53 protein-coding genes and 1 tRNA gene (2 of these 54 cut by a window edge) are annotated in these 55,870 nt (G+C 66.7%); 16 read left to right on the forward strand and 38 right to left on the reverse strand.

What is annotated here, in order from left to right:
- Nucleotides 1-578: the 5' portion of a glycine cleavage system aminomethyltransferase GcvT gene (gcvT, locus tag FIU83_RS08925; protein WP_152483730.1), read on the reverse strand. Its footprint begins 532 nt before the window's first position; only the first 578 of its 1,110 coding nucleotides appear in the window; it begins with the start codon at nucleotides 576-578; its stop codon lies beyond the left edge, outside the window.
- A gap of 76 nt (nucleotides 579-654) precedes the next feature.
- Entirely contained in the window at nucleotides 655-2,061 is a 1,407-nt protein-coding gene (locus tag FIU83_RS08930) for a sodium:alanine symporter family protein (protein WP_152483731.1), read from the reverse strand.
- Between the two features lie 476 nt (nucleotides 2,062-2,537).
- Here FIU83_RS08930 and gcvH point away from each other — a divergent pair, with 476 nt between their 5' ends.
- Together gcvH and gcvP are read left to right on the forward strand one after the other, a co-directional pair.
- Nucleotides 2,538-2,927 (forward strand): glycine cleavage system protein GcvH, encoded by a 390-nt coding sequence (gene gcvH / locus FIU83_RS08935; protein WP_152483732.1) that lies wholly within the window; start codon nucleotides 2,538-2,540, stop codon nucleotides 2,925-2,927.
- Nucleotides 2,928-3,049: 122 nt separating this feature from the next.
- Nucleotides 3,050-5,944 carry an aminomethyl-transferring glycine dehydrogenase gene (gene gcvP / locus FIU83_RS08940; protein ID WP_152483733.1) on the forward strand — a complete coding sequence of 965 codons (2,895 nt, stop codon included), beginning with the start codon at nucleotides 3,050-3,052 and terminating at the stop codon, nucleotides 5,942-5,944.
- A 137-nt stretch (nucleotides 5,945-6,081) separates the two neighbouring features.
- Here the strand turns inward: gcvP and FIU83_RS08945 are convergent, their stop codons facing one another.
- The gene (locus FIU83_RS08945; protein ID WP_152483734.1) at nucleotides 6,082-6,990 is read right to left on the reverse strand and encodes a LysR family transcriptional regulator; all 909 of its coding nucleotides are present in this window, start codon (nucleotides 6,988-6,990) and stop codon (nucleotides 6,082-6,084) included.
- 140 nt (nucleotides 6,991-7,130) lie between these two features.
- Between FIU83_RS08945 and ppnN the strand changes: the two genes are divergently transcribed.
- Nucleotides 7,131-8,492, forward strand: a complete 1,362-nt coding sequence (gene ppnN, locus FIU83_RS08950; protein ID WP_152483735.1) for a nucleotide 5'-monophosphate nucleosidase PpnN — start codon at nucleotides 7,131-7,133, stop codon at nucleotides 8,490-8,492.
- A gap of 127 nt (nucleotides 8,493-8,619) precedes the next feature.
- Here ppnN and FIU83_RS08955 read toward each other — a convergent pair whose 3' ends face one another.
- Both FIU83_RS08955 and FIU83_RS08960 read right to left on the reverse strand, forming a co-directional pair.
- On the reverse strand, nucleotides 8,620-8,988 hold the full coding sequence (locus FIU83_RS08955; RefSeq protein ID WP_152483736.1) for a hypothetical protein: 369 nt from the start codon (nucleotides 8,986-8,988) through the stop codon (nucleotides 8,620-8,622).
- A gap of 1 nt (nucleotide 8,989) precedes the next feature.
- A complete protein-coding gene (locus FIU83_RS08960) occupies nucleotides 8,990-9,454 on the reverse strand; it encodes a flavodoxin (protein ID WP_152483737.1) in 465 nt (154 codons plus the stop codon).
- 133 nt (nucleotides 9,455-9,587) lie between these two features.
- Here FIU83_RS08960 and FIU83_RS08965 point away from each other — a divergent pair, with 133 nt between their 5' ends.
- Complete coding sequence (locus FIU83_RS08965) at nucleotides 9,588-9,797, forward strand: DUF2788 domain-containing protein (RefSeq protein WP_152483738.1); 210 nt, start codon at nucleotides 9,588-9,590, stop codon at nucleotides 9,795-9,797.
- Nucleotides 9,798-9,891: 94 nt separating this feature from the next.
- Here the strand turns inward: FIU83_RS08965 and ihfA are convergent, their stop codons facing one another.
- The 9 genes from ihfA to FIU83_RS09010 all read right to left on the reverse strand — a co-directional run bounded on the left by ihfA (nucleotide 9,892) and on the right by FIU83_RS09010 (nucleotide 18,732).
- On the reverse strand, nucleotides 9,892-10,194 hold the full coding sequence (gene ihfA / locus FIU83_RS08970; RefSeq protein WP_152485309.1) for an integration host factor subunit alpha: 303 nt from the start codon (nucleotides 10,192-10,194) through the stop codon (nucleotides 9,892-9,894).
- A gap of 65 nt (nucleotides 10,195-10,259) precedes the next feature.
- Nucleotides 10,260-12,638, reverse strand: a complete 2,379-nt coding sequence (pheT, locus tag FIU83_RS08975) for a phenylalanine--tRNA ligase subunit beta (protein WP_152483739.1) — start codon at nucleotides 12,636-12,638, stop codon at nucleotides 10,260-10,262.
- Between the two features lie 34 nt (nucleotides 12,639-12,672).
- A complete protein-coding gene (gene pheS / locus FIU83_RS08980; RefSeq protein WP_152483740.1) occupies nucleotides 12,673-13,692 on the reverse strand; it encodes a phenylalanine--tRNA ligase subunit alpha in 1,020 nt (339 codons plus the stop codon).
- A gap of 127 nt (nucleotides 13,693-13,819) precedes the next feature.
- Nucleotides 13,820-14,173, reverse strand: a complete 354-nt coding sequence (gene rplT / locus FIU83_RS08985; protein WP_021817421.1) for a 50S ribosomal protein L20 — start codon at nucleotides 14,171-14,173, stop codon at nucleotides 13,820-13,822.
- Nucleotides 14,174-14,211: 38 nt separating this feature from the next.
- The gene (gene rpmI, locus FIU83_RS08990; protein WP_108446465.1) at nucleotides 14,212-14,406 is read right to left on the reverse strand and encodes a 50S ribosomal protein L35; all 195 of its coding nucleotides are present in this window, start codon (nucleotides 14,404-14,406) and stop codon (nucleotides 14,212-14,214) included.
- Between the two features lie 87 nt (nucleotides 14,407-14,493).
- On the reverse strand, nucleotides 14,494-15,033 hold the full coding sequence (gene infC, locus FIU83_RS08995; protein ID WP_301538579.1) for a translation initiation factor IF-3: 540 nt from the start codon (nucleotides 15,031-15,033) through the stop codon (nucleotides 14,494-14,496).
- A 33-nt stretch (nucleotides 15,034-15,066) separates the two neighbouring features.
- Entirely contained in the window at nucleotides 15,067-16,965 is a 1,899-nt protein-coding gene (gene thrS, locus FIU83_RS09000) for a threonine--tRNA ligase (RefSeq protein ID WP_152483742.1), read from the reverse strand.
- A 212-nt stretch (nucleotides 16,966-17,177) separates the two neighbouring features.
- Nucleotides 17,178-17,990: an OmpA family protein gene (locus FIU83_RS09005; protein WP_152483743.1), complete on the reverse strand. Its 813-nt coding sequence runs from the start codon at nucleotides 17,988-17,990 to the stop codon at nucleotides 17,178-17,180.
- A gap of 274 nt (nucleotides 17,991-18,264) precedes the next feature.
- Nucleotides 18,265-18,732: a DUF2489 domain-containing protein gene (locus FIU83_RS09010; RefSeq protein ID WP_152483744.1), complete on the reverse strand. Its 468-nt coding sequence runs from the start codon at nucleotides 18,730-18,732 to the stop codon at nucleotides 18,265-18,267.
- A 183-nt stretch (nucleotides 18,733-18,915) separates the two neighbouring features.
- On the opposite strand from FIU83_RS09010, the gene FIU83_RS09015 reads away from it, so the two are divergent.
- A complete protein-coding gene (locus tag FIU83_RS09015; RefSeq protein ID WP_152483745.1) occupies nucleotides 18,916-20,373 on the forward strand; it encodes a DASS family sodium-coupled anion symporter in 1,458 nt (485 codons plus the stop codon).
- Between the two features lie 92 nt (nucleotides 20,374-20,465).
- On the opposite strand, the gene cyoE is transcribed toward FIU83_RS09015, so the two are convergent.
- The 4 genes from cyoE to FIU83_RS09035 are packed head-to-tail and all read right to left on the reverse strand — an operon-like array spanning nucleotide 20,466 to nucleotide 23,784.
- A complete protein-coding gene (cyoE, locus tag FIU83_RS09020) occupies nucleotides 20,466-21,386 on the reverse strand; it encodes a heme o synthase (RefSeq protein WP_253939415.1) in 921 nt (306 codons plus the stop codon).
- Nucleotides 21,379-22,461 carry a heme A synthase gene (locus tag FIU83_RS09025; protein WP_152483746.1) on the reverse strand — a complete coding sequence of 361 codons (1,083 nt, stop codon included), beginning with the start codon at nucleotides 22,459-22,461 and terminating at the stop codon, nucleotides 21,379-21,381. The genes cyoE and FIU83_RS09025 overlap by 8 nt, the downstream gene beginning before the upstream one ends.
- Nucleotides 22,448-23,035 (reverse strand): hypothetical protein, encoded by a 588-nt coding sequence (locus FIU83_RS09030; protein WP_253939417.1) that lies wholly within the window; start codon nucleotides 23,033-23,035, stop codon nucleotides 22,448-22,450. Before FIU83_RS09030 ends, FIU83_RS09025 begins: the two co-directional genes overlap by 14 nt.
- Nucleotides 23,032-23,784: an SURF1 family protein gene (locus tag FIU83_RS09035; RefSeq protein ID WP_253939418.1), complete on the reverse strand. Its 753-nt coding sequence runs from the start codon at nucleotides 23,782-23,784 to the stop codon at nucleotides 23,032-23,034. Before FIU83_RS09035 ends, FIU83_RS09030 begins: the two co-directional genes overlap by 4 nt.
- On the opposite strand from FIU83_RS09035, the gene FIU83_RS09040 reads away from it, so the two are divergent.
- A complete protein-coding gene (locus FIU83_RS09040) occupies nucleotides 23,774-23,968 on the forward strand; it encodes a DUF2909 family protein (RefSeq protein WP_152483748.1) in 195 nt (64 codons plus the stop codon). The two genes, FIU83_RS09035 and FIU83_RS09040, sit on opposite strands and share 11 nt — an antisense overlap.
- An 80-nt stretch (nucleotides 23,969-24,048) precedes the next feature.
- Here FIU83_RS09040 and FIU83_RS09045 read toward each other — a convergent pair whose 3' ends face one another.
- The 5 genes from FIU83_RS09045 to FIU83_RS09065 all read right to left on the reverse strand — a co-directional run bounded on the left by FIU83_RS09045 (nucleotide 24,049) and on the right by FIU83_RS09065 (nucleotide 28,630).
- A complete protein-coding gene (locus FIU83_RS09045; protein WP_152483749.1) occupies nucleotides 24,049-24,912 on the reverse strand; it encodes a cytochrome c oxidase subunit 3 in 864 nt (287 codons plus the stop codon).
- Nucleotides 24,909-25,505 carry a cytochrome c oxidase assembly protein gene (locus tag FIU83_RS09050; RefSeq protein WP_152483750.1) on the reverse strand — a complete coding sequence of 199 codons (597 nt, stop codon included), beginning with the start codon at nucleotides 25,503-25,505 and terminating at the stop codon, nucleotides 24,909-24,911. Before FIU83_RS09050 ends, FIU83_RS09045 begins: the two co-directional genes overlap by 4 nt.
- A gap of 29 nt (nucleotides 25,506-25,534) precedes the next feature.
- Complete coding sequence (ctaD, locus tag FIU83_RS09055) at nucleotides 25,535-27,166, reverse strand: cytochrome c oxidase subunit I (RefSeq protein WP_152483751.1); 1,632 nt, start codon at nucleotides 27,164-27,166, stop codon at nucleotides 25,535-25,537.
- Between the two features lie 46 nt (nucleotides 27,167-27,212).
- Nucleotides 27,213-28,340: a cytochrome c oxidase subunit II gene (gene coxB, locus FIU83_RS09060; protein WP_152483752.1), complete on the reverse strand. Its 1,128-nt coding sequence runs from the start codon at nucleotides 28,338-28,340 to the stop codon at nucleotides 27,213-27,215.
- A gap of 116 nt (nucleotides 28,341-28,456) precedes the next feature.
- Nucleotides 28,457-28,630: a DUF2970 domain-containing protein gene (locus tag FIU83_RS09065; RefSeq protein ID WP_152483753.1), complete on the reverse strand. Its 174-nt coding sequence runs from the start codon at nucleotides 28,628-28,630 to the stop codon at nucleotides 28,457-28,459.
- A 203-nt stretch (nucleotides 28,631-28,833) separates the two neighbouring features.
- Between FIU83_RS09065 and FIU83_RS09070 the strand changes: the two genes are divergently transcribed.
- Nucleotides 28,834-29,190 (forward strand): hypothetical protein, encoded by a 357-nt coding sequence (locus tag FIU83_RS09070; protein WP_152483754.1) that lies wholly within the window; start codon nucleotides 28,834-28,836, stop codon nucleotides 29,188-29,190.
- A gap of 11 nt (nucleotides 29,191-29,201) precedes the next feature.
- Here the strand turns inward: FIU83_RS09070 and FIU83_RS09075 are convergent, their stop codons facing one another.
- A complete protein-coding gene (locus tag FIU83_RS09075; protein WP_152483755.1) occupies nucleotides 29,202-29,933 on the reverse strand; it encodes an LrgB family protein in 732 nt (243 codons plus the stop codon).
- Complete coding sequence (locus FIU83_RS09080) at nucleotides 29,930-30,307, reverse strand: CidA/LrgA family protein (RefSeq protein ID WP_152483756.1); 378 nt, start codon at nucleotides 30,305-30,307, stop codon at nucleotides 29,930-29,932. The genes FIU83_RS09075 and FIU83_RS09080 overlap by 4 nt, the downstream gene beginning before the upstream one ends.
- A 209-nt stretch (nucleotides 30,308-30,516) precedes the next feature.
- Between FIU83_RS09080 and FIU83_RS09085 the strand changes: the two genes are divergently transcribed.
- Nucleotides 30,517-30,593 (forward strand) — tRNA-Pro (locus FIU83_RS09085).
- A gap of 311 nt (nucleotides 30,594-30,904) precedes the next feature.
- Here the strand turns inward: FIU83_RS09085 and FIU83_RS09090 are convergent.
- The 3 genes from FIU83_RS09090 to FIU83_RS09100 form a co-directional block, all read right to left on the reverse strand.
- Nucleotides 30,905-32,641, reverse strand: coding sequence for a bifunctional diguanylate cyclase/phosphodiesterase (locus FIU83_RS09090; RefSeq protein WP_152483757.1), 1,737 nt, complete (start codon nucleotides 32,639-32,641; stop codon nucleotides 30,905-30,907).
- Complete coding sequence (locus FIU83_RS09095) at nucleotides 32,631-35,252, reverse strand: GAF domain-containing protein (protein WP_152483758.1); 2,622 nt, start codon at nucleotides 35,250-35,252, stop codon at nucleotides 32,631-32,633. The genes FIU83_RS09090 and FIU83_RS09095 overlap by 11 nt, the downstream gene beginning before the upstream one ends.
- A gap of 181 nt (nucleotides 35,253-35,433) precedes the next feature.
- On the reverse strand, nucleotides 35,434-36,849 hold the full coding sequence (locus tag FIU83_RS09100) for a nitrate/nitrite transporter (RefSeq protein ID WP_152483759.1): 1,416 nt from the start codon (nucleotides 36,847-36,849) through the stop codon (nucleotides 35,434-35,436).
- A gap of 506 nt (nucleotides 36,850-37,355) precedes the next feature.
- On the opposite strand from FIU83_RS09100, the gene FIU83_RS09105 reads away from it, so the two are divergent.
- The 8 genes from FIU83_RS09105 to FIU83_RS09140 all read left to right on the forward strand — a co-directional run bounded on the left by FIU83_RS09105 (nucleotide 37,356) and on the right by FIU83_RS09140 (nucleotide 45,791).
- Nucleotides 37,356-37,736 carry a DUF6482 family protein gene (locus tag FIU83_RS09105; protein WP_152483760.1) on the forward strand — a complete coding sequence of 127 codons (381 nt, stop codon included), beginning with the start codon at nucleotides 37,356-37,358 and terminating at the stop codon, nucleotides 37,734-37,736.
- A gap of 340 nt (nucleotides 37,737-38,076) precedes the next feature.
- Nucleotides 38,077-38,742, forward strand: a complete 666-nt coding sequence (locus FIU83_RS09110; protein WP_152483761.1) for an ABC transporter permease — start codon at nucleotides 38,077-38,079, stop codon at nucleotides 38,740-38,742.
- A 92-nt stretch (nucleotides 38,743-38,834) separates the two neighbouring features.
- Nucleotides 38,835-40,010: an ABC transporter ATP-binding protein gene (locus FIU83_RS09115; protein WP_152483762.1), complete on the forward strand. Its 1,176-nt coding sequence runs from the start codon at nucleotides 38,835-38,837 to the stop codon at nucleotides 40,008-40,010.
- Nucleotides 40,011-40,014: 4 nt separating this feature from the next.
- Nucleotides 40,015-40,746, forward strand: a complete 732-nt coding sequence (locus FIU83_RS09120; RefSeq protein WP_152483763.1) for an ABC transporter permease — start codon at nucleotides 40,015-40,017, stop codon at nucleotides 40,744-40,746.
- A 109-nt stretch (nucleotides 40,747-40,855) separates the two neighbouring features.
- Complete coding sequence (locus FIU83_RS09125; RefSeq protein ID WP_152483764.1) at nucleotides 40,856-41,737, forward strand: glycine betaine ABC transporter substrate-binding protein; 882 nt, start codon at nucleotides 40,856-40,858, stop codon at nucleotides 41,735-41,737.
- Nucleotides 41,738-41,838: 101 nt separating this feature from the next.
- A complete protein-coding gene (locus tag FIU83_RS09130) occupies nucleotides 41,839-43,158 on the forward strand; it encodes an MmgE/PrpD family protein (RefSeq protein ID WP_152483765.1) in 1,320 nt (439 codons plus the stop codon).
- 69 nt (nucleotides 43,159-43,227) lie between these two features.
- Nucleotides 43,228-44,070 carry a nitrilase-related carbon-nitrogen hydrolase gene (locus FIU83_RS09135; protein ID WP_152483766.1) on the forward strand — a complete coding sequence of 281 codons (843 nt, stop codon included), beginning with the start codon at nucleotides 43,228-43,230 and terminating at the stop codon, nucleotides 44,068-44,070.
- A gap of 257 nt (nucleotides 44,071-44,327) precedes the next feature.
- Entirely contained in the window at nucleotides 44,328-45,791 is a 1,464-nt protein-coding gene (locus tag FIU83_RS09140) for a sodium:alanine symporter family protein (RefSeq protein ID WP_152483767.1), read from the forward strand.
- Nucleotides 45,792-45,897: 106 nt separating this feature from the next.
- On the opposite strand, the gene FIU83_RS09145 is transcribed toward FIU83_RS09140, so the two are convergent.
- The 10 genes from FIU83_RS09145 to FIU83_RS09190 form a co-directional block, all read right to left on the reverse strand.
- Complete coding sequence (locus FIU83_RS09145) at nucleotides 45,898-46,374, reverse strand: YbhB/YbcL family Raf kinase inhibitor-like protein (protein WP_152483768.1); 477 nt, start codon at nucleotides 46,372-46,374, stop codon at nucleotides 45,898-45,900.
- A gap of 191 nt (nucleotides 46,375-46,565) precedes the next feature.
- On the reverse strand, nucleotides 46,566-46,847 hold the full coding sequence (locus FIU83_RS09150; protein WP_152483769.1) for a hypothetical protein: 282 nt from the start codon (nucleotides 46,845-46,847) through the stop codon (nucleotides 46,566-46,568).
- Nucleotides 46,848-47,087: 240 nt separating this feature from the next.
- Entirely contained in the window at nucleotides 47,088-47,981 is an 894-nt protein-coding gene (locus tag FIU83_RS09155) for a dihydrodipicolinate synthase family protein (protein ID WP_152483770.1), read from the reverse strand.
- An 88-nt stretch (nucleotides 47,982-48,069) separates the two neighbouring features.
- Nucleotides 48,070-48,483: a hypothetical protein gene (locus tag FIU83_RS09160; protein WP_152483771.1), complete on the reverse strand. Its 414-nt coding sequence runs from the start codon at nucleotides 48,481-48,483 to the stop codon at nucleotides 48,070-48,072.
- Nucleotides 48,484-48,565: 82 nt separating this feature from the next.
- A complete protein-coding gene (locus FIU83_RS09165) occupies nucleotides 48,566-50,173 on the reverse strand; it encodes a hypothetical protein (RefSeq protein WP_152483772.1) in 1,608 nt (535 codons plus the stop codon).
- An 18-nt stretch (nucleotides 50,174-50,191) separates the two neighbouring features.
- Nucleotides 50,192-50,833 carry a hypothetical protein gene (locus FIU83_RS09170; RefSeq protein WP_152483773.1) on the reverse strand — a complete coding sequence of 214 codons (642 nt, stop codon included), beginning with the start codon at nucleotides 50,831-50,833 and terminating at the stop codon, nucleotides 50,192-50,194.
- Nucleotides 50,834-50,957: 124 nt separating this feature from the next.
- Nucleotides 50,958-51,368 (reverse strand): hypothetical protein, encoded by a 411-nt coding sequence (locus FIU83_RS17455; protein WP_172976061.1) that lies wholly within the window; start codon nucleotides 51,366-51,368, stop codon nucleotides 50,958-50,960.
- Nucleotides 51,369-52,250: 882 nt separating this feature from the next.
- A complete protein-coding gene (locus FIU83_RS09180) occupies nucleotides 52,251-52,667 on the reverse strand; it encodes a VOC family protein (RefSeq protein WP_152483775.1) in 417 nt (138 codons plus the stop codon).
- 158 nt (nucleotides 52,668-52,825) lie between these two features.
- Entirely contained in the window at nucleotides 52,826-54,313 is a 1,488-nt protein-coding gene (locus FIU83_RS09185) for a CoA-acylating methylmalonate-semialdehyde dehydrogenase (protein ID WP_152483776.1), read from the reverse strand.
- Between the two features lie 294 nt (nucleotides 54,314-54,607).
- Nucleotides 54,608-55,870, reverse strand: the 3' portion of a protein-coding gene (locus tag FIU83_RS09190) for a Xaa-Pro peptidase family protein (protein WP_152483777.1). Its footprint extends 21 nt past the window's final position; the window shows 1,263 of its 1,284 coding nt (coding positions 22-1,284); its start codon lies beyond the right edge, outside the window; it ends in the stop codon at nucleotides 54,608-54,610.

A 55,870-nucleotide genomic window follows, 5' to 3' on the forward strand; every position in this document is an offset into this window, starting at 1 on the left:
TCGAAGCCGTCCTCGCCGGTGTAGCCGCTGCGGCTGACCCAGACATCGATGCCGTCGATGGCAAAGCGGCCGTGCTGCATGAAGACCATCTCGCACGCCTCGGGGCAGAGGCGCTGCATCACGCCGGCGGCCTGGGGGCCCTGCAACGCCAGCAGGCCGCGGTCGACCACCTCGACCTCGTGATCGGGCAGGCCCCGGCGCAGGTGGGCGATGTCCTGCTCGCGGCAGGCGGCGTTGACCACCAGGTAGAGGTGATCGCCGGCATTGACCACCATCAGGTCGTCGAGGATGCCGCCCTCCTCGGAGGTGAACAGCGCATAGCGCTGCATGCCCGCAGGGAGGCCGACGATATCGGCCGACACCAGGGTCTCCAGCGCCTCGGCCGGGTTGGGGCCGCGCAGCAGCACCTGCCCCATGTGGGAGACATCGAAGAGCCCGGCGGCCTGTCGAGTATGCTCGTGCTCGCGTTTCACTCCCAGCGGGTACTGCACCGGCATGTCGTAGCCGGCGAAGGGCACCATCCTGGCGCCCAGCTCCACGTGCAGGGCGTGCAGCGGGGTCTGCTTGAGTTCACTCATGATGTCGTCTCTCGTGACGAGGGGGCCAACGCAAGAGAGGTGCCCCTCGGGGCACCTCTCCTGACTCGCGCATCCCTCAGGATTTGTCGTGGTCCAGCTCCTCGCCCGGCAGGATCTCCTTGCCGTCGAAGTAGTCACGGGCCAGCTTGAAGACCACCGGCGACAGCAGCGCCAGGGCGATCAGGTTGGGGATGGCCATCATGGCGTTGAAGGTGTCGGCCATCAGCCAGATGAAGCCCAGCTGCGCCATGGCGCCCAGCGGAATCGCCAGCACGAACAGCACCCGGTAGAGCATGATCGAGCGCGTGCCGAACAGGAACTGGAAGCACTTCTCACCGTAGAAGGACCAGCCGAGGATGGTGGTGAAGGCGAACACCGCCAGGGCCAGCGACACGATCTGGTTGCCCATGCCCGGCAGGGCCGCATCGAAGGAGAGCGCGGTCAGCGACGCCCCGGCCTCCCCCGTCTGCCACACGCCGGCGGTCAGGATGACCAGGGCGGTGATGGTGCAGACGATGATGGTATCGATGAAGGTGCCCAGCATGGCGATCAGGCCCTGACGCACCGGGTTCTTGGTCTGCGCCGCGGCGTGAGCGATGGGCGCGCTGCCCAGGCCCGCCTCGTTGGAGAAGATGCCGCGTGCCACACCGAACCGGATGGCCGCCATCACCGCCGCGCCGGCGAAGCCGCCCACGGCCGAATGGGGGGTGAAGGCATAGGTGAAGATCATGCCGAAGGCCGCGCCGATCTGGTCGGCGTTGACGACCAGCACGATCAGGCCGGCGAGCACGTAGAGGATGCCCATGACCGGCACCAGCTTGCCCGCCACCTTGGCGATGCGCTTGATGCCGCCCAGGATCACCGCACCGGCCAGCACCATGATCACCACGCCGGTGATCCAGTGCGGCAGGCCGAAGGTGGAATCCAGGGCGTCGGCCACCGAGTTGGACTGCACGGTGTTCCCGATACCGAAGGCCGCCACGGCGCCGAAGAAGGCGAAGGCGCCACCGAGCCACAGCCACTTCTTGCCCAGGCCGTTCTTGATGTAGAACATCGGCCCGCCGATGTGGTAGCCGGTGCTGTCGGTTTCCCGATAGCGCACGGCCAGCACCGCCTCGGCAAACTTGGTGGCCATGCCGACCAGGGCGGTGATCCACATCCAGAAGACCGCCCCCGGGCCACCCAGCGCGATGGCCGTGGCGACCCCGGCAATGTTGCCGGTGCCGATGGTGGCCGACAGGGCGGTCATCAGGGCGTTGAACGGCGAGATCTCGCCATCGTCATGCTTCTCGGCGGCCTTGCCGGGTTCCGGCTTCTTGTCGCGGCCGGCCCACATCAGCTTGAAGCCCGTGCCGAGCTTGCGGATCGGCATCAGCTTGAGGCCCATCTGCAGATAGAGGCCCACCCCCAGCAGCAGGATGAGCATCAGGGGCCCCCACACCACGCCGTTGATGGCGCCGAATATACTGTTCAAGGTTTCCACGCGAATCTCCCTATTATCTTCTTCACGCTTGTTGTTGTGATCTGCCGCTGGTGACGACTCGCCAGCATGTCCGATGCCCATCCTCCCCCGTTTGGCAGACGGGCGAACCGAAAAGACGAAACTGCATGGTCAAGTCGCTCTTCGACGAAAGATCGACAGGACGAACGCCTTCACGATAGCGGATCATGCCACTGCTGCACCAGCCCGACGGCTCGGGCCATCCCCTCGCGCGTCGCCGGCCAGCCAGCGGCCACACCGGCCGCAGGTTTCCGATTGGAAACGCAGCAAGCGTACTGTCGGCGCCGCCACGAGGCAAGAGCGCGTCGACCACTGGACGAAGCCGGCGTCTCCGACCACCCTGTGAACGGGTCGAGGCGCTGTTGTCCACCCGCCATCCCCTCCGCAGGACTCGCCAAACGCCGTCAAGGGCGTTAGCATTCGCGGATCCGAAAACCTTTTTCGTATAGGAAATCAAGATGAGCTCAATCCCCGCCAACCTGCGCTACGCCGAAAGCCACGAGTGGGTCCTCGACAACGGCGACGGCAGCGTGACCATCGGCATCACCGACCACGCCCAGGAGGCCCTGGGCGACGTGGTCTTCGTCGAGCTGCCCGAGGTCGGCCAGACCCTCGCCGTCGGCGACGAGTTCGGCGTCATCGAGTCGGTCAAGGCCGCCTCCGATCTCTACGCGCCGCTCGCCGGCGAGGTCATCGCCGTCAACGAGGCCCTCGAGGACGCCCCGGAGACCGTCAACGAGGCGCCCTACGCCGACGGCTGGATCATGAAGGTGCGCCTCGACGACGCCGCCGCCCTAGACGCGCTGCTCGACGCCGACGCCTACCAGGCCGTGGCCGCCGAGGACTGAGCCTCTCCCGGCGCCCTCCTCCGCCCACGCGGCCGCTGAGGAGCGCGCCACCCCGGCCCCGCCCGCGGGGCCGGCCTTCCATCGACTCCGGGGCGTTGCCCCCCACGCACACAGGGTGTTCCATGGCTTTCGACAACCGCCGTCTGGCCGATCTGGCCGCTCACGATGCCTTCCTCCAGCGCCACAACGGGCCCACCGCCGACGACGTCGCGGGCATGCTCGAGACGCTGGGCATGGCGAGCCTTCCCGCGCTGATGGAGGCCACCGTGCCCGCCGGCATTCGCCTGGGCCGTGAGCTGGACCTGGACCCGCCGAAGGGCGAGGCCGAGGCCCTGGACTACCTGCACCGCCTGGCGCGCCAGAACCGCGTGGCCAGGAGCTACATCGGCCAGGGCTACTACGACACCCACCTGCCGACGGTGATCCAGCGCAACGTGCTGGAGAACCCGGGCTGGTACACCGCCTACACGCCCTACCAGCCGGAGATCTCCCAGGGGCGCCTCGAGGGCCTGCTCAACTTCCAGCAGATGGTGATGGACCTCACCGGCATGGAGCTCGCCAACGCCTCGCTGCTCGACGAGGCGACCGCCGCCGCCGAGGCGATGGCGCTGTGCAAGCGCGCCAACAAGAAGGCCAGGAGCAATACCTTCTTCGTCGCCGATGACGTCTTCCCGCAGACCCTGGACGTGGTGCGCACCCGCGCGGCCTGGTTCGGCTTCGACCTGGTGGTGGCCCCGGCCGAGGAGCTCGCCGAGCACGACGTCTTCGGCGCCCTGCTGCAGTACCCCGGCGACGGCGGCCGGGTCCGCGACCTGGCGCCGCTGATCGAGGCCGCCCGCGAGCGCGGCGTGATGACCTGCGTGGCGGCCGACATCATGGGCCTGGTGCTGCTCAAGGAGCCGGGCGCCCTGGGCGCCGACATGGTCGTCGGCAGCGCCCAGCGCTTCGGCGTGCCGATGGGCTTCGGCGGCCCCCACGCGGCCTTCTTCGCCACCACCGACAAGCTCAAGCGCTCGATCCCGGGGCGCATCATCGGCGTCTCCCAGGACAGCCGCGGCGCGACGGCGCTGCGCATGGCGATGCAGACCCGCGAGCAGCATATCCGCCGCGAGAAGGCGACCTCCAACATCTGCACCGCCCAGGCGCTGCTGGCCAACATCGCCGGCTTCTACGCCGTCTACCACGGCGCCGAGGGCCTCAGGACCATCGCCTCGCGCATCCACCGCCTGACGACGATCCTGGCCACCGGCCTCATGGAGAAGGGCGTGAGCCTGGCCCACGACAGCTGGTTCGACACCCTGCGCCTGACCGGCGTGGATGCCGGGCGCATCCACGGCCGCGCCATGGCCCACGACGTCAACCTGCGCTACTTCGCGGATGGCGACGTGGGGCTGAGCCTCGACGAGACCACCACCGCCCACGACCTGGACGTGCTGTTCGACGTGCTGCTCGACGAGGAGCATGGCCTCGGCGTGCGCGAGCTCGACGACCGGGTGCTCGCCGAGGGGCTCACCGGCATCCCGGCCGCCTGCGCCCGGGAGTCCGCGTTCCTGACCCACCCGACCTTCCAGCGCTACCGCAGCGAGACCGAGATGCTGCGCTACCTCAAGCGCCTGGAGAACAAGGACCTGTCGCTCGCCCACGCGATGATCCCGCTGGGCTCGTGCACCATGAAGCTCAACGCCACCAGCGAGATGATCCCCATCACCTGGCCGGAGTTCGCGCGCATCCACCCCTTCGCGCCCCGCGACCAGGTGGCCGGCTACCGCCAGATGATCGACGAGCTGGCCGCCTTCCTGGTCGAGGTGACCGGCTACGACCACATCTCCATGCAGCCCAACTCCGGCGCCCAGGGCGAGTACGCCGGGCTGGTGGCGATCCGCCGCTACCAGGCGGCCCAGGGCGAGGGGCACCGCGACGTCTGCCTGATCCCGAGCTCCGCCCACGGCACCAACCCCGCCTCCGCCGCCATGGCCAGCATGAAGGTGGTGGTCGTGGAGTGCGACGCCGACGGCAACGTCGACATCGACGACCTGGCCGCCAAGGCCGAACAGCACCGCGACGCCCTCTCGGCGATCATGATCACCTACCCCTCCACCCACGGGGTGTTCGAGGCCCACGTCCGCGAGGTGTGCGAGATCGTCCACGCCCACGGCGGCCAGGTCTACATCGACGGCGCCAACATGAACGCCCAGGTGGGCCTGACCCGCCCCGGCGACTTCGGCGGCGACGTCAGCCACCTCAACCTGCACAAGACCTTCTGCATCCCCCACGGCGGCGGCGGCCCGGGCATGGGCCCGATCGGCGTCAAGGCGCACCTCGCGCCCTACGTCTCGAACCACGCGGTGGTGCCGATCGAGGGCGTCGAGGCGGGCTGTGGCGCGGTCTCGGCCGCCCCCTTCGGCTCGGCCTCGATCCTGCCGATCTCCTGGGCCTACATCAAGATGATGGGCGCGCGCGGCCTGCGCGAGGCCACCGAGCTCGCGATCCTCAACGCCAACTACATCGCCCAGCGCCTCGGCGCGCACTACCCGGTGCTCTACAAGGGCGCCAACGGCACCGTGGCCCACGAGTGCATCATCGACATCCGCCCGCTCAAGGCCGACTCCGGCATCAGCGAGGAGGACATCGCCAAGCGCCTGATGGACTACGGCTTCCACGCCCCGACCATGTCCTTCCCGGTGCCCGGCACGCTGATGATCGAGCCCACCGAGTCGGAGTCGCGCTACGAGATCGACCGCTTCTGCGACGCCATGATCGCGATCCGCGAGGAAATCGACGCGGTGCAGCGCGGCGACTGGCCCGCCGACGACAACCCGCTGGTCAACGCCCCGCACACCCTGGCCGACCTGCGCGACGCCGCCTGGGCGCGCCCCTACTCGCGCGAGCTCGGCGCCTTCCCCTCCGAGGCGACCCGCGCCGCCAAGTACTGGCCGGCGGTCAACCGCGTCGACAACGTCTTCGGCGACCGGCAGCTGATCTGCTCCTGCCCGAGCATCGACGAGTACCGCGATTGAGACGCGGCTAGACGATCGCGGCGGCGCCTCACAGGCGCCGCCCGAGCGTCAACGCCGGCTCATGAACGAAAAGGGCCCCGCTTCGGCGGGGCCCGTTTCGTTGAGGTCCGGGCGCTGAGGCGGGGACGCTCGGCGGCTCAGCCCTCGATCGCCTCGCCGTAGCCGAGGCGCTCGTGGTGGCGCTGCTCGCGGTAGCCCTCGAGCAGGCGCACGTAGCGGCGCGGCATGTGCGCCCCGCTGCGGGTCACCAGGTAGAGAGACTCGTGGGAGGCGTGGGCCAGGGAGAGCGCCTTGACCTGGCGCTGCCAGGGCGAGGTCTCGAGCACCACCCGCGAGACCACCGCGAAACCGAGTCCCCGGGCCACCGCGTCCAGCACCATGCCCACCTCGTTGGTGAAGCCCTGGCGCGGGAAGTGGCTCATCGAGCGGAAGTCGGGGAAGTTGGCGTGCAGCAGCGCCGCGGCATGATCGTTTCCGCCCGGGTAGCCGATCACCCCCAGCGCCATCAGGTCGTTCAGGCCGCTGCCGGCGAAGTCCGCCGGCACCACCAGGCAGAGCGGCTCCTGGTGCCAGGCCTCGCAGTCGAGCTCGGGATGGCGCACTGGTTCGGTGACGATGCCCAGATCGTGGCGCCCGGAGAGCACGTCGGCCACGATATCGCCGTTGAAGGCGAAGCTGTAGCTGACGGTGAGGCCCGGCTGCATCTGCTGCTGGCCGAGGATGAAGGGGTAGAGCATCAGCCCGATGCTGCCCGGCGAGGCGAGGCGGCACTCGCCGCTGTCGAGGCTGTCGTTGTCCAGGGAGTGGCGAAACTGCTCATGCTCGGCGAACAGCTTCAGCGCGTAGTCGTAGGCGCGCCGCCCGGCCTCGGTGAGCACGAAGCGCCGCCCCTGGCGGTCGAGCAGCGACTTGCCGAGATACTGCTCGAGCTTGCGGACGTGCTGACTGACGCCGGGCTGAGTCATCTCGAGGCGACGGGCGGTGCGGGTGAAGCTGCCGGTCTCGACCAGTGTGATGAAGGTGCGAAAGTAGCGGGCGTTGAACATGGGATATCACGTCGAGGCGGTGGCCGAGCAGCGATGATTCTACCAGCTCGCCGCGGCTGCCGCAGCGCTGCCCGCCCGACGGCGGCCGTGGTAGCATCGAGTCACGACCAATCCGGCCATGACGACAGGGAACGCCACGGATGCCAGACACCATCTCCACCACCATTTCGCCGGAAGGCAGCCTCGAGATCCTCTCCCAGCAGGAGGTCGAGCGACTGCACGACACCTCCCGGAGCGGCCTGCACGACCTGCTGCGCAGCTGCGCGCTGGCGGTGCTCAACTGCGGCAACCTCACCGATGACGGCCTGGCCCTGCTCGAGACCTACCGCGACTTCGACATCGAGGTGCAGCAGCAGGATCGCGGCGTCCGGCTGAAGATCACCAACGCCCCCGCCGAGGCCTTCGTCGACGGCAAGATGATCCGCGGCATCCGCGAGCACCTCTCGGCGGTGCTGCGCGATATCGTCTACGTCTACAACGAGATCCAGACCCGCCACCGCTTCGACCTGCAGACCGCCGAGGGCACCACCAACGCGGTGTTCCACATCCTGCGCAAGGCCGGCACCCTCAAGCCGGGCCGAGACCCGAGCCTGGTGGTCTGCTGGGGCGGGCACTCGATCTCCCGCGAGGAGTACGACTACACCAAGTCGGTGGGCTACCACCTGGGGCTTCGCGAGCTGGACATCTGCACCGGCTGCGGGCCGGGCGCCATGAAGGGCCCGATGAAGGGCGCCAACGTGGCCCACGCCAAGCAGCGGCGCACCCAGGGGCGCTACCTGGGGGTCTCGGAGCCCGGGATCATCGCCGCCGAGGCGCCCAACCCCATCGTCAACGAGCTCGTCGTGATGCCCGACATCGAGAAGCGCCTGGAGGCCTTCGTGCGGCTGGGTCACGGCATCATCGTGTTCCCCGGCGGCGTGGGCACCGCCGAGGAGATCCTCTACCTGATGGGGATCCTGCTCCATCCGGACAACGCCGACATGGAACTGCCGGTGATCTTCACCGGCCCAGCGAGCTCGGCCGACTACTTCAAGCGCATCGACGAGTTCCTGGTCTACACCCTGGGCGAGGCGGTGCGCCGCCACTACCGCATCATCGTCGACGACTCCGTCGAGGTGGCGCGCACCATGCGCGTGAACATCGACCGGGTCGCCGAGTATCGCCGCCACCGCCAGGACGCCTTCTACTACAACTGGCGCCTGACCGTGGCACGCAACTTCCAGGAGCCCTTCGCGCCCACCCACGAGGCCATGGCGAGCCTGGCACTCCATCGGGAGCAGCCGGTGCACGAGCTCGCCGCCAACCTGCGCCGCGCCTTCTCGGGCATCGTCGCCGGCAACGTCAAGGAGCAGGGGCTGCGCGCCATCGAGGCCCATGGCCCCTTCCGGCTGCACGCCGAACCGGAGCTGATGGCGCGACTGGACGAACTGCTCTCCTCCTTCGTCGACCAGGGGCGCATGAAGCTCGCCGGCGACTACGTGCCCTGCTACACGCTGGGCTAGCGCCGAGCGCCGCAGAATGGTGCCGCTTCGTGCTCTCTAACGACAAGAAACCCGCCTGCTGGCGGGTTTCTCGTGTCTGACGCGCGGCGCGAGCCTGGTCGCCGAGGCGACCGCGTGGCCGCTGCCCCTAGGCACGCACGGGCCGCCACCACAGCCAGAGCGCATGCAGCAGCAGGCCCAGGGTGGCGCCGTGGGAGGCGATGAGCTCCCAACCGAAGAAGTCGCTGGTCAGAGCGTGCCAGGCGGTCATGCCGACCGCGCCCGTCCCCAGGCAGAGCCCCAGGCGACGCAGCAGCCCCGGCAGGCGCGCGCGCGCCTCGTCGTCGAGCATCCGCCACTGCACCAGGGTCGCGATGGCGACCGCGGCGAGTGCCATCAGCATCAGCGACTGGCGCGTCTCGAGCCCTGCGGCGAGATAGCGCGGCAGGGTCGCCAGCATCAGCACGCCGAGCCCCAGCAGCAGGCTCACGCGCTCCGCGGTCGGTGCGGCCCCCACCTCAGGCCACCTTCAGCTGCTGCGCGTCGATCCACTCCTCGACCCAGGGCAGCGCGGCGTCGTCGGCCATGAAGGTCTCCATGGCATCGATCTCGAGACGCTCACCGAGGCGCTGGGCGCCCTGCCCCTCGAGCAGCTCGTCGAGGTGGCGTCCCGCGCCGCAGAAGGTCTCGCCGTAGGAGCTGTCGCCCAGGGCGATCAGGCCGTAGCGCAGGCTGCCGAGGCCGGGGCTCTGCTCCTCGAGCGCCCGGGCGAACGGCACGATGTTGCCGGGCAGGTCGCCGCTGCCGGTGGTGGAGACGCAGAACAGCGCCAGGTCGGTGGGAGAGCCGATGAGGTCATCCAGGGTCGGCTGATCGAAGATCGCCACCTCGTAACCGGCCTCCTCGAAGAGCGGCTTGACCTGTTCGGCGACGTCCAGGGCACCGCCATACATGGTGCCTACGATGATCTTGAGCATGGGCATGTCATGGATTTACCTGAGAATTTCACTCGGATATTAACACGTGGGTGCGGCAAGGGGCCACGTCGAGATGACTGCCCTGCCGGGGAAGACCGAGTATAATGGTCGGGCATTCACCCTTCCTGCAGGAGACATCATGCGGCACGCCTTCGAGACCTGGATCACGCCGATCATGATCGGCGGCCTGATCCTCTTCATGTGCTTCATCATCTGGGACCTGGCCAAGCAGTCCCGGGCCGGCCGCTTCGGCACCCTCATGCTGTTCGTGGTGCTGGGCGCCGGGATGCTGGGCTACGTGCTGAAGGTGGTGATCACCTGGACGCTGGAGAGCGGCGTCGGGGTCTAGCCCTACCGCCTCATACCGCGGCGACGCCGACACGAAGACGCCACTCCGAGGAGTGGCGTCTTGCGAAGGGACGGCAATGGGGACAGGCGGCGCCTCAGTGCACCTCGCCCTCGTACCCCTCGACCTGGCTCTTGAGCTTCTGGCCGGGCCGGAAGGTGACCACGCGTCGGGCGGAGATGGGGATCTCCTCGCCCGTCTTCGGGTTGCGGCCGGGTCGCTCGCGCTTGTCGCGCAGGTCGAAGTTGCCGAATCCCGACAGCTTGACCTGCTCGTTCTCGCGCAGGCAGCCACGAATCTCCTCGAAGAAGGCCTCCACCATGGACTTGGCCTCGCGCTTGGACAGGCCAAGCTCGACGTGCAGATGTTCGGCCAGTTCCGCCTTGGTCAACGCACCCATGTTGTCGTCCTCGTGGCGCAGGTCCTGCCAATCGCCCGGGCGAGCCTCCCTGCCTCGCGACGCGCTCATGAACGCAGCTCGGCGCCCAGGTGCTGGTGCGATTCCGCGACGATGGCATCAACCAACTGATTGATTTCCTCGTCATTAAGCGTGCGCGAAGGATGCTGCCAGGTCAAGCCCAGGGCCACGCTCTTGCGCCCCTCCGGCACGCCCTTGCCCTGGTAGACATCGAACAGGTGCGAGTCCACCAGCCACTCGCCGGCCTGGCCGCGGATGGTATCGAGCAGCGACTGGACCGGCAGGTCGGCGTCGACCAGGAAGGCCAGGTCGCGGCGCACCTCGGGATGGCGAGAGAGCGGCGTGAAGGCCGGCACCCGGCCCTGGGTGAGCGCATCGAGGCGCACCTCGAAGAGCAGCGCATCGACCTTGAGGCCCAGCTTGGCGCGCACCGCCGGGTGCAGGGTGCCGATCCAGCCGGCCTCCTCGCCGCGGTGCAGGAGGCGCGCGCACTGCCCCGGGTGCAGGGCCGGGTGCTCGCCCGGCTCGAAGCGCCAGGCCTCGGGATCGCCCAGGGCCAGCAGGCTCTCGAGGTCGCCCTTGAGGTCGAAGAAGTCGACCGCGGCCTTGTCACCGGACCAGCCCTCGGGCTCGCGCGGCCCGCAGACCAGGGCGCCGAGCATCGGCACCTGGTGCAGGTGATCGAGCTCGCCGCGGAACACCAGGCCGGTCTCGAACAGGCGGACCCGGTTCTGCTGGCGATTCAGGTTGTGCGTCAGGGCACGCACCAGACCCGGGAAGAGGCTCGCGCGCATCACCGACAGGTCGCTGGAGATGGGGTTGGCGAGCGCCGGCGAGACGGCCTCGGGGTGCAGCGCCTGCTGCAGTTCCGGGGCGACGAAGCTGTAGGTCACCGCCTCCTGGTAGCCGCGGGCGACCATCTGGCGACGCAGCCGGCCCAGCGGCGTGTGGGCCTCGTCGGCCGGGCGCAGCGCCAGGCGCAGCTGGGGACGGCGCACCGGCAGCCGGTTGTAGCCGTGGATGCGCGCCACCTCCTCGATGAGGTCCTCCTCGATGGCGATGTCGAACCGCCAGCTCGGCACCTGCACCGTCCAGCCCTCGCCGTTGGCGGTGACGCCGAGCCCCAGGCGCTCGAGGATTTCGACGACCTCCTCGCCCGGCAGCGACTTGCCGAGCGCCTGCTCGAGGCGCGCCGCGCGCAGGGTCGCCTGGCGGGCGCCGGGCAGGTGCGCGTCGCTTGCCACCTCGACCAGCGGCCCCGGCTCGCCGCCGGTGATCTCGATCAGCAGCGCGGTGGCCCGCTCGGCGGCCTCGCGGGCCAGCGCAGGGTCGACGCCGCGCTCGAAGCGGTGGGAGGCGTCGGTGTGCAGGCCGTAGCGACGGCCCTGGCCGGCCACGGCCAGCGGCGAGAAGAAGGCCGACTCGAGGAAGATGTCCCGGGTCTCGGCAGTCACGCCGGAGTGCTCGCCGCCCATGATGCCGGCGATGGCCAGCGGGCCCCGCTCGTCGGCGATCACCAGGGTCTCGCCCTCGAGGGTGATCTCCTGGCCATCGAGCAGCACGAGGCGCTCGCCCTCGCGGGCCAGGCGCACGATCACGCTGCCCTGCAGGTTGGCGCGGTCGAAGGCGTGCAGCGGCTGGCCGAGCTCGAGCATCACGTAGTTGGTGACGTCGACCACCGGATCGATGGCGCGGATGCCACCGCGGCGCAGCCGCTCGACCATCCACAGCGGCGTCTCGGCGCTGACGTCGACGCCCTTGATCAGCCGGCCGAGGTAGCGCGGGCAGCGCTCGCCATCCTCGACGCGCACCGGGAAGGTCTCGTCGTGGACGGGCGCCACCGGGGCGAGCTCGGGGCCCTGGACCGCCAGGCGGTTGAGCACCCCCACCTCGCGCGCCAGGCCCTTGAGGCTCAGGCAGTCGCCGCGATTGGGGGTGAGGTCGACCTCGATGGTGTGGTCATCGAGGCCCATGAAGGCGCGAAAGTCCTCGCCCACCGGCGCATCCAGCGGCAGCTCTAGGATGCCCTCGGAGGTCTCCTCCTCGAGTCCGAGCTCCGAGGCGGAACAGATCATGCCGCGGGACTCGACGCCGCGCAGCTTGGCCTTCTTGATCTTGAAGTCGCCGGGCAGCACGGCACCGACCCGGGCGAAGGCGACCCGCTGGCCCTCGGCCACGTTGGGGGCGCCGCAGACCACCTGCACCCGCTCGCCGCTGCCGTCCTCGACCTGGCAGACGTTGAGCTTGTCGGCATCGGGATGCGGCGCCTTGGCCACCACCTGGGCGACCACCACGCCGCTGAAGCTCGCGGCGACGGGTTCCACGCCGTCGACCTCGAGCCCGGCCATGGTGATCTGGTCGGCGAGCGCCTGGGTGGAGAGGGCCGGCGAGACCCAGTCGCGCAGCCACTGTTCGGAAAATTTCATGACAACTCCTGTGTTCTGCGTATCCGGTGGTCGATCAGGCGAACTGGCGCAGGAAGCGCAGGTCGTTGTCGAAGAACAGCCGCAGGTCGTTCACGCCGTAGCGCAGCATCGCCAGGCGCTCGGCCCCCATGCCGAAGGCGAAGCCGGTGTAGCGCTCGGTATCGATGCCGGAGTGGCGGAACACCTCGGGATGCACCATGCCGCAGCCCATCACCTCCAGCCAGCCGCTGTGCGAGCAGACTCGGCAGCCGTCGCCCGAGCACATCACGCACTCGATGTCGACCTCGGCCGAGGGCTCGGTGAACGGGAAGTAGGAGGGACGGAAGCGCACCGAGAGGTCGTCGCGCTCGAAGAAGGCGTGCAGGAAATCCTGGATGGTGCCCTTGAGGTCGGCGAAGCTGACGTCCTCGTCGACCAGCAGGCCCTCGACCTGATGGAACATCGGGGTATGGGTCAGATCGGAGTCACTGCGATAGACGCGGCCCGGGCAGACGATGCGGATCGGCGGCTCGCCCTCCTTCATGGTCCGCACCTGCACCGGCGAGGTGTGGGTGCGCAGCAGCCGGGTGGCGTCGAAGTAGAAGGTATCGGCCATGCCCCGCGCCGGGTGGTGGGCGGGGATGTTGAGGGCCTCGAAGTTGTGGTAGTCGTCCTCGATCTCCGGGCCGACCGCCACGTCGTAGCCGATGCGCGTGAACAGCGCCTCGATGCGCTCCAGGGTCAGGGTCACCGGGTGCAGGCCGCCGTTGGGCTGGCCGCGTCCCGGCAGGGTCACGTCCAGGCGCTCGGCGGCCAGGCGCGCCTCCAGCGCCGCCTTCTCCAGCGCCTGACGGCGCTCGTCGAGTTCCTGCCCCAGCGCCTGCTTGGCCTGGTTGATGCGCTCCCCGGCCGCCGGGCGCTCCTCCGCGGGCAGCTTGCCGAGCCCCTTGAGCAGGGCGGTGATCTCGCCCTTCTTGCCGAGATAGCGCACGCGCAGCTCGTCCAGGGCGGCCAGGCTGTCGGCGGCATGGATGGCGTCGCGGGCCTCGGCAACCAGAGTGGGAAGGTGATCCATCCGTTGAGCTCCGAAGTCTGTCAAAGAAGTCTTTCAAAAAAACAGGGGAAGAGCGGCTGCTCTTCCCCTGCGACGATCACGGACCGGCGGTGCGACACGAGCCGCTCACCGGCCAGGGTCGACTCCCTTACTGGGCAGCCTTGGCCTTCTCGACGATGGCGGCAAAGGCAGCCTTCTCGTGAACGGCCAGATCGGCCAGCACCTTGCGGTCGATCTCGATACCGGCCTTCTTCAGGCCACCGACGAAGCGGCTGTAGGACAGGCCGTGCTGGCGGGCACCGGCGTTGATACGCTGGATCCACAGGGCACGGAACTGACGCTTGCGCTGACGACGGTCGCGGTAGGCATACTGGCCGGCCTTGATGACGGCCTGCTTGGCGACGCGGAAGACGCGCGAACGGGCACCGTAGTAACCCTTGGCCTGCTTCAGAATCTTCTTGTGACGACGACGTGCGACGACACCACGCTTGACGCGAGTCATGGCTTTCTCCTGACGTTAAAAAGGGTGCACCGGGGAAGTTACAGAGTCGGCAGCATCCGCTGGATGAGCGGCTTGTCGGCGGCGTGGATCTGCTTCATCCCACGCAGCTGGCGCTTCCGCTTGGTGGTCTTCTTGGTCAGGATGTGGCTACGGAACGACTGCTTGTGCTTGAAGCCGTTGGCCGTCTTCTTAAAGCGCTTGGCAGCGCCGCTGTTGCTCTTGATCTTCGGCATGAGACTAACTCCGCTCGAGGTTTTTTCAGAAAATTCGTGGCCGCCGGAAGGCATTACTGCCTTCCGGCCGTTGAACGGGCCGTCGAATCACTTCTTCTTGGGGGCAATGATCATGATCATCTGGCGCCCTTCCATCTTCGGGAAGGACTCCACGGTCCCAAGCTCTTCGAGGTCTGCGGCGATCCGCTCCATCAGCTTGCGGCCGATGTCCTGGTGCGCCATTTCACGACCGCGAAAACGCAGGGTGACCTTGCCCTTGTCGCCACCTTCGAGGAAACGCGTCAGGTTCTTCATCTTGACCTGATAGTCGCCCTCGTCGGTGCCAGGCCGGAATTTCACTTCCTTGACCTGGATCTGCTTCGTCTTCTTCTTCTGAGCAGACTTCTGCTTCTTCTGCTCGAAGACGAACTTGCCGTAATCCATGATCTTGCAGACGATGGGATCGGCATTGGAAATCTGCACGAGGTCCATTCCGGCCGCTTCGGCTCGCTCCAGCGCATCGCTGGTGGGCACGACGCCCAGCTGTTCGCCGTCGCTGTCGATCAGGCGGACCTGATCCTCGGTAATGCGCTCGTTCATCGGGGGGCGTTTATCCTGAACGCGCCCTCTAGGGTTGCTTCGCTTGATGGTTCCGTCTCCACTATCGCTTGGAAGATGTCGCTATTGCCGTTCGGTCTGAATCCGCTCGATGAAGGCATCCACCGTCATCGTCCCGAGATTCTCGCCGCTGCGGGTGCGCAGGGCCACCGAGTCGGACTCGACTTCCTTATCTCCCACCACCAGGAGATAGGGGACCTTCTGCAACGTATGCTCACGGATTTTAAAGCCGATCTTCTCGTTCCTCAAGTCCGACTTGACGCGCAGACCGACTTTCTGCAGCCGTTCGACCAGTTCGACGGCGTAATCCCGCTGCGCATCGGTGATGGTCATCACCACCGCCTGCTGGGGGGCCAGCCACAGCGGCATGGCGCCGGCGTAGTGCTCGATCAGGATGCCGAGGAAACGCTCGAAGGAGCCCAGGATCGCCCGATGCAGCATCACCGGCGTCTTGCGCGCGCCGTCCTCATCGACGTACTGCGCCCCCAGGCGGCCGGGGAGGTTGAAGTCGAGCTGCAGGGTGCCGCACTGCCAGACGCGATTGAGGCAGTCGCGCAGCGAGAACTCGATCTTGGGGCCGTAGAAGGCGCCCTCGCCCGGCTGCAGCTCCCAGTCCAGGCCGGTGGCGTTCAGCGCCGCCTCGAGGCCGGCCTCGGCGCGATCCCACAGCGCCGGCTCGCCCATGAAGCCCTCGGGACGGGTGGAGAGCTTGAGCTCCACGTCGTCGAAGCCGAGCTCCCTGTAGACCTGCAGGGTCAGGGCGATGAAGGCCTCGGCCTCGGACTGGATCTGCCCCTCGGTGCAGAAGATGTGCGCGTCGTCCTGGGTGAACCCCCGCACCCGCATCAGGCCGTGCAGCGAGCCGGAGGGCTCGTTGCGGTGGCAGCTGCCGAACTCGGCGAGGCGCAGCGGCAGGTCGCGGTAGCTCTTGAGGCCTTGGTTGAACACCTGCACGTGGCAGGGGCAGTTCATCGGCTTGACCGCGTACTCGCGCTTCTCCGACTCGGTGGTGAACATCAGCTCGCTGTAGTGCCCCCAGTGCCCCGAGGCCTTCCACAGCGAGAGATCCACCACCTGGGGCGTCTTGATCTCCTGGTAGCCGTGCTCGATCTGCACGCGGCGCATGTACTGCTCGAGCGCCTGATAGATCGTCCAGCCGTTGGGGTGCCAGAACACCATGCCCGGGGCCTCTTCCTGGAGGTGGAAGAGATCCATCTTCTTGGCCAGCTTGCGATGGTCGCGCTTCTCGGCCTCCTCGAGGCGCTTGAGGTAGGCCTTGAGCTGTTTCTTGTCGCCCCAGGCGGTGCCGTAGATGCGGGTCAGCATGGGGTTCTCGGCGTTGCCGCGCCAGTAGGCCCCGGCCAGCTTGGTCAGCTTGAACGCCTTGAGGTGCCGGGTGTTGGGCACGTGGGGGCCCCGGCACATGTCGACGTATTCCTCGTGATGGTAGAGACGAATGGTCTCCCCCTCGGGAATGCCGCGCACGATCTCCTGCTTGTAGGGCTCGTCGCGGTGCAGGAAGGCCAGCATGGCCGCGTCGCGATCGACGTATTCGCGCACCACGTCGTACTCGTGATCGATCAGCGCCTTCATGCGCGCTTCGATGGCTTCGAGGTCCTCGGGAGTCACCGAGCGACCGAAGTCGACGTCGTAGTAGAACCCGTCGTCGATCACCGGGCCGATGGCCATCTTGGCGTCGGGATAGAGCTGCTTGACGGCATGGCCGATCAGGTGGGCGCAGGAGTGGCGAATGACCTCGAGGCCCTCCGCATCGCGGGCGGTGAGGATCGCCACCTCGGCGTCGTGGTCGATGATATCGGCGGCATCGACCTGGACGCCGTCGATCTTGCCGGCCACACAGGCCTTGGCGAGTCCGGGACCGATGCTCTCGGCCAGCTGCATGACGCTCAGGGGTTCGTCGAAGGTTCTCTGACTGCCGTCGGGCAGGGTCACGATGGGCATGAAGGCTTCCTTGTGCGCAGTGGTGATCCATACCAGGGATCACGTGTCGCCAGACGAATGGTCGTGGTCTGAAAGCCGCCTAGCCTAGCAGAAGCGCCCCGTGGGGCGCCACGGGGAGAGGGCCGAAACGAGAGAAGGCGCCCCAGGGGCGCCTTCTCTCGTGCTCGCGTCACGCCCCGGCAGTCGGGGCGGCGGTTCGGGTCAGGGCAGGATCACTCCCACTCGCCCAGCTCCACGCGACGGTTCTCGGCACGGCCGGCATCGGTCTCGTTGCTGGCCACCGGCTGGGACTCGCCGTAGCCGATGGTGCGCATGCGCTCCATGGAAACGCCCTGGCCAGCCAGGTAGTCGGCGACGGAGTCGGCGCGACGCTGGGAGAGGTCCTGGTTGTAGCTGTCGCTACCCACGGCGTCGGTGTGGCCCTCGATACGCACGCGGACGTTCTCGTTGGCCATCAGCTTCTCGGCGACACCGTCGAGGATATCCTCGGCACCCATGGTCAGGGTCGCGGAGTCGAACTCGAAGTTGACGTCGCGCAGCACCAGGTCTTCCACGCAGCCCAGGGCGTTGACCTCGGCACCGGCCGGGGTGCCCGGACACTGGTCCTGGTAGTCCGGCACGCCATCACCGTCGGAGTCCAGCGGGCAGCCCACGGCATCCACGGCCACGCCGGCCGGTGTGCCCGGGCACTGATCGTCGGCATCGAAGACGCCGTCGCCATCGGTGTCGCGCGGCGCCGGCTCCGGCGTGCGGTTGGGCTCGGCACACAGCATCGCGCCGATGGTGGCACCGGCGGTGCTGCCGATGGCCGCCCCGGTGTCCTCGTCGGATTCGCCGCTGGTCGCATAGCCGAGGCCGCCACCGATCACGCCGCCGGCGAGCCCGCAGACGAAGGGCGTTTGGTACCAGGCACGGTCAGAGGAAGCGCCACTCTCCATGCTGGAGGAGGAACCCGAGCTGGCACAGCCGGAGAGCCCGACCACCAGCGCGGAACCAAGCAACAGACCAGTCGTTGATTTTTTCATGCAAGACTCCTTCTTCTTAGCGACATCCCGGCGCAGACGGCAGGGGCTGCCGTGGCCAGGGGGTTCCGAGGAATGAACCGAGGGAAGCGGCCCCCGAACCGCTTCCTGCACCTTCCAAGAAAGCATCTTACAACTTTCTCGGCCAGTTCCGAACGCGACGGCCAGGGCGTCCGATGCATATTAGCCGCCGACGTGATGGCGCCAGCTTGCCGCAGACCCCGCACGGTTGCAATCGTCGAATCGTCGGCCAGCCAGGCCGCGTGACCCACTTCCTTCAGTGCAGGCTATCCGGCCAGCCGCGGCGAAATTCGATCACCGCCGCCGCGGCCTTGAGCACCGAATCGCGCATCTCGTCCTCGACCGCCAGGCGCTCACGGTCCTCCTGGAACCTTGCCTTCGGGGTCAGGGCCTTGCGCGCGGCATGGGTATGCAGGTGCTTGGTACGGCGGTGCACCTCGTCGAAGGCCTGGAAATCGGGGCGCTGGGTCAGGTCCTGGTCGAGGATCTCCAGCAGCACCTTGCAGCGCCAGGACCCCTCGGTGATATCGACCTGCTCCTGGGCCAGCGCCGAGGCCACCAGTTCGAGGTTCTCCAGGCAATTCTCATGGGCACGCCGCAGCTCCTCTTCTCGAAAGCTCCGCCGCCGCCGCACCTCTTTCCAGAGCGTGAAGGCATAGGCCCCGAGGCCGGCGATGATCGCCAGTCCCAGGCCAAGGAGAATGAGCGCCAGGGTCGAGTTCATGGGCATGTCCCGTGTCGATGCGTGTCAGGAACGATCATTCTACACGGCGCTCGCCGCGGCTCGAAATCGTTCCGACGGCCCGGCCAGGCGCCGGAGCCGCCTGGGCGACCGGAACTCGGCAGCCGCCGGCCATCTTGCGTAGAATCGCGCCTCACCCAATGCGCATGAGACGATGGAACGACGATGCCTACCCCCGACACCCCTCACGCCACGCCCACGGGCCCTGCCTTCTCCGCTCGTATCGGCCTCTGGCTGGGCCCGATCTGGGTGCTCCTGACGCTGCTGCTGCCGGCCCCCACCGGCATGTCCGACCCGGCCTGGGCCTGCGTCGGCCTGGCGCTGTTGATGGCCACCTGGTGGTCCACCGAGGCCATCCCGATCCCCGCCACCTCGCTGCTGCCGCTGGCCCTGGTCCCGGCACTCGGCATCGGCGAGATGAAGGAGACCGCGGCCAGCTACGCCAACCCGATCATCTACCTCTTCCTCGGCGGCTTCCTGCTGGGCATCGCCATGCAGCGCTGGTCCCTGCATCGGCGCATCGCCTTGCATGTCCTGCGCGTGGTCGGCCACCAGCCGCGCCGCCAGATCGGCGGCTTCATGCTGGCCACCGGGTTTCTCAGCATGTGGGTCTCCAATACCGCCACCGCCATCATGATGCTGCCCATCGGCATGTCGGTGGTCAGCCTGCTGGACGACGCCGACCCGACGGAGCTCAACCGCTACGCCACGGCGCTGCTGCTGGCGATCGCCTACTCCGCCAGCATCGGCGGCGTGGCCACCCTGATCGGCACCCCGCCCAACGCCCTGCTGGCCGGCTACCTGGCCGAGGATCGCGGCATCGACCTCGGCTTTGCCCAGTGGATGATGATCGGCCTGCCGATCAGCGCGGCCATGATGGCCAGCGCCTGGTGGTGGCTGACCCGCCGCGGCTTCGACCTGCGGGTCGGCGACGACAGCGCCGAGATGGTGCGCGACGAACTGGCGAGACTCGGCCCCATCGGCGCCCCGGAGCGTCGCGTCGGCGTGATCTTCCTGCTGGCGGCGGTGACCTGGATGCTGCGGCCGCTGCTCAACGACGCCGGGCTCGACTGGCTCTCCGACACCGGCATCGCCATCATCGCCGGCATCGCCCTGTTCCTGGTGCCCGCCGGCCAGGATGATGGCGAGCGGCTGATGGACTGGGACGCCGCCAAGGAGCTTCCCTGGGGCATCCTGCTGCTGTTCGGCGGCGGCCTGGCGCTGGCCGGGGCCATCAGCCGCTCGGGGCTGGCGGAGTGGATCGCCCAGCAGCTCGGCATCTTCGGCGCCTTCCCGCTGCTGGCCATGGTCGGGGTGGTGGTGCTGGTGATCATCTTCCTTACCGAGGTGACCTCCAACACCGCCACCGCGGCCGCCTTCCTGCCGCTGCTCGGCGCCCTGGCGCTGTCGCTGGACATCTCGCCGCTGCTGATCACGGTGCCCGCCGCCATCGCCGCCAGCTGCGCCTTCATGATGCCGGTGGCCACGCCCCCCAACGCGATCGTCTTCGCCACCGGCCGCATGAAGATCCAGTCGATGATCCGCGCCGGCTTCATGCTCAACCTGATCAGCACCCTGGTGGTGACCCTGATGGCCTACGGCCTGATCGTCAGCCTCTGGTAGAGAGGCTGCCCCCGATCACGACGGAGCCCGGCCACCTTGGCCGGGCTCTTCTCTAAAGGGTGATACCGACAAGGGGTGATACCGACGTCGACTCAGCCGAGCCACCGCCAGGCCGCGGCATAGTGATCCAGCAGCAGCACGCCGAACACGCCGAGGATATAGCGGATGGAGAACCAGAAGGCCGCCAGCGGCGCCTGCGGGTCCCGGCCGCGCCAGACCCGCCAGTTCCAGATCATGAAGCGGGCGTTGAGGGCCGTCACGCCGACCAGGTAGAGCGCCCCGCTCATGCCGATGGCGAAGGGCAGCAGCGTGACCGCCACCGTCAGCCAGCCGTAGAGCCAGACCTGCAGGCGCGTGAAGGCCTCACCGTGGGTGACCGGCAGCATCGGCACGCCGGCCCGGGCGTACTCGTCGCGCTTGTGGATCGCCAGCGCCCAGAAATGCGGCGGCGTCCAGGCGAAGACGATCAGCATCAGCAGCAGCGGTTCGGGGCCGAGCTGGCCGGTGACCGCCGTCCAGCCGAGCAGCGGCGGCGCCGCCCCCGCGACCCCGCCGATGACGATGTTCTGGGGCGTGGCGTGCTTGAGGAAGGCGGTATAGATCAGCGCATAGCCGATCAGCGAGCCCAGGGTCAGCCAGGCGGTCAGCGGGTTGACCTGCCAGGCCAGCAGCCCGATGCCGCTGACCGAGAGCAGCGTCGCCCAGCCAAGCGCCAGCGCCGTGGGCAGGCGCTGAGTCGCCAGGGGCCGGCCCGCGGTGCGCAGCATCATGGCATCGAGGCGCCGATCGACCACATGGTTGTAGGCCGCCGCGCCCCCGGCGGCCAGGCCGATCCCCGCCAGGCCGAAGAGCACCGTCTCCGCCCCGGGCATGGGCGCGGCCAGCAGCATGCCGACCAGGGTGCAGACCAGCATCACCGCCACCACCCGGGGCTTGCACAGGGTGTAGAGATCTCGCCAGCTCCAGCCGGCGAGCTGGCCGACCGCCGCCCGTTCCATCACGATCTCAGACATGAGCCCACTCCTTCTTCGTTACCGAGTTTCCCGCTTCCGGCGTGCCCTGCTCCTGTGCCGCGCTCGACCAGCGCCAGTGCCAGAGGGCGAGCGTCATGGCCACCACCAGCGCCACCGCTCCGGCGGTATGCAGCAGCGCCAGCCACAGCGGCAGCCACGCCAGCACATTGGCGACCCCCAGCGCGATCTGTGCGACGACGGTGGCGACCAGCAGTCCCCACCAGGGGCGCATGCCGGCCGCCTGGCGATGGCGCACCGCCAGCAGCAGCAGGCCGAGGCCGAGGGCCAGGGCGCCCAGCCGATGCCCGACCTGGATGGCGCTGCGCGCCTCGGCGTGCAGCTGCCCGTGCAGGTAGTTGGGCCCCACGGTCTGGGTCAGGTGGAAGCCCTCGCTCCAGTCGAGGCGCGGCCACCACTCGCCGTTGCAGGTGGGAAAGCCCTGGCAGGCGATCCCGGCATAGTTGCTCGATGTCCAACCGCCCAGCGCCAGCTGGGCGACCAGCAGCACCAGCGCCAGCCGCCACAGCGGGGTCAGCGCCCGGAGACGGATGCACCGATGCTCGCCCGGCCGGAAGCGTCGCAGGCGCAGGTGCAGCCACAGGAAGAGCACCATCACGCTGAGCCCGCCCAGCAGGTGCAGGGTGACCACCTGGGGCCACAGCTGAAGCGTCACGGTAAAGGCCCCGAAGGCGCCCTGCATCAGGATCACGGCCAGCAGGACCAGGCTGACGCGCCACGGGTAGCCCACCTCGCGACGCCAGCGGGCGCCCAGCACGACCAGGGCGATCACCAGCAGCCCGAGCAGGGAGGCGAGGTAGCGGTGCACCATCTCTACCCAGGCCTTGGCGGCTTCCAGCGGCACCGCCGGCGAGTGCGCCAGGGCGCGCTCGGCGTCCGGCACCACCAGGGCCCCGTAGCAGCCCGGCCAGTCGGGGCAGCCGAGGCCGGCATCCACCAGCCGTGTCCAGGCCCCCACCAGCACCACCAGCGCGGTGAAGAGGGTCCCCGCGAGGCTCAGGCGCACCAGCCAGCGGCGACGGGCCTCGAGGCGCTCGACGCGATCAGCCACGATCATCGGCACCCTCCCCGGCGGCCGCGACGCCCCCCGCCTCCGATGGGTCCTCAAGGTTGGCATACTGCGCCAGGGGCGACTCGGGATTGAGGCGCAGCAGGCGGCGCAGGTCGCTCAGCACGTCGCCGGCCGCCACCCCGGCCCCGTAGCCGAGCACCACCCGCCCCTCGGGATCGAGGATCCACAGGCGATGGTCGCCACGCCACTCGGCCGCGTGCGTCCATTGCGTCACGGCGGCCCCGGGCAGCGGCCCGGCGCTCCCGCCGATGCGCAGACGGCTCACCCGGTCGGCCTCGCGCCCCAGGGCGCGGTGCAGGCGCCACCAGCGATCGGCCGCGTCGTCGCAGGCCTCGCCGCAGTCGAAGACCAGCAGCCAGTCGCTCGCCCCCTCCTTCTCCACCCCGGTCAGCGGCCACTGCGCCAGATCGGGCAGCCCGGGCGCCAGCTCACCGTGGGCGGTGCGCCCCTCGGGAATGCCCAGCCGGAACTGCACCATCCCCCAGGCCAGCACCACCGGGAGGGCGAAGATCGCGAAGAGGGCCAGCAGCTTCAGGCGCTGGCGTCCGGTATGGGTCATCGGGAAGACTCCTTGCTCGGGGAGGAGAGCGATTCGGAACGCGCGAGGCGACGCGCGCCCACCAGCATGGTGACCAGCGCCGCCAGGGCGAGCCCCCACCACTGCACGGCATAGCCCAGGTGGCGTGACGGCGGCACCACGCTCGGCTGCCACCAGGAGACGAGATGACCGGGCCCCTGCTCGAGATGCAGCCAGCCGGCATGGGCGAAGCCCTGACCGAGCCCCCAGGCGGCGAGGTCGATGCGCTGCAGGCGATTGCCTTCGCGGTTGGGGCCGAAGAGCGGGGCCGCGTTTCCAGAGGCCTGCCAGCGGCCTTCCAGCCGCACCTCGCCAGCGGGAGTGTCGATGCTCGGGTCATCTCGCGTCGTGCCGGTCGACAGGAAGCCGCGCTGTATCAGCCAGAGCTGGCCCTGCCGGTCACGAAAGGGGGTCAGGGGCGCCACACCCAGGCGCCCCTCGTGGGTACGGTTATCGAGAAACAGCGTCTCATCGGCCAGGTACTCCCCACGCAGCACGACCCGGGCGCCGGGCGGCGGAGTTTCGGTGGGCGATATCAGCCGCGGCGCCGCCTCGAGGCGCGCCAGGTAGTCGCGCTTGTCGTCGGCCCGCTCCCACTGCCATAGTCCCAGGGCGAGACCCAGCATCACCAGGCAGGACCAGAACCCCCACCAGCCGAGCCGACGCGCCGTGACAGGGCGACGATGCCGCGTCGAGGCCGACGCTTTCATGGAGCCGTGAATGTTACTCAAGATAATGATTGCTCTCGTCTTTCTCGCCATGGTGATCAGTCTCGCCGCCGGCGCCGGCTTCCTGATCCGAGACGGGGGACGCTCCCGCCGCGTGCTGGTCTCGCTCAAGTGGCGCGTGGGCCTCGCCGCACTGCTGCTGGTCCTGCTGGGCTACGGCTTCTACCTCGGCGACCTCGGCGCCTGACGCGTTCAGACGGCTCGCCCCCAGACGTCCCGCCGGTGAAAGACACGCGCTCAAAAGACTCACGCTTGAAAGACACGCGCTTAGAAGACATAGACGAAGGTGAAGAGCCCGATCCACACCACGTCGACGAAGTGCCAATACCAGGCCCCCGCCTCGAAGGCGAAATGATCGTCCGCGGTAAAGTGCCCGCGATTGACGCGCCACAGCAGCACCGCCAGGATGATCGTGCCGATGATCACGTGCAGGCCGTGGAAGCCGGTGAGCAGGAAGAAGGTCGCACCGTAGATCCCGGCTTGCAGGGTAATGCCGTAGTGGGCATAGGCCTCGTAGTACTCGACCCCCTGCACGGTGATGAAGGTCAGGCCCAGCAGCACCGTGACGGTGAGCCAGAAGCGGGCGCTGTCGCGAAAGCCCTCCTTGATGCCCTCATGGGCGATGGTCAGGGTGATGCTGGAGCCCACCAGGATCAGGGTGTTCACCAGCGGCAGGTGCCAGGGGCTGAAGGTCTCGCTCGGGCCAGAGATGCTGGCGTCCGGCGGGTTGAGCAGCGGCCAGGACGCGGTGAAGTCGGGCCACAGCAGGGACGCCACGCCCTTGGCGCCCTCCCCGTCCAGCCACGGCAGCGCGAAATTGCGCACGTAGAAGAGCGCGCCGAAGAAGGCCGCGAAGAACATCACCTCCGAGAAGATGAACCACCCCATCCCCCAGCGAAACGAGCGATCCATCTGGGCGTCGTAGAGCCCGCCCCGGGACTCGCGGATGACGTCGCGAAACCACAGCGTCATGACCGCGAGGATGGCGAGCAGGCCGACGACCATCACCGGCATCCCCGCCAGGCCGTGTACCAGCAGGGTCCCTGCGCCGATCATCAACGCTCCCAGCGAGAGCGACCCCAGGATCGGCCACTTGCTGGACTCCGGTACGTAGTAGCTGCCACCACTCATGCGCTGTCTCCTTCTGTGATCGATGCCGAGCGCGTGATATCGGCCGGCGTCGTCGAAACGGGATAGAGGGTGTAGACCAGGGTCACCGTCTTGATGTCGCGCGGCAGGTCGCGGGTCAGCTGGAAGACCAGGGGGGCCTCGAGGCCCTCGCCGGCCGCCAGCTGCTGCTCCTGGAAGCAGAAGCAGGTCAGCTTGCGCAGGTGCAGCGAGGCCTCCGACGGCGAGACGCTGGGTACGGCGCGGGCACGGGTCGTGGCATCGCCGTTGTTGCGGAAGGTGAAGAACACCTCCTCGCGCTGACCCGGATGCAGGCGGATCTGGCGAGTGTCGACCTCGAGGTGCCAGGGCAGGCCCTGGCTGCCTCGGGTGATGAACTGCACGGTGACCGTGCGCGAGGCGTCGACCTCCTGCTCGACCAGCGGCTGGGCCCGCGCGCTGGTCTTGCCATTGAGGCCGGTCAGGTCACAGAAGACGTCGTAGAGCGGCACCAGCGCGAAGGCGAAGGCGAACATGCCGGCGAGCACCACCAGGGTGCGGGTCACGGTGCGCCGTACCCCCTCCCGGCCTGCGGCTTGATCGTCACGGCTGCTCATGGCTGCCTCCTGCGCCCGGCGGGGCTCGCTCAGTGCTCCCGGGGGTGAAACGTCGGGGGCGTCTCGAAGGTGTGCAGCGGTGCCGGGCTCGGCACGCTCCACTCCAGGTCCTCGGCGCCCTCCCAGGCCCTGGCCGGCGCCTTCTCGCCGCCGCGGGCGCACTTGATGATCACCAGCACGAAGAGCAGCTGCGAGGCGCCGAACAGGAAGCCACCGAGGCTCGAGGCCAGGTTGAAGTCGGCGAACTGCAGCGCGTAGTCCGGGATCCGGCGCGGCATGCCGGCGAGCCCCGAGAAGTGCATCGGGAAGAAGGTCAGGTTCACGCCGATCACCGACAGCCAGAAGTGCCACTGCGAGAGGCGCAGGTTCGGGTAGTGGCCGGTCCACTTGGGCAGCCAGTAGTAGGCGCCGGCGAGGATCGCGAAGAGCGCCCCGGGCACCAGCACGTAGTGGAAGTGCGCCACCACGAAGTAGGTGTCGTGGTACTGGAAGTCGGCGGGGGCGATGGCCAGCATCAGCCCCGAGAAGCCGCCCACGGTGAACTGCACCACGAAGGCCAGGGCGAAGAGCATGGGGGGCTCGAAGCTGATCGAGCCGCGGAACATCGTCGCCACCCAGTTGAAGACCTTCACGCCGGTCGGCACCGCGATCAGCATGGTGGTGTACATGAAGAACAGCTCGGCCACCAGCGGCAGGCCGACGATGAACATGTGGTGCGCCCAGACCATGAAGGAGAGGATCGCGATGGCCGCCGTGGCATAGACCATGGAGGCGTAGCCGAACAGGCGCTTGCGGGAGAAGGTCGGGATGATCGCCGAGACGATGCCGAAGGCCGGCAGGATCATGATGTAGACCTCGGGATGCCCGAAGAACCAGAACAGGTGCTGGAAGAGCACCGGGTCACCGCCGCCGGCGGCATTGAAGAAGCTGGTGCCGAAGTTGATGTCCATCAGCATCATGGTGATCACCCCGGCGAGCACCGGCATCACGGCGATCAGCAGGAAGGCGGTGATCAGCCAGGTCCAGACGAACAGCGGCATGTCCATCAGGCGCATCCCCGGCGCCCGCAGGTTGAGGATGGTGGCGATGATGTTGATGGCGCCGAGGATCGAGCTGATGCCGGCGAGATGCAGCGACAGGATGAAGAAGCTCGTTGAGGGCGGCGCGTAGGTCGTCGAGAGCGGCGCGTAGAAGGTCCAGCCGAAGTTCGGGCCGCCGCCCGGCATCAGCAGGGTCGAGAGCAGCAGCAGGAAGGCCACCGGCAGCAGCCAGAAACTGAAGTTGTTGAGCCGCGGAAGGGCCATGTCGGGAGCGCCGATCTGCAGCGGCACCATCCAGTTGGCCAGGCCGACGAAGGCCGGCATGATCGCGCCGAACACCATGATCAGGCCGTGCATGGTGGTCATCTGGTTGAAGAACTCGGGCTGTACCAGCTGCAGGCCGGGCTGGAAGAGCTCGGCGCGCACCACCAGGGCGAAGATGCCGCCGATGAAGAACATGGTCAGGGAGAAGAGCAGGTAAAGAGTGCCGATCTCCTTGTGATTGGTGGTCAACAGCCAGCGCATCAGTCCACGCGGCCGGGCATGACCGGCCTCGGCCATGCCGCCGGCGGTGGTGGTGCTGTGCTGCAGAGTCGGCTTGGGAGGCAGCTGGGAAGCCATCGGACATCTCCTGTGGGCCATCACGTAAGAGGAGCGGACGCGCCGGTCATTCGTCCTGGGCGGCGAGGCGCTCGGCGATCTCCGACGGTTGCACGGTGTCACCGGCGTCATTGCCCCAGGCGTTGCGCTCGTAGGTGACCACCGCGGCGATCTCTACCGGGCTGAGCGTGTTGCGGAACGCCGGCATGGCGGACCCCGCCACGCCGTCGATCACGGTACTGATATGGCGATCAGGCTCCTCCAGCAGCGCCTGGTTGCCCGCCAGTGCCGGGAAGGCCGGCGGACTGCCGCTGCCGTCCGGCTGGTGGCAGGCGGCGCAGACCGCGCCGTAGGTCTGCTCGCCCCGGGCCATCAGCTCGTCGAGCCCCCACTCGCGATCGGCGCTCATCGCCTCCTGCTGGGCGGCCTCCTTGCGCTTTGCCATCCATTCGTCGAAGCGCTCCGGCTCCACGGCCTCGACCACCACCGGCATGAAGCCATGGTTGCGACCGCAGAGTTCGGCGCACTGGCCGCGATAGATGCCGGGCTCCTCGATGCGCACCCAGTTCTCGTTGACGAAGCCGGGCACGGCATCCTGCTTGACGGCGAGCTCGGGCACCCACCAGGAGTGAATGACGTCATCCGAGGTCAGCAGCAGGCGCACCTTCTGGCCCACCGGCAGCACCAGGGGCTCGTCGACCTCGAGGAGATAGTTCTCACCCTTCTCGCTGTCGCCGCTGATCTGCTCGCGAGAGGTGCTGAGATTGGAGGTGAAGGCGACGTCCTCGCCCAGGTAGTCGTAGCGCCAGCGCCACTGCTGCCCGGTGACCATCACGTCGAGGTCGGCTTCCGAGGAGTCGTACATGGTCTTGAGGGTCGCGGTGGCGGGGACCGCCATGGCCACCAGGATCAGCAGCGGTATCGCCGTCCAGATGACCTCCACGCTGGTGTGTTCATGGAAGGTGGCCGCCTTGGCACCGCGCGAGTGGCGATAGCGGAACAGGGAGTAGAACATCGCCCCGAAGACGACCACCCCGATGACCACGCAGATCCAGAAGATGATCATGTGCAGGGAGTAGATGTCGCGGCTTACCGCCGTGACGCCCTCGGGCATGTTCCAGCCGTTGGCGAGCCCCATCGGCGTCATGGCTGCCAAGGTCACCCCAACCGCCATCCACACGAGCAGCCTGCGCATCGCCGCCTCCTTGGATCATTGTTGTATTAGTCAGCGCTTGAAGGAGTATAGAAGAGCCCCGCCGTTCTTCACGTGCTGCCCCCCGGCAGGATAAACGCGGTCGTCAACGCTCGTATTCAGCGCGCGGCCATCACCGCCACGAACGCCACCAGCACCACGAAGAGCGCCCCGACGACCAGCCCCGCGACGATGAAGGTGCCGGGGCGCTCGGAGCGAAAGTCCTCGCGGCGGCGCTCGTCCTTCTGCACGCCCAGAAAGGCGGCCAACACCGACTTGATCGCCTGCCACATCACCGCCCTCCTCTCGTTGCGCACATCACCCCCTGACCGTAGTTCAGATCCGGGCGATGGGCCGTGGAGGTCTTTCACGCAGGCAGCTAAAAACTCGCCGGCCACCTACGCTGCAGCGCATCATCGGCGGATCTTCTTCTACACTTTAAAAGGCCCACGGACACGACGTGGCCGAGCAACCGCCCGTCTCGAGGAGACCGATCATGACCCAGCGCGACGACACCACCCCCCACCCGGCCCTGGCCGCCGCCGAGCCGATGATGGAGTGGTGGCAGAAACAGTGGAGCCAGGGCGTCACGCCCATGGCGCGGATGCAGCTGGCCTGGATGCAGAGCATGGCCGAGGCGATGCAGTTCGAGGCGCAGTTCCTCAAGACCCTCGCCGACAGCGGCCAGAAGATCGCCCAGTCCCTCGAGGGCGATCCTCCCCAGACCCCGGCCGAGATGCAGCAACGCTACCAGGCCCTGATGTCGGAGCTGACCGATGCGCAGATGGATCGCATGAAGAAGGCCGCCGAGCTGTCACACGAGTTCCGGCGCCGTGTCTGGGAGGAGCTCTGACGGCGCGAGACTCAGCCCACGCCCAGCAGGCCGGTGATCAGCGGCAGCAGGAAGGCGGTCACCAGACCCGAGAGCCCCATGGCCAGGCCCGAGAAGGCACCGGCGACGGCTCCCATTCGTGCGAAGGCATGGGCGGTACCGAATCCGTGGGCCGAGAGCCCCATGGTGAAGCCCTGGACCGCCGGGTCGGTAATGCGCAGGAGCCGCAGGATCGCCGGCCCCAGCGCACAGCCGATGGAGCCGGTCAGCAGCACCAGTCCGGCCGCCAGCGAGGGAATGCCGCCAATCTGCTCGGCGATCCCCATGGCGATGGGTGAGGTCACCGATCGGGGGGCCAGCGACAGCAGCGTCTTGGGATCGGCACCGAGCAGCATGGCGAGCCCGATGGTGGACGACACCGCCGTGACGACGCCTGCCCCACAGGCCAGCATCAGCGGCCAAAGCAGGCGGTAGACACGCTGGCGGTGATCATAGAGGGGAATCGCCAGGGCCACCGTGGCCGGCCCCAGCAGGAAGTGAATGAACTGCGCCCCCTCGAAGTAGGTGGCGTAGTCCATGTCCACCAGCAGCAGCAGCGCGATCAGCATCGCGATGGAGAGCGTCACCGGGTGCAGCAGCGGCGTGCCGCCCATGGCGCGATTGATCCGCACGGCCAGGGCGAAGACCAGCAGGGTGACCAGCAGCGAGAGCAGCGGATTGCCGGACAGATAGACCCACAGCTGGTCGAAGGAGGCGACGTTCATGCGTTCTCCTCCCCATGGTCGGCCTTGCCGACTCTGCGACGCTGCAGGCGTTCGAGCACCCAGGCCGTCACGGTCAGCGTCACCGCGGTGGACACCAGCAGGGTCACCGCGATCGCCCAGAGGTCCGCCCCGATCAGCTCGAAGTGCACCATCAGCCCCACCCCGGCGGGCACGAACAGCAGCGTCAGGTAGCGCAGCAGCCCTTCACCCGCCAGGCGCAGGCAGGACGGTACCTTGCCGCGAACCAGCAGCGCCAACAGCAGGATCACCATGCCGATCACCGGTCCCGGTATCGGCAACAGCAGTCCCTTCGCCAGCAATTCCCCCGCGAACTGGCATGACAGCAGCATGCTCATCCCCATGATCAACGGCATCGTGTCGTCCTTTTGGCGGCTCCCCGGGAGCCCGTCATCGTGGCCTATAGTGTGACAGAAGCCACGTGATCCGGGGACCTCAGGCTCTTGCCAGCCAAGCGATTGAAAAGAAAGCGCAAAAAGGACTTTTCATTTGCCGCGAGGCGCGCTAGTATACGCCTCGTTCTCGGGGCACACGCCGAACGGCGAGGAAACCGAAACGAAAGAGTCGGAGCGTGGCGCAGCTTGGTAGCGCGTTGCAATGGGGTTGCAAAGGTCGCAGGTTCGAATCCTGTCGCTCCGACCACTCATTCGAAAAAAGCGGTCACCATGCCCTCGGGCGGTGACCGCTTTTTCGTGCTTGCCTGTATTCATGATGCATGCCCCCCTCCTATCCTCAGCAATCCTCGCCCCCTCTTTTATCCATGCCCCGGGCGCTGCATCGTGTTCTCGCCCGATGGCATCACTGCCTCTTAGGCCCTGCATGATACGTTCAGAAAGACTCGGCGTGGCACATGTCAGCAGGCACGCTCGTGGAAACTGCGCGGCCCGGCGGACACGACCGCGGGCTCACCGAGATGGTCAAGAAGATACGAGCGCCATCCCGGCTCACTGCCCTCAGCGAACCTCTTCGAGGAGTGACAGGAAAGCCTCGGCCGGCTGGGGACGCGCGAACCAGAAGCCCTGCCCCAGCTCGCAGCCCATGGCGGTCAGGCTTGCCGCCTGCTCCGGCGCCTCGATCCCCTCGGCGACCACCCGGCAGCCGAGACCGTGAGCCATGGCGACGATCGACTCGACCAGCCGATGGCTCTCGACGTCCTCCAGCAGGTGGGTCAGGAAGCTGCGATCGATCTTGATGGTATTCACCGGCATCCGCCGCAGGTAGGCGAGCGACGAGTGGCCGGTGCCGAAATCGTCGATCGCGATGCCGACCCCCAGCGTCGCCAACTGGTGTAACTGCTGCGTGGCCGCCTCCAGATCGGTCATCACGGCAGACTCGGTCACCTCCATCTCCAACGCCGAAGGAGGGAGGTCGTGGCGCGCCAGGGCCTCCGTTACCTGAGTGGCGAAGCCTGTCTGGCAGAGCTGGGGGGCCGAGACGTTGACGGCGAGGCCGAAGGTGCGTTCCACCTTTCCCTCCCGACGCCAGCGGGCCAGCGTGGCGAGGGCGGTCTCCAGCACCCAGGCGCCCAGCGCCAGGATGTCCCCGCTCTCCTCGGCCATCGGGATGAACTCGGCCGGCGAGACCGCTCCGAGTATCGGATCCGTCCAGCGCAGCAGCACCTCGGCACCACAGACGCGTCCCGTGGCGAGCGCCACCTTGGGCTGATAGTGAAGCGCGGTATCGCCACGCTCGCAGGCCAGGGGCAGCGCCTGACGCAGCTGCATGCGCCGCTGTTCGGAGGCTTCAAGCGCCGGCGTGTAGGCCTGGATGGCTTCTCCCTGCTGCGCGTGGGGCACCGCCAGCGCCGCCATGTGAACCAGCCGCTCGGGTTCCAGCCCGCACCCCCCGGCGACGCCGATCCGGCCATCGACCCGCAGCCGCACGCCGCAGACCGCCAGGGGTCGCCAGAGCACCTCGCGCACGCGCTCCGCCAGGTGCCCGAGCTCGTCGATCGAGGCCCGGGGCTGGATCAGCAGCAGCTCATGGCTGCCCCAGACCCCGATCACGCCTTCTTTCGGCAGGGCCGCCTCCAGGCAATGGGCCAGCTCGTGCAGGAAGGCCTCGGTCACCCGATGCCCCTGATAGCGCATGATGGCGTCGATCCCCTCCAGCACGATGAACAGCACCCCCGCCTCGATACCGTCTCGCTGCCACTCGCCAAGCGATGCCGTGAGTGCGCGCCGATTGGGCAGGTTCGTCACCGGGTCGGTGCAGGAGAGCCGCTCCAGCGCCTCGGTGCGCTCGGCCACCAGCCGCTCCAGCACGCTGGCCTGCTCGCGACGCCACTGATAGCGGCTCTCGTCGCGCAGGGCGTTGTGAATGCGTGCCAGCACTTCCTCATGGTCGAACGGCTTGGTCAGGAAATCACGCACGCCCATGGCCAGCGCCCGCTGACGGGTCTCGTCGTCGACCTGAGCGGTCAACACGATGGTGGGCGGCACCTCCGCGCCGAAGGCCGCCTGAAGGGCCTCGAGCACCCCGTAACCATCCAGGTGGGGCATGCGGATATCCAGCAGCAGCAGGTCGGGCGACTGTGCCCGGCAGTGGGCGAGCACGTCGCGCGAATCGGTGAGGCCGGCGACGTCCTGGTAGCCGTGATCTTCCAGCAGGTCCTGAAGCAGCTCGACGTTAACCGCATGGTCATCCACGACCAGCAGGCGCTTGTGATAGAGGGCGGCATCAGAAGGCATCCGAGCTTCCTTCCAGTGAAGAGAGGTGACGGGCGAGGGTCGCCCAGAACGACGTCAGGTCGAGAGGCTTGGTCAGGTAATCATCGAATCCCTCCGCCAGGCCGCGCTTGATGTCGCTCGGCATGGCGTTGGCGGAGAGCGCGATCACGGGCAGCGGCCGGGGCAGCCGTCTTAGCCGCGCCAGGGCCGCCTGGCCGCTCATGCCGGTCAGGTTCAGATCCATCAGCACCAGGTCCGGCGGTCGCGCCTCGATCGGCGGCAGGGCGAGCTCGGCGCTGGGGTAGATGCTGAGCTCACAGGAGGGCCACTGCGCGAAGACATCCACCATCAGGCGCTGGTTGGCGGGATTGTCCTCGATATAGACGACGTGAGCCGACACCTCCTGCGGCGCGGCGGCATTCGTCGGCTCGCCGCCGCGGGAAGCCTCCGGCCGGTCGCCCTTGGCCAGCGCCAGGCGGCAGTGGAAGGCGCTGCCCAGCCCCGGCTCGCTCTCGACGTCTAACGTGGCGCCCATCGCGTCGAGCAGCTGGCGGGTGATGGCCAGGCCGATGCCGGTGCCCTCGATGCCCTGGTGTTCCGCCCCCAGGCGCTGGAAGGGCTGGAAGAGTCGCGCCAGGTCGTCGTGGCGGATCCCCTGGCCGTTGTCGCGCACGGTGAAGCGCACGCTCTCACCCTCGTGAGCGGCTTCCAGGCGCACCCAGCCGCCGGGGCGGTTGTACTTGATGGCATTGCTGAGCAGGTTGAGGAGCACCTGCTTGAGCCGCGTATAGTCCGCGTGGACCGCCGGCAGCGGCCCCGCGATCCGCGGCTCGATCGTCACCTCGTGGGCCAGGGCCGTCGCCTCCAGGGCGCCGGCCGCATCCTCGACCACGTCGCCGAGCGAGATCGCCTCCATGGAGAGGCTCAGCTGTCCGGCCTCGATCCGGGCCAGGTCCAGGATCTCGTTGATCAGCTCCAGCAGGTGCTGGCCACTGCGCGTGATCTGGGCGACCTGGCGCCGCTGGCGCTCCTCCAGCGGGTGGCGCTTGCCGCCGGCCAGCAGCTGGGCGAAGCCGAGGATCGCGTTCAGGGGCGTGCGCAGCTCGTGGCTCATCGACGAGAGAAACTCGCTCTTGGCGCGATTGGCCCGGTCGGCGCTGTCCCGCGCCTCGGAGAGGGCCTCGATATAGCCTTCGCGTTCGGCCATCTGGCGATAGAGGTTGATCAGCAGGGCGCAGGTCGCCGTGAAGGGCTCCAGCCACTCCAGCAGGGCCTGGTCGTAGGGGCGACGTCCGTTGGCGATGGCGAACATTCCGATCAGCCGCCGGCCATCGAAGATCGGCACCCCCAGGTAGTTGTGCAGCGGCGGGTGCCCGGGCGGAAAACCGCTGCGGTGCGGATGGCCATCCAGATCGTCGGTCATCACCACCTCGCCGTGGGCGAACACCCGGCCGAGCAGCGAAGAGGGATTGGAGAGGGTCATGTCGCCGCTGCGCAGCCGCTCCATCAAGAGCCGTGACTCCTCGTTCCAGGAGAGGTCGGTGATGGCGTGGATCTTCAGCGCCGGCACGCCCGCGTCCTCGATCACCTCGCCGATCAGCGCGTAGTCGCTGTCGGTCAGCTCGCGCAGCGCCTCCATCAGGAAGTCCCAGAGCCGGTGGCCCGACATCAGCGCCTGGTAGTCGGTGATCCCGCGATGCAACACGCGAATCAGGCTCGCCTGGCGCACCGCCTCGGTGGTGTCCCGGGCCACGCCCACCACGCCGCGAATGGCGCCGTCGTCGTCCCTCAGCGGCCCGAGCTGCAGATCGTGATGGCGCCCCATCAGGGGCGGCAGCGAGACCCGCCGGGGCGAGCCGCTGGCGATCACCTCGGCCTCCGCCGCATCGAGAAGCGACTGCACCTCGCGGGGCAACCGCGGCGCCTCGTCGTCGACCGGCGCGCCGGAAGTGCCCTCGAGCAGCGACAGGCAGGCGGTGTTGGCCGCCAGGTAGCGCCCGCGGCGGCTTCGGGCGTAGATAGGGTCGCGACTGCCGTCCAGCACGGCGCGCAGCAGCTGGCGCTCCTTGGCCAGGCGGTCGCTGGCCTCGGAGAGACGCCGGTTGAGGCTCACCAGCTCGCGCTGCTGGTCCTCCTGCACCCGTCGCAACCGGTGCTTGCGCAGCAACGCCTCCGCCTGCCGGGCCAGGCGCCCCAGCAGGCGTCGCTCGCGCTCGGAAAAGGTCCGCGGCCGGGTATCGATCAGGCAGAGCGTGCCCACGGCGTGCTCCCCGTCCGGCAACAGCGGATGCCCAGCGTAGAAACGGATGCCGGGCTCACCGGTCACCAGGGGATTGTCACGAAAGCGGGCATCCTCCAGGGCATCCGGCACCACCAGCGGCTTGGCCGCGGCGACCGCATGGCCGCAGAAGGAGACCTCCCGGGAGGTCTCGCACACTTCCAGCCCGACACAGGCCTTGAACCACTGCCGATCCTCGGCGACCAGCGAGACCAGCGCGATGGGCACCTCGAAGAGCTCCTGCGCCAGCTCGACCAGCTGGTCGAAGCCGGCATCGGGTGCGGAATCGAGCACCCCCAGTGCCGCCAGGGCGGCCAGGCGGGCGGAGTCATTTTCGGGCACGGGGGGCTGCATGGCGGGGCTCACGGTCGGGCATCATCGGCGTATCGTGATGCCGAACCTACCATGAATGCCCCCACGAACGCGGAAATGAATCCAAGCGTCATTTAACGAACGCCGCGCGGCGTCAACGCAGGGTCCGCCACGGGGGCGTCTCCAGGGAAGGCGTCCGGGTGGCAGCAGTGCCGTGCCCGATTCAGGCATCGCCGTGGCTGGGTGGCCGCCGCGACGCGGTGGATTCGGCCTCCTCGTCCGCGCCGGCGGCCAGGTCGGTCATGTCCCGCTCCTCGGACTTGGCCGTTTCCTCGGCCTTGGCCTCTTCCTCGGCGGCCGCGGCCTCTTCCTCCTCTTCCTGGATGTCCGCCGCGGGCTGGAGCGGCTCGCCCTCCTCGTCCTGCAGCTGGTAGTCGTAGGCCGCCTGGAGGCCGGCTTCCTCCTCGGCCTCCTCCTCTTCGGCCTGGGCGATGTAGCCCGGGTAGAACGGCGAGAGGATGGCGAAGAGGATGCCCAGCGCCGAGAACATGGCAAAGGCGCTGGCGTAGCCGAAGCTGTTCACCAGCGAGCCGACGACCGGCGAGCCGGTCGCCTGCCCCAGCGACACCGCCATGAAGGGCAGCACCGGGCCCACCGCCAGCCGGCCCGGCAGCAGGCGAATGCCGGTCATCAGGTAGAGCCCCGTCAGGCTCATGTAGGCCAGGCCGAAGACCAGCGCCGAAAAGGCCGCGAGCCCGGTCTGCCCGGGGCTGGCGGCGAGCAGCGCCAGGCTCGCGGAGAGCATCATCAGCATCAGCGAGTGGGTAATCGGCGGATTGTTGCGATCGGCCAGGTCGGCCACCACGGCCCCGCCCAGGCCGGCGATGCCCACCGCCAGCCACAGCCACCCGGTGGCGCCGGACGGCAGCCCGCCGAGGGTGACCACCAGGTCGGGCGCGAAGATCCAGTAGGCGGCGGAGACGAAGCCCATCACGAAGGCGAACAGCGAGAGCCGGATCAGGCGCGACCAGGGCAGCTCGGCGACCGGCGGCGGCGGCGCGGCGTTGGCCGGCGTGATCCGCGACACCGAAGGCAGGAAGAGCCAGGCGGCGACCAACCCCACGCCCGCCAGCACGGCGAAGGAGAGGTAGGTCAGCCGCCAGGCGCCGGTCAGGAACAGCACCGTGGGCACGGCCACGATCACGCCGATGCTGGTCCCGGCGTTCATCACCGAGCTGACCCGCCCGTGCAGCGAACGCTTCACCAGCGCCTGCATGGCGGCCGTGAGCGCCGGCATCATCAGGCCGGTGCAGATGCCGCAGGCGAACACCCCGGCCCCGAGCAGCAGCGCGCCGGGCGCCTGGCTGATCAGCGCCAGCCCGCCGACGCCGAACGCCCCGGAGAGCACCGCCGCGTTGCGCGCACCGAAGAGGTGGGTGATCAGCGGCGCGACCATCGTCGCCAGCAGGAAGCTGATCAGCGGCAGCGCGCCGATGATGCCGATCACCGAAGGCGTGAGGCCCAGCTCGTCGCGAATGGGCGGCACGAACAGGCCGAAGGCGAAGCGCGCAAGACCGTAGCTGATCGCGATCAGCGCCGCGCCGAGCAGTGCGAATTCCGTGCTGGTCGGTGCCCTCATGCGTTCCCCTCCCGGCGCGCGAGGCGACGGTCGATCCGTGCCAGGGTCGGGCATGGTCTCCTGCCCAGGCTGACCGTCCTCGTCCGCGCGATATGACTGTTGGCGTCGATCACCATGCCCCCTTGTCGTCCGGGTGCATTGGCTGGCGGCCGCGCGCGCAGTCCGCTGGGGCGATAGCGCCATCGCCGGCCCGGCTGCTGAGCGATTCCTGCCTCGTCCCACCCATCGATCAACGTAGAGCAGGGCGCGGGATGCCGATAGCCGCCCTGCCCCACGGTACCAAAGAGACCCGGGCGGTGACGCAACAGCTACACATCGAAACACCATCGTGTGAGGAAAGAGACGAAGGGGGGAAAGAGACGAATGGGAAAAAGAGGGGAAAAGAGCAGAAAGACGTCGCCCTCAGCGCGCCGGCGGGCGATGCATCGCGAGCCGCCCATATCTTGTCCATCAAGCGCTTCGGGTATAGCTTTTTTCGTGCCCCCTTCGCCGCCCAGGAGACGCTCATGCCGGCAAACACCTCGCCCCTGCCCGACCGCGTGACCCTCGAGGCCCTCGGCGACTGGTTAAAGGCCCGCCGGGGCGCGGACGACGAGCCGCACACAGTCGAGGCCCCCATCGTCGAGGTGCAATCCATCGACCAGGGCTACTACCTGGTGCGCCTGCACCATGCCCGGGGCGTCAGCCAGCTGGTCGACGACGACGGCCAGGCCCGTCGCTTCACCGGCACCCAGTGGGTGAGCCGGGCCCTGCTGCCGCTGGGGCTGACCCATGGCGTGCTGACCTGGGCCGAGGTCACCGACGAGATGATCGGCCTGCCCGCCACCCCGAGCGACCCGCAGAGCGTGCTGGCCCACGGCACCCGGGTGGCCTTCCAGACCCGCTAGCCCGGTCGCCCCGTGGCACCGCCCCGGCCCCAGCCCCCCCGCACGGCTCGCCGGATGCCGCCCCGGCCCCTATTCTCAGGCCAGCCCCTGCCAATCCGAGGCCGCATCACCATCACCAATAATTGGCATTTTGGATCGTCATTTATATTGATAACAACACACTATGCGACTCTGATACGCTACGTCGGTTTTCGCGCCCGCCCCCGACGGCGTGCGGGTGCGCCGCCGCCTGACACTTCCCGACCGTCCACGTCGCCTGGACGCGTCGACCACGGAGGTAACGCCTAACGGCAAGAGATCACGGCAAGATGACAGAAGCTCAGAATAAAGGAGACGTCGTTTGGAACTGATCCAGTATGCTCTGGACAACCTGGAGCTCTTGTTGACCCGAACGGTCGAGCACATCTCGCTGGTGGGCGTCGCCGTCGGCATCGCCACCCTGACCGGGGTCCCGATCGGCATCGCCATCACCAAGAACGAGCGTGCCGCCCAGGCCGTGCTCTATATCGCCTCGATCATCGTGACCATCCCGTCCATCGCGCTGTTCGGGATCATGATCCCGATCCTCTCGCTGATCGGCCAGGGCATCGGCTACCTGCCGGCGGTCATCGCGGTGCTGCTCTACTCGCAGCTGCCGATCATCCGCAACACCTACACCGCGATCAACAACGTCGACCCGGCCCTGCGCGAGGCCGCCCGCGGCATCGGCATGAGCGCCAACCAGCGCCTGCGCATGGTCGAGATCCCGCTGGCCGTGCCGGTGATCATGGCCGGGGTGCGCACCGCCGTGGTGCTCAACATCGGCGTGATGGCGATCGCCGCCTACATCGGCGCCGGGGGGCTCGGCACCTTCATCAGCCGCGGCATCTCCCAGTCCGACCCGCGCCAGCTGATCCTCGGTGCCGTGGCCGTCAGCGTGCTGGCGATCATCGTCGACTACACGCTGCTGGCCCTGCAGAAGCGCCTGACGCCCAAGGGCATGGAGCGCGCGGCCGCCACGGCCTGAGCCGTCGACCGCGCCACGCTCTGCCCGTCCGACCCGCCGACGACCCGACAAGACGGCCGCCCCGCTGGGGCCGCCCCGACAAGGACCGCCACATGATTCGACTCGATAACCTGACCAAGGTCTTCGACACGCCCAAGGGCGCCGTGACCGCCGCCGACCACATCAGCATGGAGGTGCCGAGCGGCGAGATCTGCATCCTCCTCGGCCCCTCCGGCTGCGGCAAGACCACCACCCTGAAGATGATCAACCGCATCATCCGCCCGACCTCCGGCACGGTGTTCATCAACGGCGAGGACACCACCCGCCTCGATACCCAGGAGCTGCGCCGCAACATCGGCTACGTGATCCAGCAGATCGGCCTGTTCCCCAACATGACCATCGAGGAGAACATCACCGTCGTGCCCAAGCTGCTCGGCTGGGACAAGGCGAAGTACAAGGAGCGCGCCCGGGAGATGATGCGCATGATCGCGCTGGAGCCGGACGCCTTCCTCAAGCGCTACCCGAGCGAACTCTCCGGCGGCCAGCAGCAGCGCATCGGCGTGGCCCGGGCGCTGGCCGCCGACCCGCCCGTGATGCTGATGGACGAGCCCTTCGGCGCCATCGACCCGATCAACCGCGCGGTGATCCAGGACGAGTTCCTGAAGATGCAGCAGGACCTCAAGAAGACCATCATGTTCGTCAGCCATGACATCGACGAGGCGATCAAGATGGGCGATCGCATCGCCATCTTCCGCGCCGGCAAGCTGGTGCAGTACTCCGAGCCCGACGCGCTGCTCGCCGCGCCGAAGAACGACTTTGTCGAGTCCTTCCTCGGCGAGGACCGCGCCCTGAAACGCCTCAACCTGGTCAAGGTGCGCGACCTGGCCAGCGACGAGATCGGCCTGGTGCGCCCCGACGACACCCTGGAGACGGCCCTCCAGCGCATCGGCGACTACGGCTACCAGAACAGCATCGTGATGGTGAACGACAAGCGCCAGCCGGTGGGCATCATCAACGCCGCCGTGGCGCGCACCACCAAGGGCCACTGCCGGGACCACTTCCAGAGCGTGCCGGTGGTGGTGAGCCTCGACGACGACCTGCGCAAGGTCGCCTCGCTGATGTTCTCCAACGACATGACCTGGGTGCCCTGCGTCGACGACGACGGCCGCATCGTCGGCCAGATCACCCAGCGGGCGATCACCCACCACCTGGGCTCGCGCTACCGAGCCCACTCCGGGGCCGCCGCGGCCGGCGAGGCATCACCGTCATCATCGGCCACCGAGGAGTAAGCCCATGCCGACGCTGAACCTCTCAGGCGCCCTGCGCCTGCTGGTGCTCGTCGCGGTCTTCCTGGCCGGGATCTGGAGCCAATCCAGCGGCGTGATCGACGACTTCCTCTTCTACCTGCCGGATATCCAGTTCCTGGCGGTGCAGCACCTGTGGCTGACCGCCGTCTCCGGGAGCCTGGCGATCCTCGTCGCCATCCCGCTCGGCACCCTGCTCTCGCGCCCCAGCATGGCCCGGGTCGCCGAATCCGCGATGCAGGTGCTCAACGTGGGCACCACCATCCCGACCCTGGCGGTGCTGGCGCTGTCGATGAGCTTTCTCGGCATCGGCACCGTGCCGGCCGTGTTCGGGCTCTTCGTGGCGACGCTGCTGCCGATCACCCGCAACACCTACACTGGCCTCAAGGGCGTCTCGCCGGCGCTGATGGAGGCCGCGGCGGGCATCGGCATGTCGCCGGCCCAGCGCCTGCTGAAGGTCGAGCTGCCCAACGCCCTCTACGTGATCTTCGCGGGCATCCGCACGGCGCTGGCCATCAACATCGGCACCGTGCCGCTGGCCTTTCTGATCGGCGCCGGGGGGCTGGGCGAGCTGATCTTCACCGGCATCGACCTCTACGACCCGGTGATGATGCTCTCCGGCGCCATCCCCACGGCCCTGCTGGCGGTGGTGGTCGACATGCTGGTCGCCATCACCGCCTTCCTGGTGGTGCCGCGGGGCGTGAACCCCAGCCGGGCCTGACCCGCCCGGCGCGGCGGTACGGCCGCCGCCTCGACATCACAAGCATCATCCGACCGGCTCGACGAGACCGGCACACAACGACCCGGCAATCACAACAAGGAGCGACTCCATGAAGACACTGATGACCCTGCTCACCGGCGCAGCCCTGGCCGGCAGCCTGACCACCGCCCAGGCCAACGAGATCGTGGTGGGTGGCAAGAACTTCACCGAACAGCAGATCCTGGCCAGCATGACCAGCCAGTACCTCGATGCCCTGGGCTACGACGTCGAGAAGCGCTCCGGCATGGGCTCCGCGGTGCTGCGCCAGGCCCAGGAGAACGGCCAGATCGATCTCTACTGGGAGTACACCGGCACCTCGCTGATCAACTACAACGACGTCACCGAGCGCCTGTCGCCGGACGAGACCTACTCGCGGGTCAAGGAGCTCGACGCCGAGAAGGGCCTGGTGTGGCTCGAGCCCTCCGAGGCCAACAACACCTACGCCCTGGCCATGCGCGAGGCCGACGCCGAGGAGCGCGGCATCGAGAGCCTCTCCGACCTCTCCCAGGCGGTAAACGACGGCGAGGCGCTGACCTTCGCCCTGAACGCCGAGTTCTACGCCCGCGAGGACGGCTGGCGCCCGCTGCAGCAGGCCTACGACTTTCGCGTCGGCCGCGGCGACGTCAAGCGCATGGACTCCGGGCTGGTCTATCAGGCCCTGCGCGACGGCCAGGTCGAGGTCGGCCTGGTGTTCGCCACCGACGGCCGCATCCCGGCCTTCGACTTCCGGGTGCTCGAGGACGACCAGGCCTACTTCCCGGCCTACGCCCTGACCCCGGTGGTCCGCGAGGAGACCCTCGAGGCCAACCCCGAGCTGGCCGAGCAGATGAACGCCCTCTCGGGCCTGCTCACCGACGCGACCATGTCCCGCCTCAACGCCCGGGTCGACGTCGAGAAGGTGACCATCGAGCGCGTCGCCGAGACCTTCCTCGAGGAGCACGACCTGCTCTGAGCGGCGCCTGGCGGGGCTCGCCCCGCTTGAGCGATCGCTTCTCGAAGGCCGCCTGCGGGCGGCCTTATTCTTGCTACCCATGATCACGCGAGACCGCTGCCATGCATGAGCCGACCCCGCACGACCCAAGCCCCCTCGACTGGATGCACGGCGTCGATCTCTCGACCCTCGATGAGGCCCACCTCCACCAGGCCAAGCGCTGCCTGCTCGACCTGCTGGGGGTCGCCGCCGGCGCCACCCGAACGGCGCTTGCCGACAAGGCCGCCCGCTTCGCGATCACCCAGCACGGCGGCGACCGCCCGCTTCTCTTCGCGTCCGGTCACGCCTCGCCCAGCGGGGTCGCCCTGCACGGCGCCTGGCTGATCGATGCCCTGGACGCCCACGACGGCCAGGTACTGACCAAGGGCCATGCGGGCGTGGCCCTGCTGCCCGGCCTGCTGGCCCTGCCGGAGGTCGACACGCTGTCGGGACGCGACTTCCTGGCCCTGCTCGTCGTCGGCTACGAGATCGCCACCCGTGCCGGCATCGCCCTGCATGCCACGAGCCCGGACTACCACACCTCCGGCGCCTGGAACGCGCTGGGCGTGGCCGCGGTGGCCGCCCGCCTGCGCGGTGTCGATATCGCGACCCTGCATCATGCACTCGGCATCGCCGAGTTCTATGGGCCCCGCAGCCAGATGATGCGCTGCATCGATCATCCGACGATGCTCAAGGACGGCTCCGGCTGGGGCGCCATGACCGGCCTCTCGGCGGCCCTGCTCGCCGAGGACGGCTTCACCGGTGCCCCGGCGCTGACCGTGACCTCGCCACAATCCGCGGCCATCTGGCACGACCTGGGGGAGCGCTGGTACGTCCATGAGCAGTACTTCAAGGCCTACCCGGTATGCCGCTGGGCCCAGCCGGCGGTGGAGGCCGTGCTCGCCCTGGCCGAGGAGATTCGCGACCCGGCGCACATCTCCCGCATCGAGATCGTCACCTTCCATGAGGGCAAGCGCCTGCATGTCAGGTATCCCGAGACCACCGAACAGGCCCAGTACAGCCTGCCCTGGTCGGTGGCCTGTGCGCTGGGTCGCGGCACGGTGGATGTCGCCGGCGTCTGCGATGAGCTCGACGCCCCGGACCTCAAGGCGCTGGCCGGCAAGGTGGAGATCCAGGAGGACGACGCCTTCAACGCCCGCTTTCCCGCCGAGCGCTGGGCGCGTGCCCGCCTGCATCTCGACAGCGGCGAGGTCCTCGAGAGCCCGGCCCTCGAGGCCCGAGGCAACCCGGACGCCCCGCTCACCGATGCCGAGGTGCTGGCCAAGTACCGGGCCCTGGCCGAGCCCGTGCTGGGTGAACGCGCGGCCAGGCTGCGCGACGTGGTGTTGAGCCTGGAGGCACGCCCGGCAAGCGATCTGCTGGCCCTCTTGGGCGCACCTTGAAGCGCCGACGAACGGGTGCGATGATCCGCGCCGTTCTCCCTTACCGCCTGCCAACCGCGAGACTCGATCATGCACTTCCAGGACCACCTGCGCGTCGGCGCCGCCCAGATCAACGCCACCCTGGGCGACGTCGATGCCAACCTCGAGCGTCACCGCGAGATGATCGCCCAGGCCCGCCGGGCGGGGCTGGAACTGCTGGTGTTCCCGGAGCTCTCGCTGACCGGCTACAGCCTCGGCAACCAGGTGATCGAACTGGCCTGTCCCGCCAACGACCCGCGACTGACCGAGCTCGCCCGGGAGGCCGGCGAGATGCAGACGGTGGTCGGCTTCGTCGAGGAGGCGAGCCCCGGCGAGTACTACAACGCCCTGGCGATCCTCCAGCACGGCGAGCTCCAGGCCGTGCACCGCAAGCTCAACCTGCCCACCTACGGCGGCCTCGAGGAGGGCAAGCTCTTCACCCACGGCAGCGAGCTGACCCAGGGCACGGTGCAACCGGGCTGGTCGGCGACCTCGCTGATCTGCGCCGACCTCTGGAACCCCGGGCTCGTGCACGCCGCCCTGCTGGCGCGCCCCACGGTGCTCTGCGCGCCGATCAACTCGGCCTCCGGTATCGTCAGCGAGGACTTCTCCAACGAGCAGAACTGGGCGGTCAACCTGCACTTCTACGCCATGACCTACGGCACGCCGGTGATCATGGCCAACCGCTTCGGCCCCGAGGGCGAGAGCCACTTCTGGGGCGGCTCGCGCATCCTCGGCCCGCGCGGCGAGATCCTCGCCCAGGCCGAGGATCGGGAGATGCTGATCGAGGCGACGCTCTCGCGCACCGCCATCGCTCGGGCGCGCTTCGAGCTGCCCACCCACCGCGACGCCGACACCCCGCTGGTGCGCGACCTGATGGCCGGCTATCGCTGAACCACGGCGCCCTCCCCCCGGGAGGGCCTCGGCTCTCGGGAATGCCGCCAGCACCGCCTGGGAGAGCGACCGCGACGTGGCGAATCCGGGGCACGCCGGCATCGAAGGCTACTTTGGCAGCAATAACTCGCTGTTAGCCGACGTTAGGTGGAAGATCTCTGCCTGAATAACGATATTTCTAGTGATCCTTGCCATTTTTGTGCATTCATGAAGAATGACGCCCCGCATTCATAGCGCATACGGGTAATCACAACACCATGAACCTCACCCTCCCCTCGTTCTTCACGGACTTCGTGGCCGCCGGTAACGGCCTGGTCTGGGGCAGCCTGCTGATCTACCTGCTGATCGGCGCCGGCCTCTACTTCACCGTCATGACCCGCGGCATCCAGTTCCGCTACTTCGGTCACATGTTCAAGCTGCTGCGCCACTCCCGGGAGGCCGATGGCGGAATCTCCTCCTTCCAGGCGCTCTCGACCAGCCTCGCGGCCCGGGTCGGCACCGGCAACCTGGCCGGCGTGGCCGTGGCCATCTACTTCGGCGGCCCCGGCGCCATCTTCTGGATGTGGATGACCGCACTGGTCGGCATGGCCACCAGCTTCATCGAGTCGACCCTAGCCCAGGCCTACAAGGTCGACCACGGCGACCGCACCTACCGCGGCGGCCCGGCGCGCTACATCGAGCGCGGCCTCGGCACGCGCTGGCTGGCGGTGGCCTTCTCGGTCTGCCTGATCATCGCCTTCGGCCTCGCCTTCAACAGCGTGCAGGCCAACTCCATCGCCCAGGCCATGCAGGAGGCCTTCGCGCTGCCCACGTGGAGCGTCGGTCTGGCGCTGGTCGTGGTGGTGGCGCCGATCATCTTCGGCGGCCTCAAGTCCATCGCCCGGGTCGCCGAGCTCGTGGTGCCGCTGATGGCAGTGCTCTACCTGCTGCTGGCCGTGGTGGTAGTGATCCTCAACGCCGCCGAACTACCGGCGGCGTTCATGACCATCATCAGGAGCGCCTTCGGCCTCGAGCAGGCGGCCGGCGGCGCCATGGGCTACGCCGTGGCCCAGGCGATCATGAACGGCATCAAGCGCGGGCTGTTCTCCAACGAGGCGGGCATGGGCTCGGCGCCCAACGCGGCGGCCACCGCCTCCACGCACCCGAACCACCCGGCCGCCCAGGGCTTCGTGCAGATGCTCGGCGTCTTCCTCGACACCCTGGTGATCTGCACCGCCACCGCCGCCATCATCATCATGGCGGGCCCGGAGCTGCTGGCGAGCGACGAGGCCAACGGCATCCAGCTCACCCAGATCGCCCTCTCCCAGCAGGTCGGTGACTGGGGCGGCCAGTTCATCGCCATCGCCATCCTGCTGTTCGCCTTCACCTCGGTGATCGCCAACTACTCCTACGGCGAGTCCAACATCGAGTACCTGGCCGGGCCCAAGCGTGCGGCGCTGGCGATCCTGATCTACCGTCTGGCGGTGCTCGCCATGGTGATGATCGGCGCGGTCGCGAGCCTCACGCCGATCTGGAGCTTCGCCGATCTCTCCATGGGCCTGATGGCGCTGATCAACCTGGTGGCCATTCTGCTGCTCTCGCCGATCGCCTTCGCGCTGTTCCGCGACTACGAGCGCCAGCTCAAGGCCGGCCAGGAGCCGAGCTTCGACCCCGACCAGTTCCCCAAGCTGGCCGACAAGGTCGACCGCAAGGCCTGGCCGGGTAGCGGCAAGCGCGGCTGATCGCGCCACCGCTCCGGAAGCGAAAAACGCCCCCGGAAACGAAAAACGCCACGGCCAAGCCGTGGCGTTTTCGTTGGGGCGACGGGCGCGTCGCCGGGCGTGGCGATCAGTCGCGGCGATAGCTGCCCACCAGGCGATTCATGCCGAGCAGGTGCGGCTCGAGCTTCTCCAGCAGCTCCGTCAGGCTCAGCCCTTCGGGCAGCTCGGTGACCGTATCCAGCGCCAGCACCCAGAAATAGTAGAGGTGCGCGCCGTGGCCCTCCGGCGGCATGGGGCCGCTGTAGCCCAGGCCGCCGGTGTCGTTGACACCGGCGGTGCCCAGCGTGGTGGCCTCGTCGAGGGCGGTGACCTCGGCCGGCAGGTTGTAGAGCAGCCAGTGCACGAAGCCGTAGCTGCCGTGTTGCACCAGCGGGGCGTCCGGGTCGTGGCAGATCACCGCGAAGCCCTTGGTGCCCTCGGGGGCGTCGCGCCAGGCGAGCGCCGGCGAGATGTTCTCCCCCTCCCCGGTGTGGCGGGTGGGAATCGCCTCGTGGTGGGCGAAGGCCGTGCTGGTGAGCTGCATGCTCGAGGGTGCAAAGGCCATGGGCAACCTCCTCTGTCGACGGGTCGGGTGAACGGTCGAGCGCCATGGTGCGAACCAGAGCGCTCTCTCCTGTGCATGATGGCCAAGGGCGACGGATTCAACCCGCACGGCCGATCTCCCGTCACCCAGGCGCTCACACTCCCCGGACGCTCTCGGCCCCGCGCCTTCGCGCCGCACCCGGCCAGGGCAGATCAGGGCGTGAACTCGCCCAGCATCCGCAAGGTATCGACCCTCAGCCGATCCTCCTCCATGGCTTGTCGGGCCTCGTCGGAGGCCATGAAGGCCTGGAAGCGCTCCATGTCCGGCACCTCGAGGATCAGCCCTACCGAGTTCGGGTGCTCTGGGTTCTTGAAGGTGCGGGCGGAGACCCCGATCCGGGCGAACATCTCATGCCGGCTGCCCGGCCCCTGCTGCCAGGCCCTGGCCCAGTGCTCGCCATCCTCGACCTCGTGAAACACGATCAGCGTAGTCATCGCCTGTCGCTCCTCTGACGCGTATGCCGCGAACGCCACGTCCCGACAGCGACACTGCGCTAGCCGAGCGGTCCGGCCGAAACCGGCACGCCTTAGGTGGTAACGAGGCGCCGCCGTCGCCGTGGCTAGCCCAAGGATAGGCCGCCCACCCCGCCATCGCCTTGGTATCGAAGCGACGAGCGGCATGGAAAACGTCATCGAAAAGCACCAGGGCGGCCGGCGGCCTCCCGGGCACATCCGTCAGGCGAGACGCCATTCCTCGAGGAGCGCAGCGAGACGCCGGCGCCCCTCGCCGCCCAGCGACTTGAGCGGCAGCGGCAGGCACGGCGCCTCGACGAGCCCCAGGAGCTCCGCGGCAGCCGCCATCACCCGCAGGCTGCCGCCCTGCTCGGCGAACAGCGTCCACAGCGGCTGCAGCCGGGCCGACAGCCGCGCCGCCTCCTCGGCGCGTCCCGCCTGGGCCGCTCGAGTGATCTCAAGCGCCGTGGCGGGAAAGAGCCCGCCGATCACCGAGTACCAGGCCTCACAACCGGCATTGAGGCCGGTGGCGCCGAAGGCATCGCCGCTGACACCGAGCGTCACGTGCTCGGGCAACCGCGCGCGCAGACGCTCGACTCTTTCTCGCGCCGCCTCGGGCTCGGCCGGCACGCCGGGAATCTTGATCGAGGCGACGTTGGGGAGCCTGGCGATCTCGCCATGCAGCGCGTCGCTGAACGCAAAGCGCGTGGTGCCGGGGTTGTCGTAGACGCAGAGCGGCAACGAGAGCGCCTGGGTGACCGTCTCGTAGAGCCCGAACACCTCGTCATCCATCAGTTTCTGGTAGGACACCGGCGCCAGCAGCACCCCGCGCGCACCGGCGGCCTGGGCATCGTCGGCCAGCGCCAGCACCTCGCAGGTGCGCAGTGCGCCGATTCCCGCCATCACCGGCACCTCGCCGGCGTGTTCCACCGCGAGCCGAGCCACCCGCGCCCGCTCGGCCCGGGTCAGGTAGGCGTAGTTGCCGGTGGAACCCAGCACGCCGATGGCATCGACCCGGGCGGCGACCAGCCGCTCGATCAGGCGCACGAAGGCCGCCTCGTCCAGGCCTTGCTCGTTCATCGGGGTCAGGGGAAAGGCGCTCAGGCCGGTAAACATGCGGATGGCTCCCGTGGTGGTGCAATCAAGGACTCGGCGCGAGCGAGCCGGTGCCGGGCCGCCCGCCTAGCCCGGTTTTTCCAAGTCGTCAGTAGGTCACGCGAATGTCGTGGTAGCGCACGAAGGAATCCGCATAGAGACTCGCCGCCACCGTGCCGAACGAGAGCGCGAAGGCCACGACGAAGCAGTCGGCCGTCGCGTGGGACACGCCCGCCATATGGCGCATCAGGAAGGAGAACGCGACCACCAGCACGAACATCGCGATGGCGGTTTTGTTCACCAGGAAATGCATGGGGATCTCAAAGGCCCAGACCTCCTCCCGGGCCTTGAAGCCCGAGAGGCCGACGCGGGCGTAGAGCAACGCCAGCAGCACGCCGACGATCAGCAAGGCCACGACATAGAGTAACGGCTTGCCACCGGTCCAAAGCGAATACCAAAGAAAGACGGCATAGCCGGCGCCCGCCAGCCACGCCGCCAGCAGGGGAAGCATTATCAGGCCCATGGGGGCTCCGTTGATGTTTTAACGCCGCGCTCACCGGTAAATTGCAAGCGCAGCGAGTAATTTATCCGCGTGCAGCGCATTGTTAGCTGCTTTGTGGCAATAAGAAAGAGCTTTCACTAAGAAATTCATCCACTTCTTCGGAAATGCGCTCGCATCTCTTTAACTTCTCGTCGATATCCTTATCAAGATTTTCCAATATGAATTTGGTTTCCTGAGCCTTAATAATGCCAAGAATATCCATTTTGTCTATTAAATAAGCGACCAAAGACATTGCGATAGCGGTTAGTGACCCAACAATTACCGCTGTTACAACAGGGGCAAATGGCACGAGAAATGGCACGCCTAGAACAAGCTTTTCAATGACTTCTTCGAGTGCTACGCCAGCAATAACAACACCACCAGCTGCAATTAGCTTCATAGCCTCGTGCATTGTCTCGGCAAAACTCATGTCAGCAGGAGGAAAAAGGACGAGTTTCAAAGCTTTTAACAAGGAAAGCACACCTTCCCTGATCATTCTAACAAATCGCTTAGCGGTAGTTACAAACATATTTACTAGTGTTGTAATTATGTTTGATATAAAACCTGATATAAATCCAGAAGAGAAATCTTCTACTACTCCTTTCCATTTATCAGTAATGTTTCGGCCAATGCGAATCAAGCGAACCTTGATATCCTTATATAAACCCTCGCCTTCAAGGCCATTATTGTATACGCCTTTTATTTCAACAATTGCACTTGAAAAAAACTCAACTAAAAGATACCCAAATGCTTGTTGTGCGCCCATTCTAGCGCCTTCGCTTACGCCTGTGGTCGCTGAATTTTTCAGATAGTATTTTGCTTTATCTGTATCAGATGGCAAATGTCTTGCCGAAGTTTCTTTGCCTTGCTGGACCTTATCATTTAGTTTTTGCTCATTTATATCAAATCGATCTTTATTTTCAACTCCAGATTCGCCCTTCTTTGACATCCACTCTTTTTTATCAAAATCCCTCATTGATTGATTTATTGAGCGGTCTGTTAGCGCAAGATTATCTTCATCCGTCGCAAAGTCAGCTTTTTGTGCTGACGACTGCATGAAACCGCCATTTTTATGGTGTTGAGATAACGACTCTATATGATCTGGGCTTGTAGTATCTGCTTTTGTCATTTTCCCAGTATAAGCATCTTGCACCATATAATTCTCATCCATTTGAGAACGAGTATAGATAGCACCTGAGCTGTTTTTTCCTGCATTGGCAAACTGCTTTCCTTCACTATTCTTGCTATGTGTATAGTCCTCTCTTCTATAGCGGTCTTCGTCTTTAGCATAAACGCCATTATTTGCGTTGTTTATTGTTGTTACATTTCCGCCCGATTTGTCATAAGCACTTATTATTTTCCCAAGCCCAAATGGACCAGCAATCGATGATATGACGCCGCGCTTCGTTTCATTTATAAGCTGCTCCAATCGATCTTTGTGAAATGAAGCCCTAAGTTCGGAAAGCAAAGCTTCGACCTCAGCGGAATTTGCCTCCAAAGAAACGTTAAAATCAGTTGAATAGTCAAGGATTTTCAGTCTATTGCTATCCACATCCTGACTAAGAAGCTTATCGACCTGCTCTTGATCAGTAACGCCACGAACAAACGGCAGAGACTGATTCTTCTTTAGTATTTCTTTCCTTTTTTTGAAACGATCAATTCTGCCGCTCATTATTTATTACTCCATACCTTATGCTGCTTTAAGCTGATTCCAAGCTTGAACAAATGCGTCTTCTTCTGGCTTTACACCATCTATCTCCATGACAAACCTAATTAAATCCTCATAGACATCTAGAGACATACCAGAGTCTCTTGCCACCAAGAACGCTTCTTTAACAGTAGGTGGATTGTTATAAATATATTGGATTTTTTCTTTTACTTCCTCAGGAATGCTCTGAGCCATCATTCCTTTGACAAACTCACCAATTTCTTCACGCTCATTATCAGAGAAGTCACCATCGCACGCCGCGCAAGAAACCCCAACAGCCTCCATTGCAACAATAGCTTTGAAATGCTCATCATGGGACTTGAGTTTCTCTAGTGCTTGAGAAAGCTTATTTGCAAGCTTTTCTATTTGTATAGCATTTTCAGCCCGCCCTTCAGCTCTTCCTTTCTCCTTTATCTGTTTTTTCTCATTCTCCTCACTATCAGCCATAGCGGCGCCAACGACACCTCCCACTGTTCCTGCGCCTACAGTAGCAGCAACAGTTCCTGCTCCCGTGAGTGAGGCAATAACAGATGCGCCTCCCAATAATGAACCGCCCCCCGTAAATGGCGCAGCAGCAACTGCGCCAACACCAACCGCAGCACCAGCTAAAATTTTACCCCACATATCAAACTCCTTTTTAGATTTACTTTAAGCTTACAATTTTTGATTTAAGCAACTAACGACAGCCATCAGGCGCGCGAGGTACGAGCGTCTGCTGCATGGCATTGTTGGGTATACTCAAAACCGTTCAAAGCGGCACCCCTATTCTCGTATTAACTTCTACAGCATACGACTTACCTTCCTGCTCTTTTAATTCGAACCGAGGTTTCTTCGGTAGACTAATGCCTTTCTCCCGCGCCTTCTCGGCGATTTCTTCAATATTCTCCAAAACCGCACACTCCAATTCTTCTAGTCGCTTCTTTATGAAATCAGCCTGCCTTACCACGTCAATGCTGATGCCCGAAGAAGCCGCACCACCACCAATTGGTGCGTACACAATATTTGGGGCGATCTCAACAAAGGTATTAACATTCTTCTTCCTAAGTACCTTTACATCTTGGTCGCTGACGGGATTGGCTAATCCTATAACATTGTTAAGCCGATACGCCTCAATACTCTCCGGCCAATTGTCGTGCAGGATGCGAACCATATCTTGCATCGCCCATGTCCCATGTGAGTACACATTAACAAGGTAGGCGCACTCCGAGCCGAACATTGCGAAAAGGAGCGGTCCTGTTCTTTCCACGAATTGATCAGAGTCTATATTCGTGCCCAGATGGAGATGATGGATCCCCCAATGATTGAGTAGAGGATCATCATAGTCTGCTCGCTTGATAAGTTTGCTTAAGTGGGGAGAAAGATCGTCTCCCCGGCGTATCGCGCACTCGACGAAAGACAATCCTTGGTGTAGCTCAGCTGGACATTGAAATTCTCTGGAGCGGTGGACTTGCCTTGGCTTTGGCTCTACTAGCCGTTTTTGCAAGTTCAAATAAATATGGACGACCTCCTCTTCAGGTCGCGAGGATACCTGATAGCCAAGCTGGTCAAGCTCTTGGCGGAGCTCCGCTACCCAATCCGAATAAAAGTTCGCTTCCGCGCGTCTCATGTCAATCTGCCCAACAGTGATTAGACCGCGTGCTCGTATAAAAACTTGAACGTGCACGCGCGTATAACAATACTATTGTTGCGGGCCAACATCTTCCTAAGCCATTGAATCTTAATGGCATTAATAATAATTCGGCTACATAACACCAATCATCGTGCATGCCGCATAACAAGGATGAACGAGCCTACGGTCTTTCAGGACTGGCCGTTACGGGCTGCAGCTGACCGAGACCCTGCGACTGCTCCTCGCCGCATACCGCCCCACGCTACCGCCGGGCAATGCCTTGGCTGGCAATGCCTTCCTGGCCGCCGTGACCCGGGGTGGATCACGCCCCCTTTCCTGGGGGATCAATGATTCAGTGCTACCTAATCTATCGTGCTTTCGCATCGATTAACATGGCATTTCATTTATAAGTGGACGGCGCGGGCGATGGGCCTAAGAGAGACCATCACTCGGCCCTATCCAGCAGAAGGGGTTGAAGGCCACCTCCCACAGGTGACCGTCGGGGTCGGCGAAGTAGCCGGAATAGCCGCCCCAGAAGACCGGCTGCGCGGGCTTGACCAGGGTGGCACCCGCGGCCACCGCCTGGGCGATGAGTGCGTCGACCTCCGCCTCGGAGCCGAGGTTATGGGCCAGCGCAACCCCGCGAAAGCCGCTTCCTTCGGCCGGCACGCCGGCGTCCTCGGCGAGCGCCTCGCGGCCATACAGGCCCAGCCAGCTGCCGTTGAGCGGAAAGAACGCCGCTTCCGGGGGCGAGTTCATGCGCGGCAGGCCCAGGCCCTGCTCGTAGAAGCGGATCGAGCGCGCCAGATCGCTGACGCCTAGGGTAATCATACTGATTCTGGGATTCATGCGGCCTGCTCCCTCACCGTGGCCTGGCACATCACGCTTTCAGGGTGGTCGGCCTGGCCAGGCGGCACAAGTCGGGTCTGGTGATGGCGCACTAAAACGCCCGCCCCGGCGGTTCGGGGCGGGCGTGGTGCTGGGCCGCTATCGGCCGATCAGCGCGCTCAGGAAGGGAAGCTGAACTGCGCGCTCTCCTGGGCGCTGCGCTCGGGCCAGCGCTGGGAGACGGCCTTGCGGCGGGTGTAGAAGCGCACCGCATCGGGGCCGTAGGCGTGCAGGTCGCCGAACAGCGATTCCTTCCAGCCGCCGAAGCTGTGGAAGGCCACCGGCACGGGCAGCGGCACGTTGATGCCGACCATGCCGACCTCGATGGCATCGGCGAAGCGGCGCGCGGCCTCGCCGTCGCGGGTGAACACGCAGGTGCCGTTGCCGTACTGGTGGGCGTTGATCAGCGCGATGGCTTCCTCGTAGGAGTCGACGCGCACCACGCAGAGCACCGGGCCGAAGATCTCGTCGCGGTAGATGCCCATCTCCGGGGTCACCCGGTCGAACAGGCTGGCACCGAGGAAGTAGCCCGGCGACTGCTCGACCAGCGGGTGGCTGCGGCCGTCGACGACAAGCTCCGCCCCGGCGGCCACGCCCTGTTCGATGTAGCCGGCGACCTTGTCGCGATGGGCGGCGTTGACCAGCGCCCCCATGTCCAGCCCCTGCTCGGTGCCGGGGCCGATCTTCAGGGTACGTGCCTCGCTGGCGAGCTTGCCGACCAGGGCGTCGGCGGTCTCGTCGCCCACGCAGACCGCCACCGAGATCGCCATGCAGCGCTCGCCGGCGCTGCCGAAGGCCGCCCCGATCAGGGTGCTGGCGGCGTTTTCCAGATCCGCATCGGGCAGCACGATGGCGTGGTTCTTGGCCCCGCCCAGGGCCTGCACGCGCTTGCCGTTCTCGGCGCCGCGACGATAGATCGACTTGGCCACCGGGGTGGAGCCGACGAACGACAGCGCCTTCACGCCGGGCGCATCGATCAGCGCCTCCACGGCCTCGCGGTCGCCGTGCACCACGTTGAAGATGCCCCGCGGCAGGCCCGCCTCGTCGAGCAACTCGGCCATCTTGATGGCGGCCGAGGGCACCTGCTCGGAGGGCTTGAGGATGAAGGCGTTGCCGCAGGCGATCGCCATGGGGTACATCCACAGCGGCACCATGGCCGGGAAGTTGAACGGCGTGATGCCGGCGACGATGCCGAGCGGCTGGTGGTTGGACCAGGTGTCGATGCCGGGGCCGGCGTTGTGGGAGTACTCGCCCTTGAGCAGCTCCGGCACGCCGCAGGCATACTCGACGTTCTCGATGCCGCGCTTGAGCTCGCCCATGGCGTCCTCGAGCACCTTGCCGTGCTCCTCGGCGACCAGGCGGCAGATCTCGTCCGCGTCGCGCTCGAGCAGCATCTTGAAGCGGAACATCACCTGGGCGCGCTTGGCCGGCGGCAGGTCCCGCCAGGCCGGCTGCGCCTCGCGGGCGGCGGCGATGGCGCGCTCCACGGTGGCCGTGTCGCCCAGGGCGACGCGGCGGATCGCCTCGCCGGTCGCCGGGTTGAACACGTCGATGCTGCGCTCGCCGGCCACGCGGTCGCCGGCGATCCAGTGGTTCACGTCTGTCATGGGGTCTCTCTTCGATGATTCGGGAAGACGGGCGGTGGCGTCTTCGGAACGTATTTCATCAGGGAACAATGAGCTGTGCCGGCAACAAGCCCCGGAGTGCCGGACCATCGCGAGGGCGCTGTAAGCCCCTCCCTGGGCGCTACTTTTGCCCTGCGGCGCTTTCGCGTCCCGCTTCGCTTGCAGGTCCTGTGCTGGCCATCCATGGCCAGCCCGTTCGGAGCCGTGCTCCTCACCCATGGCAAAAGACCCTCGCTTCGCCTTGTCCCCGGCGCTCATCGAGCCAAGCGGAAGCTGTCAGACCTCCCGGTCGAGCAGCGCCTCGTCGAACGGGTAGCGCGACAGCTTCTCGATGCCGGTTTCGGTGACCAGCACCTCCTCCTCCAGCTTGACGCCGTCGGCGGCGCCGACCTCGCCGATGTAGCTCTCCACGGAGACGACCATGCCGGGCTCGAGGATGCCGTCCTTGGAGAAGCGGTCGAAGTCCATGTGGTGGGCGACCAGTGGCGTCTCGCCGTGCATGCCCACGCCGTGGATGATCGACGGATAGCGGCGATCGAGGAAGCGCTCGGGAATCTTCCACGCCTGCTCGGCGATCTCGCGGTAGCTCATGCCCGGTTTGAGGATGCCCATGTTGTGGTGCACCTGGTCGTAGGCCATGCGATAGAGGCTCTTCTGGTAGGCGCTGGGCTTGCCCGGGCCAACGTGGAAGGTACGCGAGAAGTCGGAGTAGTAGCCGTGGCAGCCGATGGTATCGGTGTCCAGCGCGACCAGCTCGCCGGGGCGGATCACCCGGTCGCTCGCCTCGTTGAACCAGGGGTTGGTGCGCGGGCCCGACGAGAGCAGGCGCGTCTCGATGAACTCGCCGCCCTGCTTGATGATGTTGCCGTACATGGTGGCGAAAAGGTCGTTCTCGGTGACGCCGGGCTTGATGGCGGCCTCCACCTCGGCCACGGCGGCCTCGGCGCCGGCCATGGACTGGGCGAGGCAGGCGATCTCCTCAGGGGTCTTGATGCGCCGGCAGTGCAGGGTGTCCTGCATGCAGTCGAAGACCTCCAGGCCCTGGGCCTCCAGGGAGCGCGCAAGGTTCAGCGCGCAGCGATCCAGGCCGATCTTCCTGTTGCCGCGGCCGTGCTCCTCCATCAGCTCGGCGATCTCGATGCCGAAGGGATCAGAGGACAGGTTGTCGCGCTGGTTGACCGCCGACCACACCACCTTGGAGGTGCGCGACTCGTCGATGGTCTCGAGCCAGGTCGAGACGTGGGCGCTGCCCGGGTACTCGAAGAGGATCACCGGGCCGTCCAGCGGCACGTAGATGTAGCGCGTGGAGTTGCGCAGGAAGTAGCCGAACATGTTGCGCGAGCCGGTGGCGTAGCGCTGGTTGTAGGGGTCGAACAGCACCACCGCGGCGTAGCCCTGCTCGGCCATCATGGCGCGCAGGCGCTCGAGGCGCCCGGCGCGCAGCTGCTTCGGATCGCAGGCGGTGGGGATGCTGTCGCCGTTGGCCATGGGGGCCGAGGGGATCACCGGGATATGGTCCGGCTCGTGGTCGGTCAGCTT

The sequence above is a fragment of the Halomonas sp. THAF5a genome, from assembly GCF_009363755.1.
GTDB lineage: Bacteria > Pseudomonadota > Gammaproteobacteria > Pseudomonadales > Halomonadaceae > Halomonas.

Bases quoted from the DNA above. Each gene is read 5' to 3' on its own strand.
- gcvH (WP_152483732.1), top strand. From the start codon at position 2,538: ATGAGCTCAATCCCCGCCAACCTGCGCTACGCCGAAAGCCACGAGTGG.
- gcvP (WP_152483733.1), top strand. From the start codon at position 3,050: ATGGCTTTCGACAACCGCCGTCTGGCCGATCTGGCCGCTCACGATGCC.
- FIU83_RS08945 (WP_152483734.1), bottom strand. From the start codon at position 6,990: ATGTTCAACGCCCGCTACTTTCGCACCTTCATCACACTGGTCGAGACC.
- ppnN (WP_152483735.1), top strand. From the start codon at position 7,131: ATGCCAGACACCATCTCCACCACCATTTCGCCGGAAGGCAGCCTCGAG.
- FIU83_RS08960 (WP_152483737.1), bottom strand. From the start codon at position 9,454: ATGCCCATGCTCAAGATCATCGTAGGCACCATGTATGGCGGTGCCCTG.
- FIU83_RS08965 (WP_152483738.1), top strand. From the start codon at position 9,588: ATGCGGCACGCCTTCGAGACCTGGATCACGCCGATCATGATCGGCGGC.
- ihfA (WP_152485309.1), bottom strand. From the start codon at position 10,194: ATGGGTGCGTTGACCAAGGCGGAACTGGCCGAACATCTGCACGTCGAG.
- pheT (WP_152483739.1), bottom strand. From the start codon at position 12,638: ATGAAATTTTCCGAACAGTGGCTGCGCGACTGGGTCTCGCCGGCCCTC.
- pheS (WP_152483740.1), bottom strand. From the start codon at position 13,692: ATGGATCACCTTCCCACTCTGGTTGCCGAGGCCCGCGACGCCATCCAT.
- rplT (WP_021817421.1), bottom strand. From the start codon at position 14,173: ATGACTCGCGTCAAGCGTGGTGTCGTCGCACGTCGTCGTCACAAGAAG.
- rpmI (WP_108446465.1), bottom strand. From the start codon at position 14,406: ATGCCGAAGATCAAGAGCAACAGCGGCGCTGCCAAGCGCTTTAAGAAG.
- thrS (WP_152483742.1), bottom strand. From the start codon at position 16,965: ATGCCCATCGTGACCCTGCCCGACGGCAGTCAGAGAACCTTCGACGAA.
- FIU83_RS09005 (WP_152483743.1), bottom strand. From the start codon at position 17,990: ATGAAAAAATCAACGACTGGTCTGTTGCTTGGTTCCGCGCTGGTGGTC.
- FIU83_RS09010 (WP_152483744.1), bottom strand. From the start codon at position 18,732: ATGAACTCGACCCTGGCGCTCATTCTCCTTGGCCTGGGACTGGCGATC.
- FIU83_RS09015 (WP_152483745.1), top strand. From the start codon at position 18,916: ATGCCTACCCCCGACACCCCTCACGCCACGCCCACGGGCCCTGCCTTC.
- cyoE (WP_253939415.1), bottom strand. From the start codon at position 21,386: ATGTCTGAGATCGTGATGGAACGGGCGGCGGTCGGCCAGCTCGCCGGC.
- FIU83_RS09025 (WP_152483746.1), bottom strand. From the start codon at position 22,461: ATGATCGTGGCTGATCGCGTCGAGCGCCTCGAGGCCCGTCGCCGCTGG.
- FIU83_RS09030 (WP_253939417.1), bottom strand. From the start codon at position 23,035: ATGACCCATACCGGACGCCAGCGCCTGAAGCTGCTGGCCCTCTTCGCG.
- FIU83_RS09040 (WP_152483748.1), top strand. From the start codon at position 23,774: ATGTTACTCAAGATAATGATTGCTCTCGTCTTTCTCGCCATGGTGATC.
- FIU83_RS09045 (WP_152483749.1), bottom strand. From the start codon at position 24,912: ATGAGTGGTGGCAGCTACTACGTACCGGAGTCCAGCAAGTGGCCGATC.
- FIU83_RS09050 (WP_152483750.1), bottom strand. From the start codon at position 25,505: ATGAGCAGCCGTGACGATCAAGCCGCAGGCCGGGAGGGGGTACGGCGC.
- ctaD (WP_152483751.1), bottom strand. From the start codon at position 27,166: ATGGCTTCCCAGCTGCCTCCCAAGCCGACTCTGCAGCACAGCACCACC.
- coxB (WP_152483752.1), bottom strand. From the start codon at position 28,340: ATGCGCAGGCTGCTCGTGTGGATGGCGGTTGGGGTGACCTTGGCAGCC.
- FIU83_RS09065 (WP_152483753.1), bottom strand. From the start codon at position 28,630: ATGTGGCAGGCGATCAAGTCGGTGTTGGCCGCCTTTCTGGGCGTGCAG.
- FIU83_RS09070 (WP_152483754.1), top strand. From the start codon at position 28,834: ATGACCCAGCGCGACGACACCACCCCCCACCCGGCCCTGGCCGCCGCC.
- FIU83_RS09075 (WP_152483755.1), bottom strand. From the start codon at position 29,933: ATGAACGTCGCCTCCTTCGACCAGCTGTGGGTCTATCTGTCCGGCAAT.
- FIU83_RS09080 (WP_152483756.1), bottom strand. From the start codon at position 30,307: ATGCCGTTGATCATGGGGATGAGCATGCTGCTGTCATGCCAGTTCGCG.
- FIU83_RS09090 (WP_152483757.1), bottom strand. From the start codon at position 32,641: ATGCCTTCTGATGCCGCCCTCTATCACAAGCGCCTGCTGGTCGTGGAT.
- FIU83_RS09095 (WP_152483758.1), bottom strand. From the start codon at position 35,252: ATGCAGCCCCCCGTGCCCGAAAATGACTCCGCCCGCCTGGCCGCCCTG.
- FIU83_RS09100 (WP_152483759.1), bottom strand. From the start codon at position 36,849: ATGAGGGCACCGACCAGCACGGAATTCGCACTGCTCGGCGCGGCGCTG.
- FIU83_RS09105 (WP_152483760.1), top strand. From the start codon at position 37,356: ATGCCGGCAAACACCTCGCCCCTGCCCGACCGCGTGACCCTCGAGGCC.
- FIU83_RS09115 (WP_152483762.1), top strand. From the start codon at position 38,835: ATGATTCGACTCGATAACCTGACCAAGGTCTTCGACACGCCCAAGGGC.
- FIU83_RS09120 (WP_152483763.1), top strand. From the start codon at position 40,015: ATGCCGACGCTGAACCTCTCAGGCGCCCTGCGCCTGCTGGTGCTCGTC.
- FIU83_RS09125 (WP_152483764.1), top strand. From the start codon at position 40,856: ATGAAGACACTGATGACCCTGCTCACCGGCGCAGCCCTGGCCGGCAGC.
- FIU83_RS09130 (WP_152483765.1), top strand. From the start codon at position 41,839: ATGCATGAGCCGACCCCGCACGACCCAAGCCCCCTCGACTGGATGCAC.
- FIU83_RS09135 (WP_152483766.1), top strand. From the start codon at position 43,228: ATGCACTTCCAGGACCACCTGCGCGTCGGCGCCGCCCAGATCAACGCC.
- FIU83_RS09140 (WP_152483767.1), top strand. From the start codon at position 44,328: ATGAACCTCACCCTCCCCTCGTTCTTCACGGACTTCGTGGCCGCCGGT.
- FIU83_RS09145 (WP_152483768.1), bottom strand. From the start codon at position 46,374: ATGGCCTTTGCACCCTCGAGCATGCAGCTCACCAGCACGGCCTTCGCC.
- FIU83_RS09150 (WP_152483769.1), bottom strand. From the start codon at position 46,847: ATGACTACGCTGATCGTGTTTCACGAGGTCGAGGATGGCGAGCACTGG.
- FIU83_RS09155 (WP_152483770.1), bottom strand. From the start codon at position 47,981: ATGTTTACCGGCCTGAGCGCCTTTCCCCTGACCCCGATGAACGAGCAA.
- FIU83_RS09160 (WP_152483771.1), bottom strand. From the start codon at position 48,483: ATGGGCCTGATAATGCTTCCCCTGCTGGCGGCGTGGCTGGCGGGCGCC.
- FIU83_RS09165 (WP_152483772.1), bottom strand. From the start codon at position 50,173: ATGAGCGGCAGAATTGATCGTTTCAAAAAAAGGAAAGAAATACTAAAG.
- FIU83_RS09170 (WP_152483773.1), bottom strand. From the start codon at position 50,833: ATGTGGGGTAAAATTTTAGCTGGTGCTGCGGTTGGTGTTGGCGCAGTT.
- FIU83_RS17455 (WP_172976061.1), bottom strand. From the start codon at position 51,368: ATGCAAGATATGGTTCGCATCCTGCACGACAATTGGCCGGAGAGTATT.
- FIU83_RS09180 (WP_152483775.1), bottom strand. From the start codon at position 52,667: ATGAATCCCAGAATCAGTATGATTACCCTAGGCGTCAGCGATCTGGCG.
- FIU83_RS09185 (WP_152483776.1), bottom strand. From the start codon at position 54,313: ATGACAGACGTGAACCACTGGATCGCCGGCGACCGCGTGGCCGGCGAG.